This is a genomic window from Streptomyces sp. NPDC007025 (assembly GCF_042869455.1).
Lineage (GTDB): Bacteria > Actinomycetota > Actinomycetes > Streptomycetales > Streptomycetaceae > Streptomyces.
Window position 1 is genome coordinate 1 of the sequence record NZ_JBIAFT010000016.1, and the last position, 55912, is coordinate 55912.

Annotated in this window: 53 protein-coding genes (1 of these 53 cut by a window edge); 15 read left to right on the top strand and 38 right to left on the bottom strand. The window is 71.2% G+C overall.

Annotated features, from left to right (window positions below; genetic code table 11):
• A partial coding sequence (locus ACFYMO_RS27130; protein ID WP_388549628.1) for a condensation domain-containing protein occupies positions 1–1358 on the bottom strand: 1358 nt, incomplete at its 3' end.
• Positions 1359–2192: 834 nt separating this feature from the next.
• Between ACFYMO_RS27130 and ACFYMO_RS27135 the strand changes: the two genes are divergently transcribed.
• The 3 genes from ACFYMO_RS27135 to ACFYMO_RS27145 all read left to right on the top strand — a co-directional run bounded on the left by ACFYMO_RS27135 (position 2193) and on the right by ACFYMO_RS27145 (position 5629).
• Positions 2193–2915, top strand: a complete 723-nt coding sequence (locus ACFYMO_RS27135; protein WP_366774811.1) for a class I SAM-dependent methyltransferase — start codon at positions 2193–2195, stop codon at positions 2913–2915.
• 54 nt (positions 2916–2969) lie between these two features.
• The gene (locus ACFYMO_RS27140; RefSeq protein WP_366774812.1) at positions 2970–4202 is read left to right on the top strand and encodes a cytochrome P450; all 1233 of its coding nucleotides are present in this window, start codon (positions 2970–2972) and stop codon (positions 4200–4202) included.
• Between the two features lie 254 nt (positions 4203–4456).
• A complete protein-coding gene (locus tag ACFYMO_RS27145) occupies positions 4457–5629 on the top strand; it encodes a nitric oxide synthase oxygenase (RefSeq protein ID WP_388549631.1) in 1173 nt (390 codons plus the stop codon).
• A 124-nt stretch (positions 5630–5753) separates the two neighbouring features.
• Here the strand turns inward: ACFYMO_RS27145 and ACFYMO_RS27150 are convergent, their stop codons facing one another.
• Positions 5754–6329: a rhodanese-like domain-containing protein gene (locus ACFYMO_RS27150; RefSeq protein WP_366774814.1), complete on the bottom strand. Its 576-nt coding sequence runs from the start codon at positions 6327–6329 to the stop codon at positions 5754–5756.
• Positions 6330–6409: 80 nt separating this feature from the next.
• Here ACFYMO_RS27150 and ACFYMO_RS27155 point away from each other — a divergent pair, with 80 nt between their 5' ends.
• A complete protein-coding gene (locus ACFYMO_RS27155) occupies positions 6410–6697 on the top strand; it encodes a metal-sensitive transcriptional regulator (RefSeq protein WP_366774829.1) in 288 nt (95 codons plus the stop codon).
• Between the two features lie 95 nt (positions 6698–6792).
• On the opposite strand, the gene ACFYMO_RS27160 is transcribed toward ACFYMO_RS27155, so the two are convergent.
• The 8 genes from ACFYMO_RS27160 to ACFYMO_RS27195 form a co-directional block, all read right to left on the bottom strand.
• Complete coding sequence (locus ACFYMO_RS27160; RefSeq protein WP_366774815.1) at positions 6793–7536, bottom strand: sulfite exporter TauE/SafE family protein; 744 nt, start codon at positions 7534–7536, stop codon at positions 6793–6795.
• The gene (locus tag ACFYMO_RS27165) at positions 7533–7898 is read right to left on the bottom strand and encodes a rhodanese-like domain-containing protein (RefSeq protein ID WP_366774816.1); all 366 of its coding nucleotides are present in this window, start codon (positions 7896–7898) and stop codon (positions 7533–7535) included. The genes ACFYMO_RS27160 and ACFYMO_RS27165 overlap by 4 nt, the downstream gene beginning before the upstream one ends.
• A 98-nt stretch (positions 7899–7996) precedes the next feature.
• Positions 7997–9355 carry a rhodanese-like domain-containing protein gene (locus ACFYMO_RS27170; protein WP_388549635.1) on the bottom strand — a complete coding sequence of 453 codons (1359 nt, stop codon included), beginning with the start codon at positions 9353–9355 and terminating at the stop codon, positions 7997–7999.
• Positions 9356–9708: 353 nt separating this feature from the next.
• Positions 9709–10296, bottom strand: coding sequence for a class I SAM-dependent methyltransferase (locus ACFYMO_RS27175; RefSeq protein WP_388549638.1), 588 nt, complete (start codon positions 10294–10296; stop codon positions 9709–9711).
• Between the two features lie 537 nt (positions 10297–10833).
• On the bottom strand, positions 10834–11277 hold the full coding sequence (locus tag ACFYMO_RS27180; protein WP_366774819.1) for a hypothetical protein: 444 nt from the start codon (positions 11275–11277) through the stop codon (positions 10834–10836).
• A 541-nt stretch (positions 11278–11818) separates the two neighbouring features.
• A complete protein-coding gene (locus tag ACFYMO_RS27185) occupies positions 11819–13090 on the bottom strand; it encodes an RNA polymerase sigma factor (RefSeq protein WP_388549640.1) in 1272 nt (423 codons plus the stop codon).
• 49 nt (positions 13091–13139) lie between these two features.
• Complete coding sequence (locus ACFYMO_RS27190) at positions 13140–13511, bottom strand: YciI family protein (protein WP_366774821.1); 372 nt, start codon at positions 13509–13511, stop codon at positions 13140–13142.
• A gap of 19 nt (positions 13512–13530) precedes the next feature.
• The gene (locus ACFYMO_RS27195) at positions 13531–14196 is read right to left on the bottom strand and encodes a DUF998 domain-containing protein (RefSeq protein ID WP_366774822.1); all 666 of its coding nucleotides are present in this window, start codon (positions 14194–14196) and stop codon (positions 13531–13533) included.
• Between the two features lie 149 nt (positions 14197–14345).
• Here ACFYMO_RS27195 and ACFYMO_RS27200 point away from each other — a divergent pair, with 149 nt between their 5' ends.
• Both ACFYMO_RS27200 and ACFYMO_RS27205 read left to right on the top strand, forming a co-directional pair.
• Entirely contained in the window at positions 14346–14771 is a 426-nt protein-coding gene (locus ACFYMO_RS27200) for a hypothetical protein (RefSeq protein ID WP_366774823.1), read from the top strand.
• Positions 14772–15000: 229 nt separating this feature from the next.
• Positions 15001–15372 (top strand): hypothetical protein, encoded by a 372-nt coding sequence (locus ACFYMO_RS27205; protein WP_366774824.1) that lies wholly within the window; start codon positions 15001–15003, stop codon positions 15370–15372.
• Between the two features lie 137 nt (positions 15373–15509).
• Here the strand turns inward: ACFYMO_RS27205 and ACFYMO_RS27210 are convergent, their stop codons facing one another.
• A complete protein-coding gene (locus ACFYMO_RS27210) occupies positions 15510–16220 on the bottom strand; it encodes a TetR family transcriptional regulator (protein ID WP_366774825.1) in 711 nt (236 codons plus the stop codon).
• An 82-nt stretch (positions 16221–16302) separates the two neighbouring features.
• Between ACFYMO_RS27210 and ACFYMO_RS27215 the strand changes: the two genes are divergently transcribed.
• Positions 16303–17259, top strand: coding sequence for an ABC transporter ATP-binding protein (locus tag ACFYMO_RS27215; protein ID WP_366774826.1), 957 nt, complete (start codon positions 16303–16305; stop codon positions 17257–17259).
• On the top strand, positions 17256–18884 hold the full coding sequence (locus tag ACFYMO_RS27220; protein ID WP_366774827.1) for an anibiotic ABC transporter: 1629 nt from the start codon (positions 17256–17258) through the stop codon (positions 18882–18884). Before ACFYMO_RS27215 ends, ACFYMO_RS27220 begins: the two co-directional genes overlap by 4 nt.
• A gap of 235 nt (positions 18885–19119) precedes the next feature.
• Here ACFYMO_RS27220 and ACFYMO_RS27225 read toward each other — a convergent pair whose 3' ends face one another.
• The gene (locus ACFYMO_RS27225) at positions 19120–20535 is read right to left on the bottom strand and encodes an FG-GAP-like repeat-containing protein (protein ID WP_388549763.1); all 1416 of its coding nucleotides are present in this window, start codon (positions 20533–20535) and stop codon (positions 19120–19122) included.
• 489 nt (positions 20536–21024) lie between these two features.
• Between ACFYMO_RS27225 and ACFYMO_RS27230 the strand changes: the two genes are divergently transcribed.
• Positions 21025–21714, top strand: a complete 690-nt coding sequence (locus tag ACFYMO_RS27230; protein ID WP_366774830.1) for a class I SAM-dependent methyltransferase — start codon at positions 21025–21027, stop codon at positions 21712–21714.
• A gap of 381 nt (positions 21715–22095) precedes the next feature.
• Here the strand turns inward: ACFYMO_RS27230 and ACFYMO_RS27235 are convergent, their stop codons facing one another.
• Genes ACFYMO_RS27235 through ACFYMO_RS27250 form a run of 4 tightly spaced genes read right to left on the bottom strand, consistent with a single transcriptional unit; the run spans position 22096 to position 27645 of the window.
• Positions 22096–24561 (bottom strand): glycoside hydrolase family 3 N-terminal domain-containing protein, encoded by a 2466-nt coding sequence (locus ACFYMO_RS27235; RefSeq protein WP_388549646.1) that lies wholly within the window; start codon positions 24559–24561, stop codon positions 22096–22098.
• Complete coding sequence (locus ACFYMO_RS27240) at positions 24558–25379, bottom strand: carbohydrate ABC transporter permease (RefSeq protein WP_366773740.1); 822 nt, start codon at positions 25377–25379, stop codon at positions 24558–24560. The genes ACFYMO_RS27235 and ACFYMO_RS27240 overlap by 4 nt, the downstream gene beginning before the upstream one ends.
• Positions 25376–26311: a carbohydrate ABC transporter permease gene (locus tag ACFYMO_RS27245; protein ID WP_388549650.1), complete on the bottom strand. Its 936-nt coding sequence runs from the start codon at positions 26309–26311 to the stop codon at positions 25376–25378. Before ACFYMO_RS27245 ends, ACFYMO_RS27240 begins: the two co-directional genes overlap by 4 nt.
• Before the next feature lie 32 nt (positions 26312–26343).
• The gene (locus ACFYMO_RS27250) at positions 26344–27645 is read right to left on the bottom strand and encodes an extracellular solute-binding protein (protein WP_366773737.1); all 1302 of its coding nucleotides are present in this window, start codon (positions 27643–27645) and stop codon (positions 26344–26346) included.
• A gap of 140 nt (positions 27646–27785) precedes the next feature.
• Between ACFYMO_RS27250 and ACFYMO_RS27255 the strand changes: the two genes are divergently transcribed.
• Positions 27786–28817, top strand: a complete 1032-nt coding sequence (locus tag ACFYMO_RS27255; RefSeq protein WP_366773736.1) for a LacI family DNA-binding transcriptional regulator — start codon at positions 27786–27788, stop codon at positions 28815–28817.
• A gap of 152 nt (positions 28818–28969) precedes the next feature.
• Here ACFYMO_RS27255 and ACFYMO_RS27260 read toward each other — a convergent pair whose 3' ends face one another.
• From ACFYMO_RS27260 to ACFYMO_RS27270, 3 genes are all read right to left on the bottom strand, one after another.
• On the bottom strand, positions 28970–29116 hold the full coding sequence (locus ACFYMO_RS27260; RefSeq protein WP_366773747.1) for a hypothetical protein: 147 nt from the start codon (positions 29114–29116) through the stop codon (positions 28970–28972).
• Positions 29117–29189: 73 nt separating this feature from the next.
• Positions 29190–30533, bottom strand: coding sequence for a TRAM domain-containing protein (locus tag ACFYMO_RS27265; RefSeq protein WP_366773735.1), 1344 nt, complete (start codon positions 30531–30533; stop codon positions 29190–29192).
• A 143-nt stretch (positions 30534–30676) separates the two neighbouring features.
• The gene (locus ACFYMO_RS27270) at positions 30677–32797 is read right to left on the bottom strand and encodes an APC family permease (protein ID WP_366773734.1); all 2121 of its coding nucleotides are present in this window, start codon (positions 32795–32797) and stop codon (positions 30677–30679) included.
• Positions 32798–32866: 69 nt separating this feature from the next.
• On the opposite strand from ACFYMO_RS27270, the gene ACFYMO_RS27275 reads away from it, so the two are divergent.
• Positions 32867–33526, top strand: coding sequence for a TrkA family potassium uptake protein (locus ACFYMO_RS27275; protein ID WP_075003329.1), 660 nt, complete (start codon positions 32867–32869; stop codon positions 33524–33526).
• An 85-nt stretch (positions 33527–33611) separates the two neighbouring features.
• Positions 33612–34274, top strand: coding sequence for a TrkA family potassium uptake protein (locus ACFYMO_RS27280; protein ID WP_366773733.1), 663 nt, complete (start codon positions 33612–33614; stop codon positions 34272–34274).
• Between the two features lie 115 nt (positions 34275–34389).
• Here the strand turns inward: ACFYMO_RS27280 and ACFYMO_RS27285 are convergent, their stop codons facing one another.
• The 12 genes from ACFYMO_RS27285 to ACFYMO_RS27340 form a co-directional block, all read right to left on the bottom strand.
• A complete protein-coding gene (locus ACFYMO_RS27285; RefSeq protein ID WP_366773732.1) occupies positions 34390–35394 on the bottom strand; it encodes a DUF3048 domain-containing protein in 1005 nt (334 codons plus the stop codon).
• A 142-nt stretch (positions 35395–35536) separates the two neighbouring features.
• Positions 35537–36337 (bottom strand): DUF3159 domain-containing protein, encoded by an 801-nt coding sequence (locus tag ACFYMO_RS27290; RefSeq protein WP_276477460.1) that lies wholly within the window; start codon positions 36335–36337, stop codon positions 35537–35539.
• Between the two features lie 3 nt (positions 36338–36340).
• Positions 36341–36745 (bottom strand): OB-fold nucleic acid binding domain-containing protein, encoded by a 405-nt coding sequence (locus ACFYMO_RS27295; protein WP_276477461.1) that lies wholly within the window; start codon positions 36743–36745, stop codon positions 36341–36343.
• An 82-nt stretch (positions 36746–36827) separates the two neighbouring features.
• Complete coding sequence (locus ACFYMO_RS27300) at positions 36828–37514, bottom strand: response regulator (RefSeq protein ID WP_366773731.1); 687 nt, start codon at positions 37512–37514, stop codon at positions 36828–36830.
• Between the two features lie 29 nt (positions 37515–37543).
• Positions 37544–40186, bottom strand: coding sequence for an ATP-binding protein (locus tag ACFYMO_RS27305; RefSeq protein ID WP_388549658.1), 2643 nt, complete (start codon positions 40184–40186; stop codon positions 37544–37546).
• 208 nt (positions 40187–40394) lie between these two features.
• Complete coding sequence (gene kdpC, locus ACFYMO_RS27310; protein WP_388549661.1) at positions 40395–40988, bottom strand: potassium-transporting ATPase subunit KdpC; 594 nt, start codon at positions 40986–40988, stop codon at positions 40395–40397.
• Positions 40989–40993: 5 nt separating this feature from the next.
• Positions 40994–43141: a potassium-transporting ATPase subunit KdpB gene (kdpB, locus tag ACFYMO_RS27315; RefSeq protein WP_388549664.1), complete on the bottom strand. Its 2148-nt coding sequence runs from the start codon at positions 43139–43141 to the stop codon at positions 40994–40996.
• Positions 43141–44802 (bottom strand): potassium-transporting ATPase subunit KdpA, encoded by a 1662-nt coding sequence (gene kdpA / locus ACFYMO_RS27320; protein WP_366773727.1) that lies wholly within the window; start codon positions 44800–44802, stop codon positions 43141–43143. The genes kdpB and kdpA overlap by 1 nt, the downstream gene beginning before the upstream one ends.
• A 6-nt stretch (positions 44803–44808) precedes the next feature.
• On the bottom strand, positions 44809–44907 hold the full coding sequence (kdpF, locus tag ACFYMO_RS27325; protein ID WP_366773726.1) for a K(+)-transporting ATPase subunit F: 99 nt from the start codon (positions 44905–44907) through the stop codon (positions 44809–44811).
• Between the two features lie 285 nt (positions 44908–45192).
• Complete coding sequence (locus ACFYMO_RS27330) at positions 45193–45981, bottom strand: DUF3710 domain-containing protein (protein WP_366773725.1); 789 nt, start codon at positions 45979–45981, stop codon at positions 45193–45195.
• Between the two features lies 1 nt (position 45982).
• Positions 45983–46552 carry a dUTP diphosphatase gene (gene dut, locus ACFYMO_RS27335; protein ID WP_388549669.1) on the bottom strand — a complete coding sequence of 190 codons (570 nt, stop codon included), beginning with the start codon at positions 46550–46552 and terminating at the stop codon, positions 45983–45985.
• Positions 46549–47151, bottom strand: coding sequence for a PaaI family thioesterase (locus ACFYMO_RS27340; RefSeq protein WP_366773723.1), 603 nt, complete (start codon positions 47149–47151; stop codon positions 46549–46551). The genes dut and ACFYMO_RS27340 overlap by 4 nt, the downstream gene beginning before the upstream one ends.
• Positions 47152–47208: 57 nt before the next feature.
• Between ACFYMO_RS27340 and ACFYMO_RS27345 the strand changes: the two genes are divergently transcribed.
• A complete protein-coding gene (locus ACFYMO_RS27345; protein ID WP_388549672.1) occupies positions 47209–47676 on the top strand; it encodes a DUF3093 domain-containing protein in 468 nt (155 codons plus the stop codon).
• Between the two features lie 37 nt (positions 47677–47713).
• Here ACFYMO_RS27345 and ACFYMO_RS27350 read toward each other — a convergent pair whose 3' ends face one another.
• From ACFYMO_RS27350 to ACFYMO_RS27365, 4 genes are all read right to left on the bottom strand, one after another.
• On the bottom strand, positions 47714–48295 hold the full coding sequence (locus tag ACFYMO_RS27350) for a hypothetical protein (RefSeq protein ID WP_388549675.1): 582 nt from the start codon (positions 48293–48295) through the stop codon (positions 47714–47716).
• Positions 48296–48510: 215 nt separating this feature from the next.
• The gene (locus ACFYMO_RS27355; protein ID WP_019359801.1) at positions 48511–48810 is read right to left on the bottom strand and encodes a DUF4193 domain-containing protein; all 300 of its coding nucleotides are present in this window, start codon (positions 48808–48810) and stop codon (positions 48511–48513) included.
• 473 nt (positions 48811–49283) lie between these two features.
• On the bottom strand, positions 49284–50603 hold the full coding sequence (locus tag ACFYMO_RS27360) for an ATP-binding protein (protein ID WP_366773720.1): 1320 nt from the start codon (positions 50601–50603) through the stop codon (positions 49284–49286).
• Positions 50604–50608: 5 nt separating this feature from the next.
• A complete protein-coding gene (locus tag ACFYMO_RS27365; protein ID WP_019359799.1) occupies positions 50609–51262 on the bottom strand; it encodes a response regulator transcription factor in 654 nt (217 codons plus the stop codon).
• A gap of 315 nt (positions 51263–51577) precedes the next feature.
• On the opposite strand from ACFYMO_RS27365, the gene ACFYMO_RS27370 reads away from it, so the two are divergent.
• Positions 51578–51739, top strand: a complete 162-nt coding sequence (locus ACFYMO_RS27370; protein WP_019359798.1) for a hypothetical protein — start codon at positions 51578–51580, stop codon at positions 51737–51739.
• Positions 51740–51806: 67 nt separating this feature from the next.
• On the opposite strand, the gene ACFYMO_RS27375 is transcribed toward ACFYMO_RS27370, so the two are convergent.
• Entirely contained in the window at positions 51807–52670 is an 864-nt protein-coding gene (locus ACFYMO_RS27375; RefSeq protein WP_366773719.1) for an inositol monophosphatase family protein, read from the bottom strand.
• A gap of 94 nt (positions 52671–52764) precedes the next feature.
• Entirely contained in the window at positions 52765–53925 is a 1161-nt protein-coding gene (locus tag ACFYMO_RS27380) for a ferrochelatase (protein WP_366773718.1), read from the bottom strand.
• Positions 53926–54132: 207 nt separating this feature from the next.
• Here ACFYMO_RS27380 and ACFYMO_RS27385 point away from each other — a divergent pair, with 207 nt between their 5' ends.
• Positions 54133–55479, top strand: a complete 1347-nt coding sequence (locus ACFYMO_RS27385; protein WP_366773716.1) for a D-arabinono-1,4-lactone oxidase — start codon at positions 54133–54135, stop codon at positions 55477–55479.
• A gap of 111 nt (positions 55480–55590) precedes the next feature.
• Here the strand turns inward: ACFYMO_RS27385 and ACFYMO_RS27390 are convergent, their stop codons facing one another.
• Positions 55591–55912, bottom strand: partial view of a hypothetical protein gene (locus ACFYMO_RS27390; RefSeq protein WP_366773715.1) — the end only. Its footprint extends 902 nt past the window's final position; the window shows 322 of its 1224 coding nt (coding positions 903–1224); its start codon lies off the right edge, out of view; its stop codon occupies positions 55591–55593.

Genomic DNA, 55912 nt, shown 5'->3' on the forward strand with positions numbered 1-55912 from the left:
GCACCCACACACAACGACGGATCCGCCACCACCTGCTCCAACAACCGCACCCACCGCGCCAACAACCCCTCAACCGACACCCGATCGAACAACTCCGTCGCGAATTCGACAACGGTCTCGATACCGGCCGGGCCATGGACGCGGTCATGGCGTTCGGTGAGGGAGACGAGCATGTCGAAGCGCGACGTCCCGGAACCGATCACTTCGGCCTGCACCTGGAGCCCGGGCAGTTCGAACTCCTCGGTCGGTGCGTTCTGGAGGACGAGCGCGACCTGGAAGAGCGGGTGATGGGAGGTGGAACGGTTCGGGTTCAGCAGCTCCACCAAGCGCTCGAACGGCACGTCCTGGTGCTCGTAGGCTGCCAGGCTCGCCCGTCGGACACGCCCGAGCAGGTCCTCGAAAGCAGGGTCGTCGGAAGTGTCCGCACGGAGGACGAACATGTTGACGAAGAAGCCGATGAGGTCGTCGAGGGCTTCGTCCGTGCGGCCGGCCACACCACTGCCCAGTGCGATGTCGGTCCCCGCACCCAACCGCGTCAGCAACGCCGCCATACCGGCCTGCAACACCATGAACACCGTCGTGTTCGACCGCCGCGCCAACTCCACCAGACCCCGATGCAGCTCAGCGTCCAGCGCGAACGTCAGCTGGGCGCCCTCGTAGCCGGCGGTGGCCGGCCGGGGCCGATCGGTCGGGAAGGTCACCTGCTCCGGCAGCCCCGCCAGCTCCGCACGCCAGTAGTCCACCTGCTCGGAGAACACGCTCTCCGGGTCGTTCTCGTCGCCCAGCAGTTCACGCTGCCACAGCGTGTAGTCGACGTACTGGACAGGAAGCTCGGACCACTCCGGGTCGCGCCGCTCGACACGGGCGGTGTACGCCTCCACCACGTCACGCGTCAGCGGAGCCATCGACCACCCGTCACCCGCGATGTGATGCATGAGCAGCATCAGGACGCACTCGTCGGGCCGGAGCCGGAACAGCCATGCGCGCAGGGGGACGTCCGAGGAGAGGTCGAAGGTGTGGCGGGCTGCGGAGTCCAGGGCACGCGGCAGCTCGTCCTCGGATACCGGGCCGCTCTCCCATTCGAGGTCGAAGGCATCCGTGGGAAGGACAAGCTGGTGCGGCTCGCCGTCGACCTCCGGGAACACCGTACGCAGGGATTCGTGCCGCTCCATCACGTCCCGAAGTGCCGCCCGAAGCGCCTTCGCGTCGACGTCACCTTTGAGCCGAAGCGTCAGCGGCATGTTGTACGTGGCCGACGGTCCCTCCAGCTTGTGCAGGAACCACAGGCGACGCTGAGCGAAGGACAACGGGATCACGAGCTGATTCCTTCTGGGTCGTCGGACAAAGCCCTTGAGCACGCCCCCATGGCATCCGTGACTCGTCGGATGGACGAGTCCGTGCGGCGAGAGGACAGCGGAGTAGCTGTCAGCAGGCGTGGAAAAGTCAGGTCGAGGAGAGAAAAAGGGACACGGCGCAGGAATGCCGGCCGGAAAGAAAGTCGGCCGAAGCCGTGGCGTCAGTGCCGTTCGGCAGATTTCGTGATGCGGGTTCCGCGACTATCGCGTGTCGGCTCTACCGCGTGCGCACACGTCGGGCCCTGCCGCAATCGCCCATCTCCAGGTCGCCCACTCCGGGCGCACCACACCGGCATCGTCGGTCGTCTTCGGACCCCAACACAAAGCCCCCCGTAGCGCCTTGTCGTTTGGTCGGGCGTAACTGCACCCGGGCGGCGTCACATTGGCCGCGTACCCCCGGAGTGAAACACACCCGACCCACGACGTGTCAAGGTCGAATCCGGCGCCTGGAGGAGGACCGCTGAAGTCATCAAACCTGAGTATGGGTAGGGGAGTTGAGCATGGAAGCATGGTCCGGACGGGACCGTCGGAGCGTCGCCCGGATGGGCGACCCCGAGACGATGCGGCGTCCTGCCGCCCTTCCTCTCGCAGCCGCCCCGGCGTGTGATCTACCTCATACGCCCGAGCCGGAGATTTCGCATAGCGTGTCCAGCCGGTGACGGCAGATGCTGACGTTTGGCGCCTATCCGCCCTGTTCTCGCTCCGTTTCCGCCTCATTTCCATCCCACTCCGGCCTTCGGGAGCCGTACTCCTCCCATTCGACCGATTCCGCGCGGACCAGCGCACCATTCGAAAGCGGAGCGTCTCCCGTCCGACCCTGAGGGACGTGCAAGGTTCATGCCAGAAAACAATGTCCAGCGCAGCGCTCTGGAGATCCTGGAAAAGCAGCGGCAGTTCGACCTCACACTGGCGGAGATCGACGACATCGAGGGGTTCGATGCGTCCCTCGGGGTGGAGACGGGCAAGCCGGTTGAGCCCTGGGAGGTTTTGGAGGCGGACGATCGCACCTTGGAGAACAATTCACGCTATTCCCCGACGCCGGTCCGGACCGTGCGCGCCGCGCTCGCTGCGGCCGCTGTCCGGCACGAGGAGATCTCCTTCGTCGACTTCGGCTCGGGCAAGGGACGCGTGCTGCTCATCGCCGCCGAACGCCCCTTCAAGCGGGTCATCGGGGTGGACTTCGCCTCCGAGCTCTGCGCGACGGCCAGGAAGAACGTCGAGCACGCCGTCAGGAACCCGTCGGCGCGCCGGAGCCCGATCGAGATCCACCACCAGGACGCGCGCGAGTTCGCCATCCCCGACGACGCAGGGTTCTTCTACTTCTACGAGCCCTTCTCGGCGGCCGTCGCCGCGGCTGTCCTCGACAACATCGAGGCGTCCCTCGCGCGGCTCCCACGCGACGCGGTGCTGTGCCTCGTGGGGTCGAGTCTCCTCTCCGAGGTGGAACAGCGGGGCGCCTGGGCGCAGTCGGGCGACCCCCTCGCCTCACCGGACGCCGACTACTACAGCACCCGGCTCTACACGTACACACACGGCTCCGAAGGAGAGCGCCCCGGGTAGCTGCTCTCCGGCGCAGCTCCGCAGTACCTCCGTACCGAAGGCGAGTCACCCTGCATGTCCAGCCTCATCACGCCCGATTCCGGTGCTCTGGACACACTGGATCTGGCCGATCCGCGCACGCACGCCGAGTACGACCTCACCCAGGTGTGGCAGCGGCTGCGGAAGGAACAGCCCTTCTACAAGCACCGGCCGGTGGGCGGGTCGGAGGGCTTCTGGGTCGTTTCGCGCTACGAGGACGTCTCCACCCTCTACCGCGACACCACGCGCTTCACCTCCGAGAAGGGGAACGTGCTCACCACGCTCCTGATGGGCGGTGACTCGGCGGCGGGCATGATGGCCGCGGTGACGGACGGTCCGCGCCACAACGATCTGCGCAGGATCCTGCTCAAGGCGTTCTCGCCGCGGGTGCTCACCGGGGTGGTGGAGAACATCCAGGCAGCCGCCCGGCAACTGCTGCTCGACGCCGTCGCGCGGGAGGAGTGCGACTTCGCGCGGGACGTGGCCGCACACATCCCGCTCAACGCGATCTGCGACCTCATGGCCGTACCCCAGGCGGACCGTCCCTTCGTACTGGAGTGCACCGAGGCGGCGCTGGGATCGGACGGGGCGGCCCAGTCCCCCGCTGTCGCCTGGCAGGCACGCAACGACATCCTCGCCTACTTCGAGAAGCTGGCCACCGAGCGCCGGAAGAACCCCGGTACGGACGCGGTCAGCATGCTCGCCACCGGCACCCTCGAGGGCAAGCCGCTCACGATGGACGAGATCGTCGTCAACTGCTACAGCCTCATCCTCGGCGGCGACGAGACCAGCCGGCTTTCGATGACGGGTGCCGTAGCGGCGTTCCTCGAACACCCGGATCAGTGGCGTGCGCTGCTCGACGGCGAGGTGGATGTCTCCACCGCCGTCGAGGAGGTCCTGCGCTGGACGACGCCCGCGATCCACTTCGGCCGTTCCGCGCTGGAGGACGTTCCGGTCGGCGACCGGGGGCAGGAGATCAAGGCCGGCGACATCGTCACTCTCTGGAACAATTCGGCCAACATGGATGAAGAGGTCTTCGCGGACCCGGGCCGCTTCGACCTGGCCCGTACTCCGAACAAGCAGATCGCCTTCGGCTACGGGCCGCACTTCTGCCTCGGCGCCTACCTCGGGCGCGCCGAGATCGCGGCCATGCTCACCGCGCTCCGCGACATCGTGGCCACGATCGAACCGAACGGGGAGCCCCGCCGGGTCTATTCGAACCTGCTGTCCGGCATGACCAGCCTTCCGGTGGTCCTGCGCCCCGCCTGACCTGCGGGCGATGGGCCCAGGCCGGCGGGCGCCGAAGGGGGCGTCCGGAACTCCGGGACGCCCGCGGCGAAGCCGGGGCACGCCGGCGACGACCCGATGCGCGGGAACTGAACGCCGACATGTCGGTTTCCGGGACCTCCGGCCTGCCGACCCGCTGGACAGGGGCGTTAACCTCTAGCTTTGCTCTCCGAGGCCGCAGTCGGCCGGCTTCGCCTGCGACATGAGCGGCCTCCGCCCCCCCCTGTGAGGTACCCGTGCACTTCGATGCCTGCCCCGTAGCGGCGTCCTCCGCTGCCTCCGGCCTCCCCGGACCGTCCGCGGGCCCTGTCGCCGACCGGGACGAGGCGGAGGAGTTCCTCCACCAATTCCACGCCGAGCACCCGGCACTGCCGGTTCCGCTCAGCACCCGGCTGCAGCAGGTCCGGGCCGCCATCGACGCGACGGGCAGCTACTGGCACACCCCGGAGGAGCTCACCTGGGGAGCACGGGTGGCGTGGCGCAACTCCGCCCGCTGCATCGGACGTCTGTACTGGCAGAGCCTGCGGGTACTGGACCGCCGGAACGCGCACGCGGCCGAGGAGATCCACCACCACCTCACCGATCACCTGCGCCAGGCCACCAACGGCGGCCGCATCCGCCCCGTGATCTCCGTCTTCGCGCCCGACACACCCGCACGTCCCGCGCCCCGGGTCTGGAACGACCAGCTCGTCCGGTACGCGGGCCACCGCCGCGCGGACGGCAGCGTGCTGGGCGACCCGGTGAGCGCCGACCTGACCGCTGCGGTGCGTCGCCTGGGCTGGCAGGGCCCGGAGGGGATGTTCGACGTGCTGCCGCTCGTCGTGGACGCCCCCGGCGACAAGCCCCGGCTCTTCGACCTCCCGCCGGATACGGTCCTGGAGGTCCCGCTGCGGCATCCGGACTGCAGCCGGATCGACCAGCTCGGCCTGCGCTGGTACGCGGTTCCGGTGATATCCAGCATGCGGCTGCGGATCGGCGGCGTCGACTATCCCCTCGCCCCGTTCAACGGCTGGTACATGGGCACCGAGATAGGCGCCCGCAACCTCGTCGACGAGGACCGCTACAACCTGCTGCCCACGGTGGCCGCCTGCCTGGGCCTCGACACCAGCAGCGAGGCCACGCTCTGGCGGGACCGCGCAGTCGTCGAGATCAACGTCGCCGTACTGCACTCCTTCCAGGCCGCCGGAGTGCGCATCAGCGACCACCACACGGAGTCCCGCCACTTCCTCACCCACCTCGCGAAGGAGGAGCAGCAGGGCCGTACCGTCACCGCGGACTGGAGCTGGATCGTTCCTCCGGTCTCCGGTGGCCTCACTCCGGTCTTCCACCGCTACTACGACGAGGTGGAACAGCGCCCCAACTTCCATCCGGGCGCCGACCTCTCCGCCCGCATGCGGGATACCGCCTGAGGGGCCGTCCGGTGTGCCGGCCGTCGACCGGCCGACTCTCCTCCGGTCCTCCGGCCGGTCTGCTCGCCCGACCTCTGCCGGTTCCCCGCCGGGCCGGAGGCGCCGTGGCCGCGGGGCGCGCGGCTCAGCGGTTGCGGAGCTGAGCCAGGGTGGCGTCGAGGTCGGCGGAGCGGGGGCGGTTGTGGGGCAGCTTCGCGAGCAGGGCTGCCATGCCGCAGGTGTTGGTGAGGGCCGAGAAGACCAGCCCGGCGGCGATACCGGCGGAGAGCAGTTGGAAGGCCGGGTGGACGAGCAGACCGAGGAGGAGCCCGAGGAGGACGACCGTCCCCGCGGTGAAGCGGACCTGCCGCTCCATGCCCCAGGTGGCGCCGCCGGCGCCCTGCGGGCGGTGCAGGTCATGGCCGTCGGCGGCCCAGGCGCCGGTGCCGCCGGAGAGGGTGGCGGTCTCGATGCCGTTCTCGGCGAGGATCCGGCAGGCGTTCTCGGACCGGGCGCCGGACGCGCAGACGACCAGGATGTCGCTGCGGTCGGCCGCGTGGCGGATCTCGGGCAGGGCCCGCGGGATCTGGTCGAGGGGGACGTTCAGCGCGCCGGGCAGATGCCCGCCGGCGTATTCGCCGGGGGTGCGGACGTCGACGACGGTCAGCTCGTGCAGCCGGGTACGGGCTTCTCCGGTACCGAGGGCGGTGGGCGTGGTCATGGCAGATGTCATCCTTTTCTTTCGGCGGTGCCCCCTCGGGGCAGTATATTACCCCTGGGGGTATTCCATGAGGAGTGATGATGGAGCTTGAGCTGGCGGCAGCGGAACTGAAGGCGGTCCTCAACCGGCTGCGCCGGGCGCAGGGCCAGATCTCCGGGGTGATCCGGATGATCGAGGAGGGGCGGGACTGCGAGGAGGTCGTCACACAGCTGGCGGCCGCGTCCCGGGCGCTGGACCGGGCCGGGTTCGCGATCATCGCCACCGGGCTGCAGCAGTGCCTGACCGACATGGAGGACGGCAGCCGCTCCGAAGAGGACCGGGACGAGATGCGCGCCCGGCTGGAGAAACTCTTCCTCTCTCTGGCCTGACCCGACCTGCCCCTGGCCTGACCCGACCGCCCCGGGGCCGTCACCCCGCCCATGGGTGCCGAGCGTCCGTCCCGGGTGCCCGGCGGCCCACGCGCTCAGACGATCACGTCCACGAGCATGAAGACCGCCACCCCCAGCAGGACGAAGGCGAAGATTCGTTGCAGGGAGCGGCCGGTGATCTTCGTGGCCAGGCGTTTGCCGTCCCAGGCCCCGAGGATCGCGGCTCCGGTGAACGGGGCGATCACCTCCCAGCGCAGATCCCCGCCACCGCCCGTCCGCGCCGTCAGTGCGGCCAGCGAGTTCACGGTGATGACCAGCAGGCTCGTGCCCACGGCCTGCTTCATGCGCAGCCCGAGCACCCCCACCAGCGCGGGGACTGCGAGGAACCCGCCGCCGACGCCGAGGAATCCCGTCACGGCTCCCAGCCCGGCACCGGCCCCCGCCGCCCTGGCGGGACGTATCCGCTCGGGCGGCTCGGAGTCCGAGGGCCGCAGCATGCGCAGGGCGGCCAGCGCGGCGATGACCGCGAAGGCGGTGGTGAGTGCGGCTGCCGGGAGGCGGCCCGCGGCAGCCCCGGCCAGGTACGCCGGGACGATGCCCGCGGCCGCGAACAGCGTCCCGGTCCGCCACACGACGTTGCCGTCTCGGGCGTGGACGTACAGGGCGGTGGCCGAGGTCGCGGCGACGATGATCAGGCTGGCGGTGGTCGCGGACGCCGGTGAGAACCCCAGCAGATAGATCAGCGCCGGGACGGCGAGCACGCTGCCACCACCGCCGAGCGCTCCCAGGGCCAGGCCGACGACGGCCCCGGCGATCAGGGCGACGATCAGGAGGCTCACGCTATCGAGCCGGTGTTCCCGCGTTCGTCGACGACCGGGAACCCGGCGGCGGCCCACGCGCTCATGCCGCCCTCGACGTCCACCGCGTCCGAGTCCCGCTCGGTGAGCAGCTTCGCGGCCTGCCGGGAGCGGTGCCCGCTGCGGCAGATCACCACCAGCGGACGGCGCTGTGCGGCCGCGGGCAGAGCCGCACCCGCGGTCAGCCCGGTCAGCGGGGCGTGCACGGCACCCGGGGCGTGCCCCGCCTGCCACTCGGACTTCTCGCGCACATCCAGCAGAACCGCTTCCGCCCGGTCCCCGGCGGTGCGGGTGCGGGCCTCGTCCACGGACAAGCGCGGTGCGCTCCTACGGAAGAGAAACATCGTCGATGTCGCCTTTCTCGTTCGGGTTCCCGGTCGGGTCTCGCCGGGTTCTCGATTCGGGTGCGGCAAGAGGCCGGGCCGTCCGGCCCCTGCGCGTCTCAACCGGTGACAACGGCCAGTCCGGCCTCGCCGGCCGCGTCGAAGCCGTCGTCCACGGCGACGACCCGCCGCCCCGCGGCATCCAGCAGCGAAGCTGCGATACCGGCGCGCATGCCACCGGCGCAGTGCACCCAGACCGTTCCGTCGGGCACCTCACCGAGCCGGGTGTGCACCTCGTGGATCGGGATGTGGACCGACCCGGCTATCCATCCCGCGGCGCGCTCGGAGTCGCGGCGCACGTCGAGGACGACGACGTCCTCCTCGTCCCGCGCCGCCAGTTCCGCGAACGTGGCTCGGGGGAAGGCGGCGGGGCTCTCCCCGTCGCGAAGCCAGGCCGCAGGACCGCCGGTCGCCGCGGAGGCGGGCCGGTCGATGCCCACGCGGACCAGTTCCCGCTGCGCGGAGGCCAGTTGCTCCACCGAGTCAGCGAGCAGCGTGACCGGCTTGCCCCACGGGATCATCCAGGCCAGGTACGTGGCGAGCTTGCCCTCCGCCTCGAAGTTGAACGAGCCGGCGACATGGCCCTCCGCGAAGGCGACCCGGTGGCGCAGGTCGACCACCCACTCACCCGCCGCGAGCCGCGCGGCGATCTCGTCCGGGTCCGCGACCGCGGGCCGGGTCAGATCGACGGGGGCGGGCCCCTGGGCGTTGGCGGGGCCCATGTGCGCGTAGTAGGCGGGCACGTCCTCCAGCCCGGCGAGCAGTTCGGCGACGAAGGTGTCCGCGTCGGAGGTGAGGGCTGTGTTGGCGGCCTTCTCCTTTCCGATGGTCGTGGTGTCGCCGTCGGCCTGCGCGGAGGAGCAGAAGCTGCCGAATCCGTGCGTGGGCAGGACCGCGGTCTCATCGGGCAGGGCGTCGGCGAGCCGGTGGGCCGAGGCGTGCTGGGCGTGCGCCAGCCGCTCGGTCAGCCGCGGCTCGACGAGGTCCGGGCGGCCGACGGTGCCGATGAGGAGGGAGCCGCCCGTGAACGCGGCGACCGGGCGTCCCGCCTCGCCGAGTACGTAGGCGGTGTGGTGCGGCGTGTGTCCCGGTGTCGACACGGCCGCCAACGTCAGGTCGGTGTCGATGTCGACGGTGTCCCCGTCGGCGACCGGGATCCGGGAGAACGAGACCCGCGCACCGGCCGGGACGAGATAGTCGGCTCCGGTGATCCGGGCGAGCTCCAGGCCGCCGGTGACGTAGTCGTTGTGGATGTGCGTCTCCACCACGTGGGAGATGCGCACCCCCCGCCCGGCGGCGGCCGCCAGCACCTGGTCGATGTCGCGAGGCGGGTCCACCGCCACCGCCGTGCGCGCCCCACCTGCGAGGTAGCTGCGGTTGCCCAGGCCCTCGATCTCGATCGTGTCGACGAAGAACACCGGGGTACTCCTTTCCCGAGAAAATTACCCCCGTGGGTATGCCGATCAGCGTAACATTCGTACCCCCCGGGGTATATTCCGCCATGGCGGTCCGGTACCCCCGCCGCTGGGCCGCACAGCCGCCGGGTACCCGAGGCAGAGCAGGGAAAGAGGGCGAGCCGGAGCCGCCCGCCATCGACGGGGCCCGGCGGACCGGAACGGCGCCCGCACCCGCCACAGGCGAAACCACGGGGCAGATCGGGCCGCAAGCGTCATGCCCATGTCAATCTGCGCCAACAGGGCAGCGACGAGTGCAGCAGCGGTACGGACGGGCCCACCGAGCGGCGGCGGGCGCGGCGAACCGTCGGGCCACCTCACCGGCGGACGGCGCGGACCACCGTGTCCAGGGCCTCGGCCTCGCCCACCGGGCGGCGCGCGACCTCCGCCACCACAACATCGGCGCACGGTTCCCAGGCGGCCTCGACCCCCTCCACACTGGACAGCACCTGCGGATCCTGCGGTCCGCCCGTCCCGTGCTCGAGGTTGGCCACATCGTGGCCGACCAGCAGCAGGGTGCCGCCGGGCCGGGCCGCCCGGCACGCCAGGGCAAGCACCCGCGCCATGTCCCGCGGGGGAAGATGCAGGTAAGAGAGGAGAACCAGGTCGTACGCGGCGTCTTCGGCCGTGTACCGGGTGACGTCGGCCTCCACGGCCCGCACCTCCGCCTGCCGGTGGTCCGCTGCCTCGGCGAGGCGCCGGACGGCGACGGGTGAGAAGTCGACGGCGTCCACCCGCCACCCGCGTCCGGCCAGCCACAGGGCGTTGCGGCCCTCCCCCGCGGCCAGATCCAGCGCCCGGCCCGGCGCCAGCCCGGCCGCCTCCCGGGCCACCCACCGGTTGGGCTCCGCCGACCACAGGCGCTCCGCCGCCCTGTACCGCTCGTCCCAGGCATTCGCGTCCATGTCTCTCCTCCTCCCGGCGACCGGGCAGCCGGTCCCGGACCGCGCTGTCCGCCGGGCACGCCTGCCGCCACGTTACGTGTGCCGCCGGACGACGGTCGCCTCACACGCGGTCGGCTCCGGCGCCCGCCCGAGTGCGGGCCGGTCGGCACGACCGCGCCAAACGCCTCATCCGGAGGTGAACGCGCGGAATTCGCGCGCCGCGGCCCGGGGCTCCCCTCCGGCCAGTGCCCGGCCTCGGGGATCTCGACGGCGCGGGTGCCATTGCCCAGCGCCGGGGCCAGGATCGGGCAGGCGGGCGGTCGGTCGCGGCGGGCGGCTTGGGGTGTACGCGGGAGCGGCTGCGATGTCGTCACGCTCGTCCCGGTTCCGGATGCGGCGTCCGGGCCGCATCCGGGCCGGGTGGGAGGGGGCTGCCGGGCAGGGCCAGGCTGTCACGTCGTCCGGGAGGGCAGCACCGGGGCTCCTCCGCTCCGGGTGGGCAGCACGGCCGCCGGTGGCCCGCCCCCCGCGGGCCGGGCCACCGCACCCTCGGGCCGGTCAGCCCACGAGCAGATAGCTGGTGCCGTAGCCCTGCGGGTTGCAGGGGCCCAGGAAGCGCCGGTCGGTGTCGGTGTAGGAGAAGCCCGACGGGACGGTGCAGGCCCAGATCCCGGTGCGAGGTTCGCGCAGCCGGTAGGCGGTGCCGTAACCCTGCGGGTTGCAGGCACCGCGGTAGCGCCGGTCGGTGTCGTCGTAGGTGAATCCAGCAGGCACCGTGCAGGCCCAGATGCCGTCGGCGGGGTCGACGACGTAGTAGCTGGTGCCGTAGCCGCTCGGGTTGCAGTCCCCGAGGAAGCGCCGGTCGGTGTCCGTATAGGTCTTGCCCGCGGGCACCGTGCACGCCCAGAAACCGGACGCGGACACCCGCGACGCCTCCGCACCGGCCGACGGGGCGGACGCGGCGGCTGCCGCAGGTGTCGCGGCGAGCCCCGCGAGAGCCATTGCCGCCACCCCGGCGGCTGTGGTGACGGCTCTGCGTAATCTCCATCGCATCATCGAATCCGACTCCTCCTGATGTCGCCCGGGGAGCACGACCGGCAGCTCGGTGCACTGTGACGGGGGTGTCGCAGTCGCCGGTCGCCGGGCGCGCTCATCGTCACATCGCGTCAGGGGGCGGACAACGCGCCCCCTGCTCCCACCCGGTGGGTCCGGCCATTCTGCGAAGGTCCGGTGAAGAACTCTTGTGCACAACGTGACGGCGGCACGGGGGCTCCCGCTCGGCTCGGAGGGAGCTGCCGGGGTCGGAATCCGGCCACCCGACGGCGCACAGAGCGCCCCACCCGTCCCCGCATCCGGCCGGAACCCGCACGCGAGCGCCTCGGCACTCTTGACCGGGCCCCGCGGGCGGTCTCCATGTCGCGGGGAGGCGCTACCAGCCGTCGAGGGCCTCGTGTCGCGGCGCCGCTCCGACTTCGAAACCCGCACGTCGTGCCCGGCGTCGCCGAACCGGAGCCGACAACGGCCGTCCCCGGCGTCGGACCGGTCAGATCAGCTGGTCGGCTTCGTCGAGCAGGTAGCGGCGCTCGACCTGGTTGCCGGTCAGGGCTGCCGCCTCGCGGTACAGGAGCGCGGCAGCGGCCGCGTCACCTGTCATCTGCACCAGGTGTGCGCGCACCGCGCGTTCCCGTTGCCGGGTGAGAGGAGCCCGGTCCAGCCCGTGGCGCCGGTTGAGGTCGTCGAGCAGCGCCAGCCCGCGGGCCGCACCGAAGGCACGGGCCACCGCTACCACTCGGCTCAGCCGCACCGGCGCGGTCGGGGTGAGACGCTCGAGCCACAGATACAGCATGGCGATCTGCGGCCAGTCCGTGCGCTGCGGAGCCGCGGCGGCGTGCAGAGCCGCGATCGCCGCCTGGAGCTGGTACGGCCCCGTCTCGCCACGGCTCCAGACCCCGTCGATCAACTCGGTGCCCTCCTGGATCAGGGAGCGGTTCCATCGGCTCCGGTCCTGTTCGTCCAGCGGCAGCAGCCGGCCGTCCTCGCCGGTACGGGCGGCGCGCCGCGACTCGGTGAGCAGCATCAGCGCCAGCAGTCCGGTCACCTCCGCGTCGTGCGGCATGGTGGCCGCGAGCGTCCGGGTCAGCCGGATCGCCTCGGCGGTCAGGTCGAGGCGCGCGAGTTCGTCGCCGGCGGAGGCCGCGTACCCCTCGTTGAAGATCAGGTACAGCACCCGCATGACAGCCCTCATACGGGTGGGCAGGTCGGCTGCGGTGGGCGCGGTGAAGCGTGCTCCGGCCCGGGTGAGCTGCTGTTTGGCTCGGCTGATCCGCGTCCCCATGGTGGCCTCGGAAACTCCGTGGGCGTGCGCGATCTCGGCGGTCGTCAGGCCGCCGACTGCGCGCAGGGTGAGCGCCACCTGCGAGGTGTGGCTCAGGGCGGGGTGGCAGCACAGGAGCAGCAGGGTGAGGCTGTCGTCGGTCTCCTGCGGGGGACTCTCCCGGCGGCACGTTTCCCGCATGGCCAGTTCGGCCATGCCCACGTGCCGCTCACGCCGGTGCCGGGCCTGCTCGGAGCGGAGCAGATCGACCATCCGCCGGTAGCCGATCCGGATCAGCCAGCTGCGCGGGTCTTCCGGTACGCCGTGGTCCGGCCAGGTCCGGGCCGCCGCCAGCAGCGCTTCCTGTACCGCGTCCTCGGCCGTGTCGAAGCGGCCGAGGCGTCGCACCAGCGCACCGAGGACCTGGGGTGCTTCGGTGCGCAGCAGATCCTCGACGTCGGTGGCCGCGTTCGGCCCGCCGTTCACCGGGCCGCCACCCATCAGCCCGGCCCGGCGCGCTGACGCACCGGGCGAGGCGGGGACCCTCCGGTCATGACGTGAAGTCCTCGCCCATGATCGGCCGGATCTCGATGGGCTCGCCCAGTACCTCCACGATCCGCGAGGCGATCTCCACAGCGCGTTCCCGGTCGGCCACGTCGATCACCGCGAAGCTGGCCAGCACTTCCTTCAGTTCGGCGAACGGCCCGTCGGTCGCCGTCGTGCCGTCCGGTGTCCGGTGGACCGTGGTACTGACCGCGGGGTGGCCCAGGCCCTCGGTGCTGACGAGCTCACCGGTGTCGAGCAGCTCCCGCTCGAACCTCTGGTAGACGGCGAACGCGGCCAGTGCCTCGGGAGACGGTTCCTCGGCGGTCGCGGCGTCCCAGGCGGCGGCCGAGGTGTAGCCGAGCAGCAGGTACTTCATCGCAGTTGCCCCTTCGCTCTCATGTGGTGAGGGTAGAGCGGCCCGCGGGGGTACGCCGCAGGGATGTGCCGACGACGGTGGTCCAGGTGAAGGCGACCAGGCCGTTCACGGCGATCTGGACGCTCATGTGCTCCGGTGACATGGGCAGGACCAGGACGAGCCCGGCGGCGGCGTTCAGTACGGCCGGCAGTGCCGCACGGCGGCGCGCACACCGTACGGCCAGCACGACGGCGGCGACGGCCAGCGCGGTGAAGGCGACGGCGGCCGAGGCGGAGTGCGCGATGCTGTGCCAGGACATCCGGGCGACCGGCCGGTCCGGGGTGCCCAGCGGGAAGCCGTTCTCCGGGTCCATGGTGAAGGCCCCTGCGGCGATCAGCCCGGCGCCGAAGATGCCGACGCAGACCGGCAGTGCGCGCCGTCCGACCCCGTCGTGGAGTGTGCGTCCGATGCCGGCGGCCAGTGCGAGACCACCGACCCCGGCGAGCACGAACGTGGTGATCTGGATCCAGCCGAGGCCGCCGGTGGCGAGCTGGCTGATCGGGTGCCGGGTGATGTCGAAGCCCGGACGGGTGAACATCTGGAGGACGGCGGACGCGGCGAAGACCGGTCCGGCGAGGGCTCCGGCGGCCAGCAGACGGTCCGGGTTGCGAGCGGTGGCGACAGCAGGAACGGCGGGGGCGGTCATGGCTTCCTCCTTGGCGGGTCTCCCGGCTACCTCGTCGCCGGGGGCGGGATCTCGACACGGCACGCATGTGACCTACCTCACTGATGCTCGGCGTCGAGGACGGACGGGCGGCTCCGAGGTGGCCGCAAGACCCCATCGAGGAGGACGAGATGTCTGAGACCATTCCGCCGAGCGCCGAACTGCGAGCCCTGGACCGCCTGGTCGGCACCTGGGCGGTCACCGGCGGAGCAGAGGGAACCGTGCGGTACGAGTGGATGCCCGGCCGGTACTTCCTGATCCAGCACGTGGAGCTCACGCAGTTCGGCGAGCCGGTCACCGGCATGGAGCTGATCGGGAACCTGCGCCCGTTCGGTGAGCCGACCGGTGCGGACGTCGTGTCGCGGTACTACGACTCGACCGGCAACACGTTCGACTACGTCTACGAACTGGTCGGCGACAAGCTCACCATCTGGGCCGGCGCGAAGGGCAGCCCGGCCTACTACGAAGGAACGTTCAGCGCCGACGGCACCAGCGCGACCGGAGACTGGGTCTACCCCGGCGGAGGCGGATACACCTCGACCATGACGCGGATCTGACCACCGGCACGCGACAGACCGTACGAGCGGCCCGGTGCATCGGCGACGCCCCCGAGCGGACCGTCGTCATGCGCCGGGCTCGCTGGAGATCTCCTCCTCGGCCCGGTCGCTCCGCGGTCCTGGGCGGGGAGGCGGGAGCCGGCCGCATCCGGAAACGTGCGGCCGGTGCACCGCTCCGTCGACTACCGTGTGGGCCGCCTTGACCGATACGTCTCAAGAGGTCGATGTCATGCCCACTGCCAGCTTCTTCTTCGACGCGGGATCAGGCGGTGTTCTCTGGGCGGCCACGCCCGAGGACAGGGCATCGTGGGGGTACTGCATCGACCTGGACCGCCTGCCGATCAGCCGCGATCTCCGTGACGACCTGCACAGGCTGACAGCGCGCCACGACACGTCGTTGAACTGGGACTGCCCCACGGCCCCGGGGCCGTGGCGGGAAGCGGAGTGTCAGCACTTCAACGAGGCGGTGCACCGAGCCCTCGGCCGCCTCCGCACCGAGCTCGGCCCGGACTGGGAGATCCACGATGCGTTCTTCGCACTCCACGAAGACCCGGACCTCGACCGCTACCTGACCGACTCCGCCGGATTCGCACACAGCTGACCCCGCGGAACGCAGGTGCGACACCCCGCGGGTTCACGTCCCCGTACCCGGGCCCACGACGCCATGACGGGGAGATTCTCCCTCCCGCTCCGCACGATCACTCCCCATTGTCTCAAAACAATCTCATAAAGATGCCTCTATTTTTTGAGATGCCGGTACACCGTGGCACGGGACACACCGAGTCGTGCGGCGATGGAGTCGACCGTGTGCTCACCGGACGCGTGCAGCCGACGGGCCAGCGCCGCATCCGCCTCGCTCACCGCCCTGGGGCGCCCGCCGCGTGCCCGCCGGGCGTCGGGCGCGGACTCCGGCAGCAGCCGCCACGCGCCGGCGAGCAGGTGGCCCCGCAGCTCTTCGTTGGAGAGCTGCGGCATGAGCGCGACGGGGTCGGTGACGGCCGAGACGGCCTGCGCGACGGCGATGCGCTCGGGGATCCCCGCACCCGCGCCGGCCCCTACCTCGATGCCGTACTCCATCGTCCGCAGCAGTCGGCTGAAGGAGTCCGAAGGCGTGGCGGGCAGCTCCCGCAACAGCGTGACCAGGGTGTTCCGATAGCGCAGGAACACATCGAGCCACCCCGTCACCAGGGTGCCGCGCACGGTCGCGATCCCCCCGGCCTCCTGCTGATCGAGCGCGTCGGACAGCACCTGCTCCAGCTCGCTCGTCATGGGATCCAGCAGGTCACCGAGGATCTGCGCCTTCGAGGAGAAGTGGTAGTAGAGCGCCGGCTTGGTGATACCCACGCGGTCGGCGACCTCCTGGAGCGCCGTCGCATGGTAGCCGCGCTCGACGAACAGCCGTTCCGCCTCGTGCAGGATCCGCTCGCGCGTGGTCGTCTGCTGGTCCATTTCCGTTCTCCTGCTTACCTCTGGTCAGTTTTGCGCTACGCTCCACTTACCCGAGGTAGGTAGAACGGCAAGGAGCTTTGCAATGCTGACCAACGTCCCGTCGCCGGGTGGTGATCCCGGCGTCGCGATCAGTATCCGCGACCTGGTGAAGACTTTCGGGGACACGACGGCCCTCGACCGTCTCCGGCTGACGGCCCGCTCCGGCGAGGTCCACGGCTTTCTCGGGCCCAACGGCGCCGGCAAGTCCACCACCATCAGGGTGCTGCTCGGACTGCTGCGCAAGGACTCCGGACAGGTCGCTCTGCTCGGTGGCGACCCATGGCACGACGCAGTCGAACTGCACCGGCGGCTGGCGTACGTGCCCGGCGACGTGAATCTGTGGCCCAACCTGACCGGTGGAGAGGCCATCGACCTGCTGGGATCCCTGCGCGGCGGGCTGAGCGACACCCGCAGGCGGGACCTCCTGGAGAAGTTCGCGCTCGACCCGGGCAAGAAGCTGCGGACCTACTCCAAGGGAAACCGGCAGAAGGTCGCCCTGGTGGCCGCGTTCTCCTCCGACGTGGACCTCTACATCCTGGACGAGCCCACGTCCGGACTGGACCCGCTGATGGAGGCCGTCTTCCAGGAGTGCGTCCAGGAACTCCGCCGAGCCGGCAAGACCATCCTGCTCTCCAGCCACATCCTGGCCGAGGTCGAGAAGCTGTGTGACCGCGTGAGCATCATCCGGGAGGGCCGGACGGTCGAGTCGGGCACCCTCTCCGAGCTGCGTCACCTCACCCGCACCTCGCTCAAGGTCGAGACCGAGACACCCCCTGCGGACCTCCGGTCGCTGTCCGGGGTGCACAAGCTCGCCGTGACGGGACACCACGCCGAGTTCGAGGCGGACACCGCCCGGCTCGGTGAGATCCACCGCCATCTGGCCTCTCTCGGTGTCCGCTCGCTGACGAGCGCTCCCCCGACACTCGAAGAGTTGTTCCTGCGGCACTACGGCGACGAGTCGGCCGACCAGCCCGCCGGGACGGCGGTCGGTGCACGATGAGCGCGCTCACGGGTACCGGTGTACTGACCCGGCTGGCGCTGCGGCGTGACCGCCTCCGGCTGCCGCTGTGGGTGGCGGGCCTCGCCGCACTGTTCGCCTCCATCGGCAACAGCGTCTCCGGCCTCTACGACTCCGACGCCGCACGTCTGGAGAACGCCCAGGTCCGCGCGGACAACGTGGTCACCCGCGCATTCACCGGCCCGGCCCCCGGCAGCAGCTCCGGAGCGTTGACCGTCTCGGAGGGCCTCGTCTTCACCTGTGTGCTCGTCGCCCTGATGAACATCCTGCTCGTGGTACGGCACACCCGGCAGAACGAGGAACTCGGGCGGGCCGAACTGGTCGGATCCGCCGCCGTGGGCAGACACGCCGGCCTGACCGCCGCCCTGCTGCTAGCGGGGCTGGCGAATGTCGCACTAGCCCTGCTCAGCACCCTCGTCCTGCTCGGCATGGGGATGCCGGCAGGAGGCTCCGTGCTGGTCGGAGTGGCGCTCGGCACGGTCGGCATGGCCTTCGCGGGCCTCGCCTCGATCGCCGCCCAGCTGACCGAGAGCGCCCGCGCCGCCAGCGGACTGGGCGGGCTCATCCTCGCCACCGCCTTTCTGCTGCGCGCCGCAGGTGACGCCTTCGGGAACACCGCGTCGGACACGGTGACGGTCGACCCCGCCTGGCCGAGCTGGATCTCCCCGCTGGGCTGGGGGCAGCAGCTGCGCCCCTACGGAGACAGCCGGTTGTGGCCCGTGGCCCTGCTGCTGCTCTGCTCCGCCGTCAGTGTGCTGATCGCGATACAGCTGAGCGTCCACCGGGACGTCGGCACCGGAATGCTTCCCCCACGGCGCGGCGCGGCCCGTGCACGTTCCTCGCTGCGCAAGCCGATCGGGCTGGTCTGGCGCCTGCAGCGCGGTCTGCTGCTCGGCTGGATCGTGGGCATCGCCGTGTTCGGCGCGGTCTTCGGCGGTATCGGCGACCAGGTCGAGGACCTCTTCGGCAGCGAGGAGAGCGCACAGTTCGTCCGCGACCTGGGGGGCGAGGGCGACCTGGTGAACGCGTACTTCGCGGGGATGATGGGACTGCTCTCGGTGGTGGTGGCCGGATTCACCGTCCAGTCGCTCATCCGGCTGCGCTCCGACGAGGAGAACGGACCGACCGAGGCCGTCCTGGCCACGGCCGTGAGCCGGACGTACTGGGTGCTGGCGCACGCGTTCGTCGCCCTGCTGGGCACGGCGCTGGTCCTGGCCGCGCTCGGGCTGAGCACGGGGCTGGCCTACGGCGCCGTCTCGGACGACCTGACGGGCGCCTTGGCAGACCTGCTGGAGACGACGCTCGCCCAGCTCGCCCCCACCGCCGTCCTGGCGGGCTGCGCGCTGGCGGTGTTCGGAGTGCTGCCGCGGGGTGCGGCGACCGTGTCCTGGGCGGCGTTCGCCGTCTGCCTGGTGATCGGCCAGTTCGGCACCCTGCTGGAGCTGCCGGACGGCCTGATCGGCATCTCGCCCTTCACCCACCTGCCCAGCCTTCCGGCCGAGTCGCTCACCGCGGCTCCGGTACTGGTCATGTCGGCACTGGCCGCGGTGCTCGCCGCGGTGGGCGTGGCCGGCTTCCGCCGGCGCAGCCTCGAACTCGGTGGCTGAGCAGCTCGGGAGGAGAGTCCGATGACGAGCGCCGCGACCTCACATGAGCCGGTCTTCCCTGCCCCCTGGCCAGGACGAAGTGCGTGCCGTCAGCGCCCTCCCCGTGCCGGAACGCCGGGCGAACCGGCCACCGACAGGTGGAAGCCCCGGTCGACTGTGTCCGACCTGGGCTTCCACCGAGTCACCCGCGGGGGGCCGCACGGGTTGTGTCGGACGCTCCTCCGACACGACCGGGTCAGCGCATCGAGCTTCCGAACTGTGCTCCGTTCACGGGCGCGTCGAGATCACTCGGACCGAAGGAGGTGGCCTTGTCCGTGGTGACGCCCGTAGCCGTGCCGCGAAGCGACCACACGGCGCCGGAGGAGTCGTTCTCCTGCGTCGACGAGACGTTGACGTCACGGTGTCCGTCACCGTCGACGTCCAGGAGCGCGCAGGCCGCGCCGAACTCGTCGTTCTCCTCGGCGACTCCGGGCACGCCCGGGCTGTCCTGGTCGAGCAGCTGGCTGCCCTTGCCCGTGACGCCCGTCTTTGCACCGTGCAACAGGGCGATCGCGCCCGCGTCGTTCGTGTTCCCGCTGTCCTTCCAGCGGATGCCGAGGGCGACCTCGGCGCGACCGTCGCCGGTCACATCCGCGACGGAGACGCAGGAGCCCAGCATCTCGCCGGACGAAGGCGCCTCGCCGGGGAAGCCCTCGAGGCTCTGGTCGAACGTCTGCCGACGGCTGGAGGACAGGCCGTCCTTCGTGCCGAAGACGACCGTGACCTCGTCGAACAGGTCACTTCCGCCACTCACCACGAGGTCGTCGAACCCGTCACCGTCCACATCGCCCGCGTCCATGTCCCCGCCGCCGTCGGTCGGACCGGTGGAGACGGTGAAGCCGGAGGGGCTGCCGAGGAGGGCGTCGCCGCTGTACACGCCGTCGCCCTCGTAGCGCCGGAAGATCAGATCCTGCCGGCCGTCGCCGTTGACGTCGGCCACCCCACGGGCCGTCGAGGGGCCACTGATCGAGGTGGCGCTGTTGTTCTCGTCGTCCCACTCGGACCGGTCCAGGAAGTCGAGCTTCCCGGCGGGGGTTCCGGAACGGGTCACAGGCCCCTTCCACAGGGCCGCGGGCTGCTCGACCGGGTCGTCTCCGCTCGTCCCCGGGTCCCCCAGCAGGGCGAGGTCGGCCTTCTTGTCGCCGTCGAAGTCGCCGATCTGCGGCGTGGTGCCGAAACCGGGTATGGCAGTGCCACCGGCGAGCCCCTTGGCCGAACCCCACAGGATGACGCTGCCGGCCGAGGCGTCGGCCGAGCCGATGACCAGGTCGGCGTAACCGTCACCGTCCAGGTCCCCCTTGCTGAAGGACTTCCCGAACTGCTGCCCGGCCGCGGCCGCCCCGGGCACACCGCTCGTCGAACGGCTCACCAGTTGCTTGTCCGAGGTGTCGAGGCCCTGGGGTGAACCGTAGGCGACAGCCACATAACCGGCCTTCGCCTTGCCGCCGACGGTTCCTCCGGGAGCACCGCTCACCAGGTCCGCGTAGCCGTCCCCGTTGAGGTCCTCCACCACGTCGGCCTGCTGCGCGGCCGGCTCCGCTGCTCGCTCCGCGGCACCCGCCTGCTGCGGGTGGGCGAGCGTCCCGGTGGTCAGCCCACCGACGGTCGCCATCACCAGAGCAGCCCCGATGGTCGTGCGGCGGGCTGCCGATGTTCTGCGGGGCCGCACCCCACCACGCCCGGCCAGGCGTTCTCCAAAACTCATCCGCTGCTTCCTTCGCATACTGGTCGGTTACACGTCACGTACGGTCGCAAGCCTCGACGGCCTTCCAGAGAGCCGAGCTGCTTCTCCCCCTCCAAGAGGACTGCCGGTCGAGAAGGCTGGTCGGCTGCACCAGGTGAGATGACGGCCGGCGGCAAAATGTTCACGGGATTCTGGGATTCTGCCCCCCGTCGGCACGGCGGACAGCCGCAGTGCGCTCGCCCAGTGGCGTCACCAGGACAGCGGACAGGAGGGGTTCCGGACCTCCGGCCGCTGGCGGCGGCTGCGTGCCCGGGTTCCGGAACCTTCCGCCGGGCGTTGGAGCCGCCGTGGTGAGCGATGGCACACCCCTCACATGTAGATTAGGGTAGCCTCACCTAACCAGAGAGGGTGGTCCTGATGCCGGAAGACTCGCAGCCCCTTGGCGGCCAGCTCGCCGACTCGATGAGGCAGCCGCGGCCGCCCTTTCGCAGCGGACTCATCCGGGATCAGCGCGTACTCGACGTCCTCGACGAGTTGTACGAGCGGGAGCGCCATATCAACTGGGAGACGTACCCTCACCACCCGGATCCGCACCACCACACCGGAACGGGGTTCTCACTGAGCCCGGAACAGGGCGACCAGCTCTACCTCCTGGTTCGCTACGGTCTCGCACACACCGTGGTCGAGTTCGCCACGGCCCTGGGTTTTTCCACGCTCTTCCTCGCGGCAGCACTGAGGGACGCCGGGAAAGGAATGGTGTACACGGCCGAACTCGTGCCGGAAAAGGTGCAGCAGGCGCGCGAGAACATTGCTCGGGCCGGCCTCGAGGACTACGTGACCCTCTTCGAGGGGGATGCGCGCGACACCCTCGCCTCCGCTCCCCAGCCTATCGATTTCGTGCTCATCGACGGATGGGCGCCGACCGTTTCGCTCGACGTTCTGAAAGTCATCGAACCGAAGCTGCGGACCGGCGCCCTGGTCTACAACGAGAACAGGGATCGGGAGTTTCTGGACTACGTCCAGGAACCCGGCAGCGGGTACGTCAATCTGTCGCTGCTGAGCGGTTCCGCATTCAAGCCCCGGGGGGAACTCTCGCTTCGGGTCTGACGTGTTCCGGGCGGTCGGGAGCGCGACCGCATCCGGCATTCTGCCGTGCCTTCGGTGAGGACGGGCGGCGGCGCGAGGACGCCGGCGTCCGGTCCGCGGTCCACACCGACCACCTCGGCACCGCCCGGGGCCCCGGGCGCCTGCCGGGGCCGGTGGCCCGCCGGCCGTGATCGACGATCGGGGCTCCACCCACCCGGTCGACCGTCGGCACCCCTGAGGGGCCGACGGTCGGCCGCCTCCGCCGCCAGGACGACGGGCGCCCGGTTGCACACACCATCAGCGCCGGATCGGAGCCGTGACCGACGGTTCGGGCCCGGAGACCGCGGGACCGCCGCCGACGAGCGTGTCACCCGCGACGGCTGCCACGTGCTGCGGACCGGACTACGTCGCCTCGTTGAGAATCGCTGTCGAGACGCCCATGTGCAGTCGCCGGGTGTGGTCGACCGTGCGTACCGGCCCGGTCAGCGTGACCGGGACCGTGAAGCGCGGGTCGGTGCTCGATGTGCCCAACCGCAGTTCGAGGCCGCCCGGCTCGATGATCCGGTGCCCTTCGCGGCCCGTGAAAGAGGCGAGGTCCGCCGGGATGGCCATGTTCACCCGGGCCGCCCGGCCCGGATCCAGGTCGAGGCGCACATACCCGACGAGGCGCTGCACAGGCTGCACCACGGAGGCGACTGGCTCGTGAAGATAGACCTGCAACACTTCGACGCCCTTCCGCACACCGGTGTTGCGGACGGTGCAGGAAAGAGCGAACTCTCCTTCTGTGGAGGTCCGTCCGCACTGCACGTCCAGATCGCTCCACTCGAAGTCGGTGTACGTGAGACCGTGGCCGAATCCGAATGCCGGGGTCGGGTCGATGCTGGACACCTCGCTGGAATGACCGAGCCGCGCCGCCAGGTATGTGGAGGGCTGCGCCCCCGGACCGCTCGGGACACTGACGGGCAGTCGGCCGGAAGGTGCGGTGCGGCCGCTGAGGAGCGAGGCGATGGCCCTCGTGCCTTCCTCCCCGGGGAAGAACGACTGCACGATCGCGGCTGCCTCGTGCACCGCACGCCCAAGGGCGTAGGGGCGTCCGGCGAGCAGGGCCACGACGACAGGAGTGTGCGTGTCGAGGAGCGCATCGAGCAGTTGTTGCTGGACGCCGGGGAGGGCCAGGTTCTCGGCATCGCATCCTTCCCCGCTCGTTCCGCGCCCGAAGAGGCCGGCGCGGTCGCCCAGGGCCACGATCACAAGGTCTGCTCCCCTGGCGAGCTCTGCCGCCTCCTCTATGCCAGTGGTGTCCGTGCCGTCGATGTCGACGCCCTGTGCGGCGACGATCTCACTGCGGGGGAACTCCGCCGCGCATGCCGCACGCAGGGTGGGCAGTTCGATGCCGGGTGGGGTGCCGGGGTGCAGGTTTCCGACGTGGACGGGGAAGGAGTAGCAGCCGAGGACCGCCGTCGGGTTCTCGGCGTTGGGCCCGATGACCGCGATACGGGCGGGCGCGCCGCTGCCCCGGCCCGCCGCGAGGGGCAGAGTTCCGTCATTGCTCAGAAGGACGAGGGCCTGTTCGGCGACCCGGCGAGCGAGCTTTCGGTTCTCACTGGTGTCGAGACGGACCGTTCCGCGCAGTGCGTCAGGGGTGCCTCCTGCGGAGCTGTCCGCCTGTTCGGCTGCGCGGAGCACTGACGGCACCGGATTCCAGCTCGCATCGAGCAGCCCCAACTGGGCTTTTTGGACGAGCACTCGGCGTACTGCACGATCCACCAGTTCCTCGGATACGAGCCCCTGGGCAATCGCGTCCGTCAACGGGCCGCCGAACGCCTTGACAGTGGGCAGTTCCACATCCACGCCCGCGTCGAGTGCGGCCCCGGCCGCTTCCCCGAAGGATCCGACGACGCCGTGCAGGGTTTTCAGGAACGCGATGCCGAAGTAGTCGGCGACCACGGTCCCCTCGAAACCCCAGGTGTCGCGGAGCAGACCGGTCAGCAGCTGTCCGTCGGCTGCGGAGGGGATTCCGTCGGTGTCGGTGTAGGCGTGCATGACCGAGCGGACGCCGCTCTCGCGCACGGCCATCTCGAACGGGGGCAGGATGACATCGGCCCGCTCGCGCGCCCCCATGGCGACGGGGGCGAGGTTGCGGCCCGCCCGGGAGGCGGAGTAGCCCGCGAAGTGTTTGAGCGTGGCGACGACCCCGGCCGACTCCAGTCCTCGTACGTAGGCCGTGGCGATGGTGCCCACGAGGTACGGGTCCTCGCCGATGGTCTCCTCGACGCGCCCCCAGCGCACGTCGCGTACGACGTCCAGGACGGGGGCGAGTCCCTGGTGTACGCCGACGGAACTCATGTCACGGCCGATCGCGGCGGCCATCTCGTGGATCAGCTCCGGATGGAAGGTGGCGCCCCAGGACAGTGGTACCGGGTAGGCGGTCGCACCCCAGGTGGCGAAGCCGGCAAGGCACTCCTCGTGCGCCAGTGCCGGTATGCCGAACCGGTTCGCGCGCACGATCCGCTGCTGGCTACGGAGGAGCGAGAGAGCACCGACGGCGGGGTCGACCGGGGCTGTTCCGAACGGGCGGGTCAGCTGTCCGAGGCCGTGGGGAAGCAGCTCGTCGAATGCGACGGCCTCCCCCATGTCGTGCTGGAACGGGGCGACTTCGCCTCCCTCGTCGGACGCACCCACCCAGACGCCGAAGAGCTGGGCGACCTTCTCCTGGAGGGTCATGGCCGCGATCAGGGCGTCAGCTCGGTCCTCGGGGGTGAGGGCTGGGTCGTGCCAAGGCCCGGCGCGGTGGTCCGTGGCCCCGGAGCTCGGTGTCCGGGGAACGGCGGTCGTCGGCGCACCGGTGTTGTCCATGTTGGTGGTCACTTTCCTCCGACCCCCATCAGCCCCTGTACCAGGGCACGACGAGCGAACAGGTAGACGATCAGGATGGGGAGCATGGAGAGGACGACCGCGGCGAGCAGACCGGGGGTGTCGACGCCGTGCTCCGTCTGGAACTCATAGAGACCCAGGGTGATCACTTTGGTCTCGGCGGACTGTGTCAGCACCAGGGGGAAGAGAAAGCCGTTCCACGCCTGGAGGGCGGAGAAGACGATGATCGTCGCGAGGCCGCTTCTGGACAGTGGCAGCACCAGTTGGAAGAAGATCCGTCGTGACGAGGCGCCGTCCACCGTCATGGCCTCGTACAGATCGGGGGTGATGTCCCGCATCACCCCGGTGAGGATCAGGGCGCACACCGGCATGGCGAAGGCGGCCGTCGGGAGGATGACGCCGATGAGGTTGTCGTAGAGACCGGCCTCGCTGATGACGAAGAACATCGGGACGATGACTGCCTGCGAGGGGATCGCCAGGCCCAGGAGGAACAGCCGGAAGACCGTGGAGGCGATCCGGCCCCGGCTTCTGACGATCGTGTACGCCAGTGGCGGGACGAGGAGGACGACGATACCCACGACGCAGGCCGTGACGATGACGGTGTTGAGGAAGTACTGCGCGAAGCCGCTGTTGAGGTCCTTGATGTAGTTGTCGAGCGTGAAGTGCTCGGGAAAGGCCAGCGGGCCGTTCGCTGCGTAGTCGGGGCGCGACTGGAACGTGGCGATCAGCATCACGTACAGCGGCAGCCCCACCACGAGGAGCCACAGCCCTGAGCCGAAGCCGGCGAGGTGGTTGGGGCGGCCCTTGCTCACAGTCCCTCCATGGTGCTGCGCATCTTGTCGTAGCCCGAGAGCCGCGCGACGACCAGCGAGATCAGTGTGGAGACGAGAACCAGGAGGAGTGCGATGGCGGATGCCGATCCGTAGTCGAAGCTCTTGAACGCCTTCTGGTACATGTAGTACGCACTGATGGTGGTGTCGCTTCCCGGCCCGCCCTGGGTCAGGATGAGCACGGTGTCGAAGGTCGTGAGCCCGCCGACCACCATGAGAATGGTCGAAGTGATGATCGCGTTGCGTAGCTGCGGCAGGGTGACATGGAAGAATTGCCGCACTCGTCCGGCACCGTCGATCTCCGCCGCCTGGTAGAGCACCGGCGGCACCGCGCGCGCCGCGCCTTGGTAGATCAGCGTGTGCAGCGGGGTGAACTGCCACGTGCTGACGAAGACCAGGACGGCGATCGCGCTGGACTGCATCCCGAACAGGTTTCCGTCGCCGAACAACCATGTCGCCTGCGCGGGGACCCCGAGATTGGGGTCGAGGAGGGCGCGCCACAGCACGGACACCGCCGCGATGGAGAGCAGTAGCGGGACGAAGTAGATGGCGGACAGGACAGCCCGGTTGCGCTGGTGCCCCGCAGCCCAGACTCCGAGCAGGATGCTCAGCGCGGTCTGGACGATGACGCCGAGCGCGGTGATCAGGACGCTCAGCCAGAGGCTCTTGGCCATGACGGGGTCGTCGAGGAGCTTCCGCCAGTTGGCGAGGCCGACGAACTCCGGATCGCTCAGACCGTCCCAGGCCGTGAAGGAGAGCACAGCGACCATGATGAGCGGGACGATGGCGAAGAGGCCGAAGAAGACGGCGGCGGGGACCGCCCAGAGCAGTCCCGGGCGGCCCGCTCCGTTGCGGGATGGGGTGGCCTTCCTGACCGCCCCGCTGTTCTTCCGGGGGATGGCGGTTCGGGTCATGTCATGGGTTCCGGGTTCGGATTCGGATGCGCTCACGAGGTCGGCAGCGCCTGCATGGCCTCGATGAAGGTGTTCTCGTCCGTCGAGCCGTTGAAGAACTGCTGGAGGGCCCGGTACATCGCGGTGGCCGCCGACTGGGGGTAGGCCTGGTCCCAGGAGAGCTGGAACGCCGGGGCGTTCTTGACCATGTCGTACTGGAACTTCGCGAACTTCGGGCTGGCGGCGGTGTCCAGGAACCGTTCGGTGTTCGTCGTGGTGGGCAGGTTGCCGATACCGAGCTGCGCCTTGACGAACTGGTCCGAGTACATGAGCTTCAAAAACTCGGCGACGGCCTTCGGGTGTTTCGTCTTCTTCAGCACCGAGTAGAAATTGTTGGTGTTACCGACGAGATTGTCCCGATTCCCCTTGCCTCCCTCGACGGAGGGAAAGGCGCCGTATCCGAGGTCGCTCTTCGCGAACTCGGGATGCGCGTCCTGCTGTGTCGAGTACTCCCAGGAGCCCATCAGCTCGAAGCCGGCTTTGCCGGATGCCAGGAGCGTCGGGGAGCCCTGGTCGGTGAACTTGACCGAGTCGTAGTTGGTGCCGAAGGCGCCGGCATCGACCAGTTCCCTGATCCTGCCCAGTGCCTTGCGGCTGTCCGGGCTCGCCCAGGCCTTCTTGTCGCCGTCCAGGGCCTTCTGGAAGAGCCCGGGGCCGGCGATGCGGTCGTAGAGGTACTCGAACCACATCAGGGTCGGCCAGCGGTCTCCGCCACCCAGTGCGATCGGGGTGACGCCGTCGGCCTTCAGCGCCTCGACCGCCTCCAACAGCTCGTCCCACGTCTTCGGGGGCCGGACGCCCGCCTTCTTGAGGACCTCGGCGTTGTTGAACAGCAGCACGGGCTGCGTGCCGCGCATGGGGATCCCGTAGGACTTGCCGTCGACCACGGCACTGTTGAACACCGACGGCAGGAACTTCGCCTTGAGGTCGGGGTCCTTGGCGATGAAGGGGTCCAGTGGGAGCAGCAGACCAGCGTCGACGAACGGCTTGATGCTGCCGCCGCCCCAGTTGAAGAAGACGTCCGGCGCCTGCTTGCTCCTGATGATCGTCTGCAGCTTCGCCTGATAGTCGGCGCCCGGGATCGTGTCCAGGACGACCTTCACCTCCGACGTCTTGTTGAAGGTGGCGACGAGCTCTTTCTCGACCTTGTTCGCGGCGTCCCCGTAGACCAGGACGTGGATGGCGTCGTCGTCGGCCGCATCGGAGCCTCCTCCGCATCCGGAGAGGGACACCACCAGGGCCAGCGCGGCACCACCGACGAGAACGGTCCGGGAGAACCGTGCGCGTTGCTTCATCGACCCGCCTCTCGAAACTGTTTCGGAGTACATTCCGAAACTTCTTGACTCGGGACGCTAGGACCCGGCCTCTGGGGGGTCAACCCTCGGTCATCGCGTTATCCAAGCGTTACCTTCCGGCCGCGCTCGGTCCGTGCTCTATGCTCCTGGGCATGCGCGATGACGAGGAGACGGGCCGCATCACTCTGGCGCAGGTTGCCGAACGGGCAGGCGTCTCCATCTCGACAGTTTCGAAAGTCCTCAACGGGAGACAGGATGTGGCGGCCCCCACCCGTATGAAGGTGGAACACCTGCTGGAGGCCTACGCGTACCGACGCACCACACGGTCCGCCGGCGAGGCACCCCTCATCGAGATCGTTTTCCACGAGCTGGAGAGCATCTGGGCGATGGAGCTGATCCGGGGGGTGGAGAACATCGCCAAGGTCCACGACGCCGGGGTCGTCCTCACCGAGAGCGGAACCCGCCACGCGCCCGGCCCCGACTGGACGGAAGCGATGCTCCAACGTCGGCCGCTCGGCGTCATCCTGGTCCTCTCCACCCTGCCCGACGAAGTGAAACAACAGCTCAGGGCGCGTTCCATCCCGTTCGTCATCGTCGATCCTGCGGGCGACCCCGACCCCGACGTGCCCTCGGTCGGCTCCGCCAACTGGAACGGCGGCCTGGCTGCCACCCGCCACCTCATCGAGTTGGGACACCGGCGCATCGGGATCGTCACCGGGCCCGAGGACATGCTCTGCTCCCTGGCACGCCTGGACGGCTTCCGCTCGGCGATGTCGATGGGAGGGCTGGAGGTGGACCCCGAACTCATCATGTTCGGCGACTTCCACGTGGAGGGCGGATACGAGCGCGCCGCCGAGATGCTGGCCCTGCCCCAGCCGCCCACCGCGATCTTCGCCGGCAGCGACCTCCAGGCACTCGGCGTGCTCGAAGCCGCCCGGGTCCAAGGCCTGCGCGTCCCCCACGACCTGTCCGTGGTCGGCTACGACGACGTGTCCATCGCCCGCTGGGCCAGCCCGGCTCTGACCACGGTCCACCAACCGCTGCGCCGGATGGCGGAGGAGGCCACCCAGATGCTGATGCGGCTACGGGCCCAGGAGCCGGTGTCCACGCGACTCGAACTGGCCACGAGCATGGTCGTCCGCAACAGCACGGCACCACCTCCGCCGAGGTGAAGGGCCCCGAAGACCTCGTGCGGCTGCGCCTGTCCGCAACGTTCGTCTGCGGATGAGTCCTCCTCCGGAGCCGGGAAGGACGGCACGGGAGCGTCGGCCGTGAAACCCGGACCGCTCGTCGACACGCCGCGTACCGGTGGAACCGGCCAGCCCTACGGCAGCCGTACGAGCCGGGCGGCGGTGCGGGCGAGGGACGACGGAGTGCAGCGCGCCGCCGCCTTCTCGTGCAGCGTGGGATTCGGCTCGGCGTCGAACACGTTCGTCCGGGGTCGCTCGATCGCCGACGCCAGAAGGCCCATGCCGCGCACGCTGCCGTTGACCGTGCGGGCAGGGGAACAGGCCGAGTGATCCACCCGACAGCGAACCCCGAGTTCAGGCGCCCTTCCCCGCCGGCTCCAGGATCGCCACGCACTCCACGTGGTGCGTCATCGGGAACAGGTCGAAGGCGCGCAGGAAGCGGGGGCGGTAGCCGGCGGTGGCGAAATAGGAGAGGTCGCGGGCGAGGGCGGCCGGGTCGCAGGCGACGTAGGCGATGCGTCGCGGGCCGAGTGCGGTGACCTGGTCGACGATGCGCTTGCCCGCGCCGGTCCGGGGCGGGTCGAGGACGACCAGGTCGGCCTCGGTGATGCCGGTGCGCGGCAGGACCTTGTCGACCTTGCCGTGCTCGATGCGTACCCGGGGGAAGTCCTCGAGGTTCTTGCGGGCGTCGGCCGCCGCCCGCTTGCCCGACTCGATGCCGAGCACCGCGCCCTTCTCGCCTAGGCGGTCGGCCAGCGCTCCGGCGAACAGGCCGACGCCGCAGTACAGGTCCAGTGCCGTCTCGCCCTTGCGGGGGGTGAGGCCGCGCATCACGGCGTCCACCAGGACCTCGGCGGCGCGCGGGTGGACCTGCCAGAAGCCGCCCTCGCCGATGCGCCAGGTCCGCCCGTCGGCGCGCTCGCGGACGAAGTCGCGGCCGTGCACGCGGTGTACGGCGCGGTCCTTCTCGCCCACCCGGAGGACGGAGACCTCGCGGTTCAGCTCCACGAGGGGCAGCCGGCCGCCGGGGCGGGGGGTGAGGACGACCTGGCGGTCGGCGGAACCGGTGGCGGCGATGGCGTCGACGGTGGCGATCTGCGGCCACTCGCGCTCCTCGATGCCGAGCTCCTCGACCTCGGGTGCGGCGATCAGGCAGTGGTCGATGCGCTGCACCTCGTGCGAGCGGTGCTTGAGCAGTCCGGCGCGGCCCTCCGCGTCGATGGTGTAGCGCATGCGGGTGCGCCAGGCCGGGACCTCGCCGGGGGCGACCTTGTCGCCGGGTGCGGGCTCGACCGTGCCGTCCCAGGAGACGTCCTCGGGGGTGAGACCGGCGAGCCGCTGGAGCTGTTCGGTGAGCACGTCGGCCTTGAGGCGTCGCTGCGCGCCGGGCTTGACGTGCTGCCAGTCGCAGCCGCCGCAGCGCCCGGGGCCCGAGAACGGGCAGGGTGCCTCGACGCGGTCCTTGGCGGGCTCCAGGATGTCCACGGCGTCGGCCCGCAGGAAGCGCGAGTCGGTGCGGCCCTCGGTCACCCGGGCGACGACCCGCTCGCCGGGCAGCGTGTGCCGGACGAAGAGCACCTGGCCGCCGCCGGTACGGGCGACGCAGTGACCGCCGTGCGCCACCGGGCCGACCTCGACCTCGTACTCCTCCCCCACCAGGGAGGGGGCGAGCTCTTCGGACGCGCTGGCTTCGGGCATCGGGGGGTGACTCCAAACGGCTGGAAAGGCTGAGGGCTGAAGAACGGCTGGGCGGCGACCGGCCCGGGGGAACCGGGGCCACCGTGCGGCGGGATGCGGGTCCGGCCCGGTGGGAGGGACCGCCCGGGCCGCAGCCGCCGAGTCTACTTCCCGCGCTGCCGGGTCAGGCTCCCCGCCGGTCCGGACCCGTTTCCGGGGCCCTTGCCGCCTTTGCCGCCCTTGCCGCCGTCCTTCTGGGACTTCCGCGGCTGGATGACCGGACCGCGGCGCACCGAGCCGGGCGCGTTCCACTGCTCCCGCCGCCTGGCCCGCTTCTTGGCCAGCTCGGAGGACTCCAGCTGGTAGGGCACCGAGGTGACCATGACGCCGGGTGTGAACAGCAGCCGGCCCTTGAGCCGCAGCGCGCTCTGATTGTGCAGCAGGTGCTCGTACCAGTGGCCGACCACGTACTCCGGGATGAAGACGCTCACCACGTCGCGGGGCTGCTCCTGGCGCAGCCGCTTCACGTAGTCGATGACGGGGCGCGAGATCTCCCGGTAGGGCGAGTCGAGGATGGTGAGCGGGATGTCGATGCCGCTCTCCTCCCACTCCCTGCGGAGCTGCTCCGTCTCGTCCTGGTCCATGTTGACGGTGACGGCTTCGAGGGTGTCCGCGCGCAGCAGCTTGGCGTAGCGCAGGGCGCGCAGCGTGGGCTTGTGGATCTTGGATACCAGCACGAAGGAGTGCACCCGCGAGGGGCGCGTTTTCGCCTCGGTGGGGTCCTCGGCCGCCAGTTCCTCGGACACTCCGTCGTAGTGCCGGCGGATGGCGGTCATCACGGCGTAGAAGAGTCCCATGCCGACCAGGGAGACCCAGGCACCGTGGGAGAACTTCGTCACCAGCACCACCACGAGCACCAGCCCGGTGAAGAAGGCCCCGAAGGTGTTGATGGCGCGGGAGCGGTGCATGCGGTGCCGACGCGCGGAGTCGGTCTCCGTGCCGAGCAGCCGGTTCCAGTGCCGGACCATGCCGATCTGGCTGAGGGTGAAGGAGACGAACACGCCCACGATGTAGAGCTGGATCAGGCGGGTGGAGTCGGCCCCGTAGACCACCACGAGTATCACCGCCGCGCCCGCCAGCAGCACGATGCCGTTGGAGAAGGTGAGCCGGTCGCCGCGGGTGTGCAACTGCCGCGGCAGGTAGCGGTCCTGCGCCAGGATGGAGCCCAGCAGCGGGAAGCCGTTGTAGGCGGTGTTGGCGGCCAGGAACAGTACCAGCGCGGTGGCCGCGGCCAGGTAGACGAAGGGGAGCGTGCCGTCGCCGAAGACCGCGGCTGCCACCTGGGAGATGACGGGGTTCTGGGTGTAGTCGGCGCCCGCCGGGTGGCCGTCGATCAACAGGTCCTTGGCCGGGTTCTCCGCCATCCGCACCCTGGTGGCCAGCGCCAGCGCGATGATGCCGCAGAACATGGTGACCGCCAGCACGCCCATCAGGGCAAGGGTGGTCGCGGCGTTCTTCGACTTGGGCTTGCGGAAGGCGGGCACCCCGTTGCTGATCGCCTCGACGCCGGTGAGCGCCGCGCAGCCGGAGGAGAAGGCCCGCAACAGCAGGAAGGCCAGCGCGAACGCGCCCAGGCCGGACTGCTCGGTGTGGATCTCGTAGTCGGCGGTGGGGGCGCGCATCTCGTCGCCCAGGATGACTCCGCGCACCACCCCCCACGCGAGCAGCCCGAAGACGCCCGCGACGAAGCAGTAGGTCGGTACGGCGAACAGCTTGCCGGACTCGCGCACGCCCCGCAGGTTCATCAGCGTCAGCAGCACGATCACGGCGACGGCGCAGAACGTCTTGTGCTCGACGACGAACGGGATGGCCGAGCCGAGGTTCTCGACCCCCGAGGCGATCGAGACCGCCACGGTGAGCACGTAGTCGACCAGCAGCGCGCTGGCGACGGTCAGCCCCGCCCTGCGGCCCAGGTTCGTGGTCGCGACTTCATAGTCCCCGCCCCCGCTCGGATACGCCCGGACGTTCTGCCGGTAGGAGGCCACCACCGTGAACATCAGCACGACGACCGCCACCGCGATCCACGGGCTGAAACTGTAGGCGGAGGCCCCCGCAACCGACAGGACCAGCAGCACCTCGCCCGGCGCGTACGCCACCGAGGACAGCGGGTCGGAGGCGAAGACGGGGAGGGCGAGACGTTTGGGAAGGAGCGTCTCGGCGAGCCTGTCGCTGCGCAGCGCCCTCCCGAGGAGAAGTCGTTTCGGTACGTCGGTCATCCTGGACACGCAGAGGATCGTATGCGGTCAGTCGTGCGATGCTGAGACGGCCCGCTGTACGGGACGAAGGGACGGGCGTTGCACATTGTGATCATGGGCTGCGGGCGAGTGGGAGCAGAGCTCGCGCAGACCCTGGAGCGACAGGGCCACACGGTCGCGGTCATCGACCGGGACCCCACCGCGTTCCGGCGCCTCGGCTCGGGGTTCGGCGGACGCCGCGTCACGGGGATCGGCTTCGACCAGGACACCCTGCGCGAGGCCGGTATAGAGGAGGCGGGAGCGTTCGCCGCGGTCAGCAGCGGCGACAACTCCAACATCATCGCGGCCCGGGTGGCACGTGAGATGTTCGGCACAAAGCACGTGGCCGCGCGGATCTACGACCCGCGGCGCGCGGAGGTCTACCAGCGCCTCGGCATCCCCACCGTCGCGACCGTGCGCTGGACGGCCGACCAGATGCTGCGCCGGCTGCTGCCGTCCGGCTCGGAGCCGCTGTGGCGGGACCCGAGCGGTGCCGTGCAGCTCGCCGAAGTGCACACCTCCGCGGCGTGGGTCGGCGAGCGGGTCAGCCGGCTCCAGGAGGAGGCGGGAGTGCGCATCGCTTTCCTCACCCGGCTGGGCGAGGCCATACTGCCGACGTCCCAGACGGTGCTGCAGGAGGGCGACCTGGTGCATGTGATGATGCGCTGCGACGAGGTCGCGAAAGTAGAGGAAGTCTTCGCCGTGGGGCCGGAGTCGTGAACGGCACACGGGCGGCTGCCGAGCCGCGCCGGAGCAGGACGCACGCACTCCGCCGGACAGGCGGAGAAGCGAACCAGGGGAACGCATGAGAGTGGCGATTGCCGGGGCGGGCGCGGTGGGCCGCTCCGTCGCGGGCGAGCTGTTGGAGAACGGGCACGAGGTCCTGCTCGTCGACAAGGCGCCGACAGCCATCTCCGTGGAGCGGGTTCCCCAGGCGGAGTGGCTGCTGGCGGACGCGTGCGAGATCACCTCGCTGGACGAGGCGGCGTTGGAGCGCTGCCATGTGGTGATCGCCGCAACGGGTGACGACAAGGTCAACCTGGTGGTCTCGCTGTTGGCCAAGACGGAGTACGGGGTGCCCCGGGTGGTGGCCCGGGTCAACAACCCGAAGAACGAGTGGCTGTTCAACGAGTCGTGGGGCGTGGACGTCGCCGTCTCGACTCCGCGCCTGATGTCGGCTCTGGTGGAGGAGGCCGTCAGCGTCGGCGACCTGGTGCGGCTGCTGCGCTTCTCGCAGGGCGACGCGAACCTCGTGGAGCTCACGTTGCCCCCGGAGTCCACGCTGGCGGGCACCCGCGTGGGTGATGTGAGCTGGCCGGAGGACACCGCGCTGGTGACGATCATCCGCGGCTCCCGGGTGCTGACGCCGGATCCGGACGACGTGCTGGAGGTGGGCGACGAGCTCCTCTTCGTGGCCGCTCCCGCACGCGAGGAGCAGCTCGAGGAGTTGCTCTCGGCCCGCGGGTGACCACGCTGCGGTGACGAGCGGGCCCGCTCGATCCCGGCCCGCTCGCCGGGGCCGCGACCACGACTGACGCGGAGGAGGCCCCCGCGTCGGCTCGGCACGGCCGGGAGCGCCGCGGTCAGCTCTTCTTCACCAGCGCGACCCACACCTGGCCGCGCGCGAAGGGCAGCCGGTCTCCGCCGTCCGCCAGGGTGAAGGCGGTGCCGCCGCCCGCCGAGGGGCGCGACCAGTGTGCTTCGTACCCCGTGCCGTCCCGCAGCACCAGGGCATCGCCGGAGCCGACGGTCTCGGTGTAGGGGGTGACGCTGCCGGAACTGTCGTGGAAGCGGGACGGGCGCACGGTCACGTACTGGATCACGACGGTGGCGGGGGCGAGACGCGGGCCACCGCGGGCACGTGCCGGGGACCCGTCCATCGCCACCAGCCAGCCGCCGCGGTCGGCGGACCAGGTGAAGGTGAAGCGGGCCCCGGGGTAGCGGACGGTGTGCCGGTCGGTGGGCCGGCCGCCGCCGGGTGCGGAACCGAAGCGGTAGCCGATGTCCCGGGGCGCGGAGGCGCCGTCGGCGGCCCGCTCGGCGCGGCGCGCCTTGAGATAGAGGTTGTGGGGGACGCGGCGGCCCGGGTCGCGTTCGTAGCCGTCGGTCAGCTCCCCGGGCGGCAGCAGCCGCAGCGGTGCCGCCTCCAGGGTCGGCAGGAGCTTGCTCTGCACGCCGGAGAAGGCCAGGGCCGGCTCGCCGAACTGGCGCAGCAGTTCGATGTCGGATTCGCGAGCGCTGCGCACCGGGCCGACGGTGGCGGGGAGGTCGGAGGCGAAGACGGCCAGGATACGGCTGAGACCGGCCTCGACCTGCTCGGTGTAGACGATGTCGGCGTGGTCGAGCCCGTTCTGCGGCCGGGCCGCGGCCACGTTGTCGACCTTCACCGCCAGCACCCGGCCGCCCTTGTGCTGCTCGCCGGTGAACGGGGACGCGTCCCCCTCGCCTCCGTCGGAGCCGCACGCGGAGAGGGTGCCCGTGCCGAGCGCCACGGCGGTCGCCAGGGCGGTCCGCAGCACCGTCCTGCGCGCCCTGTGCGGGGCCGCTCCGTCCGTGGGCGGCCCGGGCCGCCGGGTGAGGTCGTCCATGGGGCCTCGCCTCCGTGTCGCCGTGCGCGTCGCGGAGATCCTTCCCCGCGGCGGCGAGGACGGTGCGGCAGGCGGTCCGGTTGGCCCGTTCAGCCGGAGCGCGGGGCGGGCATGTGCGCGTCGACGGCGGCGCCGGCCCGGTTCAGCGGCGGTGCCGGCCGGTCGTGCCCGCCTCCGCCGTGGCGGCCTGCGCAGCTGCCTTCTCGGCCTTGGCCGCTTCCTCCTCGGCCTCCAGCTCGGCGATGACGTTGATCGGCGGCGGCGCCTTCGCCAGGAAGATCCAGGTGAGGTAGACGGCCAGCAGGAACGGCGGGATCTTCAGGATGACCGTGACCCAGCCGAACTGGGTGGTCTCGCCCCAGAAGTAGAGCGGGAAGAGCACGGCCGACTTGCCGAGCAGGATGAATCCCCAGGCGTAACTCGCCTTGGTGTACGCCTTCTTGCGGCCGGGGTTGCGCTTGCGCCAGGAGAGGTTCTCCTTGAACACCGGTCCGAGCACCAGGCCGAGCAGCGGCACACCTGCCATGGCGGTGACGAGGTATGCCAGGGCCAGGCCGAGCGTGTAGAGCATGCCCGGCAGGTAGAAGTCCTTGGCGTTGCCCGTCATCATCGCGAAGAGCACGCCGAAGCCGACGCCGAAGATCCCGCTGAAGGCGTGCTTGACGGTGTCCTTGCGCAGCAGCCGGAAGACGACCATCACACCGGAGAGCACCAGCGCTGTGATCGCGGCGGTGTGGATGTCCTTGTTCACCGTGTACATCGCGATGAACACCAGGCCGGGCACCGTCGTCTCGACCAGGCCCCGCACCCCGCCGAACGCCTCGAACAGAGCCGCTTCCGTGACGGCCTGCGATCCGTTCTCCTCCGGGGCCTGCGAGCCGGTCCCGCCGGCCGGCCGGTCGTCCGGCTCCTGCGCTTCGGTCCGCTTGTCGGGAAGGGTCACCCGCTACTCCTGTCCGAGGGGTCGCAGCTCGTACTTCGGGTTGAACATGACGGGACGGCCGTGGTTGACGGTGATCCGCCCCCAGGCGATCAGCTTGCGGCCCGGCTCGATCCCCGCGATGGAGCGGCGGCCCAGCCAGACGACGTCCAGCGAGGCCGACCCGTCGAACAGCTCGGCCTCCAGGGTGGGCACTCCGGCGCGCGGCCGCAGTGTCACGGTGCGCAGCGTACCGGTTACCCGCACCATCTCGCGGTCGGAGCATTCGGAGATACGGGCACAGCCGGTGTCCTCGGCTTCCTCACGCAGTTCGGCCGAGCGCAGGTCCTCCTCCGAGGAGGAGAGCCGTTCCAGGAACCGTCGGAACCGCCCGCTTCCCGTGCCCCGCTGCTCTCGGGTGGCGCCAGTCATAACCGCCAGGGTACCGCCGGACGGCGGTGTGTCTCCCCCGCCCGCCGGCACCGCCGCGTACCGGGGCGCCGGCTCCGTGTGCTCACGTCTCGAAGCGGTAGCCCATGCCGGCCTCGGTCACGAAGTGCCGGGGGTGCGAGGGGTCGGCCTCCAGTTTGCGGCGGAGCTGGGCCATGTAGACCCGCAGGTAGTTGGTCTCGGTGCCGTAGGAGGGGCCCCAGACCTCCCTGAGCAGCTGCTTCTGGCTCACCAGCCGGCCAGGGCTGCGGACCAGCACCTCCAGCAGGTGCCACTCGGTCGGGGTGAGCCGTACGTCGCCGCCGTCGCGGTGCACCTTCTTCGCCGCCAGGTCGACGGTGAAGGTCCGGGTCTCGATGACCCCGGTCCCCTCCGGCATCCCGGCCGGGGGCTCCGCGCGCCGGACGGCGGCGCGCAGCCGGGCCAGCAGCTCGTCCATGCCGAACGGCTTGGTGACGTAGTCGTCGGCTCCCGCATCCAGCGCCTCCACCTTCTCGTCGGAGGTCTGCCGGGCGGAGAGCACCAGGATCGGCACCCGGGTCCAGCCGCGGATGCCGTGGATGACGTCCACGCCGTCCATGTCGGGCAGGCCCAGGTCCAGGACGACGGCGTCGGGGTGCCGGTCGGCTGCCAGGCGCAGCGCTGTCGCGCCGTCGTGCGCGGCGTCCACCTCGTACTTGCGCGCCTTGAGGTTGATCACGAGGGCGCGGACGATCTGGGGTTCGTCGTCGACCACGAGCACCCGGTGCATTCTTGTTCCTCTCGGTTCCGTTGTGCCGCTCAGGCGCCGGAGCGCTGCGACTGGAGCTGCGGTCTGCCGGTACGGGCCGGCAGCCGGCGGGGCGCGGGGCCACGGCCGTGCGCCGCGCGCAGGGTGAGCACCATGGTCATGCCACCCCCGGGGGTGTCCTCGGCCTCCAGCGTGCCGCCCATCGCCTCGGCGAAGCCGCGGGCGACGGCAAGACCGAGGCCGACCCCGGCTCCGCCGGGTGCGTCGCCGTAGCGCTGGAAGGGCTCGAAGATGCGGTCCTTGTCGCTGTCGGGCACCCCGGGGCCGCGGTCGGTGCAGCGCAGCTCGACCCGGTCGGCCAGCGCGCTCGCGCGCACCAGCACCTTCTTCCCCTCCGGGCTGTACTTGACCGCGTTCTCCACCAGGTTGGCGACGGTGCGCTCCAGCAGCCCCGGGTCGACGGCGACCAGCGGCAGCGCCTCGGCGACGGCGAGCCGCACGCTGCCCTCGGGCACGCCGCCCAGCGCCTTGGGCACGACCTCCTCCAGGCTGATGTCCTTGATGTGCGGCCGGACGGTGCCGGTGTGCAGCCGGGACATGTCCAGCAGATTGCCGACCAGGTTGTCGAGCTTGTCCGCGCCCTCCTCGATCGCCCCCAGCAGCTCCGCCTCGTCCTCCGCCGACCACTGCACGTCGTCGGAGCGCAGCGAGGAAACGGACGCCTTGATGGCGGCCAGCGGGGTGCGCAGGTCGTGCGAGACGGCGGCCAGCAGCGCGGTGCGGATCCGGTTGCCCTCGGCCAGCTCGCGGGCCTGCTCGGCCTCGCCCAGCAGCCGCTGCCGGTCGAGCACCCCGGCGGCCTGCGCGGCGAACGCGGCGAGCACCCTGCGGTCCTCGGCGGGCAGCACCCGTCCGGAGAGGACCAGCATCATGCTGTCCCCCACCGGCATGTCCGTCTCGCCGTCCTCCGGTGCGGCCAGCCGCTTGCCGGAGCCGGTGGTGCCGACGCTGCCCGCGCAGGTCCAGGCGGCCCGCTCGGCGGTGCGCTCCAGCAGGGCGACACCGTCCATGGCGAAGGTCTCCCGGACCCGCTCCAGGAGCGCCTCCAGACTGGGCCCGCTGCCCGGGCCGCCGCCCGCGTGCGGGGTCTCGCCGCGCAGCACGCTGCCCGCCAGCGCGGAGAGGATCTCCGACTCGGCGCGCAGCCTGGCCGCCTGCTGGGTGCGCCGGGCTGCCAGGTCCACCACCGAGGCGACGGCCACGGCGACGGCGAAGAAGACGGCCAACGAGACGACGTTGCGGCCGTCGCTGATGGTCCAGGTGCGGACGGGCTCGGTGAAGAAGTAGTTCAGCAGCGCCGAGCAGACCGCGGCGGAGGCCAGCGCGGGCAGCAGTCCACCCACCAGTCCGGCGGTGACTGTGAGCACCAGGAAGAGCAGCACGTCGTTGGCGAAGCCGATGCCCGGCTCGGTGGCCAGCATCAGGAGCGTCAGCAGCACGGGAGCCCCGAACGCGGTCAGCCAGCCGGCGACGACGCGCGCCGTGCCCAGCCGGGCGGCCCGGGTGCCGGGCAGCCCGCGCCCCCGGGCGACCTCCTCGTGGGTGACGATGTGCACGTCCAGGTCCGGTCCCGAGTCCCGGGCGACGGTGGCGCCGACCCCGGGCCCGAAGACGTACTGCCAGGTCCTGCGGCGCGAGGAGCCGAGCACGATCTGGGTGGCGTTGTGGCCCCGCGCGAACTCCAGCAGGGCCTGGGGGATGTCGTCGCCGATGACGTGGTGGTAGGTGCCGCCGAGGTCCTCCACGAGGGTGCGCTGGACGGCGAGTTCCTGCGGGGAGGCGGAGGTGAGGCCGTCGGCGTGGGAGATGTGGACGGCCAGGATCTCGCTGCCCGAGCCCTTGGCCGCCATCCGGGCGGCGCGGCGGATCAGGGTGCGGCCCTCGGGCCCGCCGGTGAGCCCGACGACGATCCGCTCGCGGGCCTGCCAGGTGGTGCGTATGCGGTGCTCGGAACGGTACTGCTGGAGGTACTCGTCGACCCGGTCGGCAGTCCACAGCAGGGCCAGTTCGCGCAGGGCCGTCAGGTTGCCGGGCCGGAAGTAGTTGGACAGCGCCGCGTCGACCTTGTCCGGGGCGTAGACGTTGCCGTGCGCCATCCGGCGGCGCAGCGCCTGGGGGGACATGTCGACCAGTTCGATCTGGTCGGCGCGCCGCACCACTTCGTCGGGCACGGTCTCGCGCTGCCGCACGCCGGTGATGGACTCCACCACGTCGCCGAGCGACTCCAGGTGCTGGATGTTGACGGTGGAGACGACGTCGATCCCGGCGGCGAGCAGTTCCTCGACGTCCTGCCAGCGCTTGGCGTTCCGGGAGCCGGGCACGTTGGTGTGGGCCAGCTCGTCCACGACGGCCACCGCGGGGCGGCGGGCGAGCACCGCGTCGGTGTCCATCTCGGTGAGGTCCGCGCCGCGGTGCGTGGTCCCGCGGCGCGGCACCTGCTCCAGCCCGTGCAGCAGCGCCTCGGTCCGCGGGCGGTCGTGGTGCTCGACGAATCCGACCACCACGTCGGTGCCCCGCTCTACCCGGCGGTGCGCTTCGGAGAGCACGGCGTAGGTCTTGCCGACGCCGGGCGCCGCGCCGAGGAAGACCCGCAGCCGCCCCCGCCACCGCTGCTGCTGCGTTCCGGACACCATGCCCCCATTGTCACCGCTTTCCGGCCCTGGTCATGCGGCGCGGGCGGGGCCGGGCGTCAGGGTTCCGTATGAATCGCCCGGGCGGTCGCCGGGTGCCCGGGCGGCGGTCGGCGTCCCTCCCGGCCCGCCGCCCGGGGCCGGGACGGGCCGGGTGCGGGAGCCCGCGCGGCGGGGAGGCCGGGGCGCGGGCTCCCTCGGAGCCCCGCGGTCAGCGGGACGCTGCCGCGGCGCGCAGGGCCACGTTGAGCTTCAGCACGTTCACGTGCTCCTCGCCCAGGAATCCGGCGCCGCGGCCCTCCGTGTGCGCGGTCACCAGAGCACGCACCGCCTCCGCGGGCAGCCCGTTGGCCCTGGCGACCCGCGCGCTCTGGATCTTCGCGTACCGGGGGGAGATGTGCGGGTCGAGGGCCGATCCGGAGCCGGTCACCGCGTCGGGGGGCACGGCTGCGGGCGGCACCCCGTTCAGCTCGGCGACCTTGCGTCGGGACTCCCGTACGGACGCGACCAGCCGCGGGTCGCTCGCACCCAGCTGACCGGACCCGGTGGCGCGCGGGTCGTAGCCGGAGTGCGAGGGGCGGCCGTGGAACCACTTCCGGCCGCGCCACTGCTGGCCGATCAGGGTCGAGCCGACCTCCTCGCCGGCCACCCGCACCGGGGAGCCGTTCGCCTTCTCGGGGAAGGCCGCCTGGGCCACACCGGTCACCGCCAGCGGGTAGAGGATCCCGCACAGGACCGTCAGTGCGAGCAGGGCACGGCCGGCGGCCCAGCCGAGCCGGGCGGCGTTGCGTACAGCTGTGTTCATCTCGCTCAGCTCACTCCGGGAAGCGCGGTCAGCAGCAGGTCGATCAGTTTGATGCCGAGGAACGGTGCGACGAGCCCGCCGACCCCGTAGACGGCCAGGTTGCGGCGCAGCAGCCGGTCGGCGCTCAGCGGCCGGTAGCGCACCCCGCGCAGGGCGAGCGGCACCAGGGCGACGATGATCAGCGCGTTGAACACCACGGCGGAGAGGATCGCCGACTGCGGCGAGGTCAGCCGCATGATGTCGAGGGTCTCCAGTCCGGGGTAGGCGGCGGCGAACATCGCGGGGATGATCGCGAAGTACTTCGCGACGTCGTTGGCGATCGAGAAGGTGGTCAGCGCGCCTCGGGTGATCAGCAGTTGTTTGCCGATCTCCACGATCTCGATGAGCTTGGTGGGGTCCGAGTCCAGGTCCACCATGTTCCCCGCCTCCTTGGCGGCGGAGGTGCCGGTGTTCATGGCGACGCCCACGTCGGCACGGGCCAGCGCCGGGGCGTCGTTGGTGCCGTCACCGGTCATGGCGACGAGCCGGCCGCCGGCCTGTTCGCGTTCGATGAGCGCCATCTTGTCCTCGGGCGTGGCTTCCGCGAGATGGTCGTCGACGCCGGCCTCGGCGGCGACGGCCTCGGCGGTCAGCGGGTTGTCCCCGGTGATCATGACGGTTCTGATGCCCATCCGGCGCAGTTCGGCGAAACGCTCGGCGATGCCGTCCTTGACGATGTCCTTGAGGTGGATGACGCCGAGCGCCCGGGCACCGGCCGCGTCCTCGACGGCGACCACCAGGGGGGTGCCACCCGCCTCGGAGATGGCCCGCACGGCGCTGTCGACCTCCGCGCCGACCCGGCCGCCCCGCTCCTCGATCCAGCCGGACACCGCCGCGGCGGCGCCTTTGCGCACCCGCAGCCGCACGCCGGTGCCGTCGGGGGCGCCGACGTCGACGCCGGACATCCGGGACTGCGCGGTGAACGGCACCCAGGTGGCGCCCTCCGGCGTCGCCTGGGCTGCCGTGCCGCCGTCCGGCGGGTGCTCTCCGGCGGCCAGGGCGACCACGGAGCGGCCCTCGGGTGTCTCGTCGGCGAGCGAGCCGAGCCGGGCCGCCTCCGCCAGCTCCTGCGCCGGGATGCCCGCTGCCGGGACGAAGGCCACGGCCCTGCGGTCGCCCAGCGTGATGGTGCCGGTCTTGTCGAGCAGCAGCGTCGTCACGTCCCCGGCCGCTTCCACGGCCCGCCCGGAGGTGGCCAGCACGTTGCGCTGCACCAGCCGGTCCATCCCGGCGATGCCGATGGCGGAGAGCAGCGCCCCGATGGTGGTGGGGATGAGGCAGACGAGCAGCGCCGCGAGCACGGTCAGGGACTGTTCGGCCCCGGCGTGGTCGGCGAACGGCTGGAGGGTGACGACGGCGAGGAGGAAGACGACCGTGAGGGCTGCCAGCAGGATGTTGAGGGCGATCTCGTTGGGCGTCTTCTGCCGGGCGGCGCCCTCCACCAGTGAGATCATCCGGTCGATGAAGGTTCGCCCGGGCTCGGTGGTGATCCGTACGACGATACGGTCGGAGAGCACCTTGGTGCCGCCGGTGACGGCGCACCGGTCGCCGCCGGACTCCCGGATGACGGGGGCCGATTCGCCGGTGATCGCGGACTCGTCGACGGTGGCCACCCCCTCCACGACATCGCCGTCCCCGGGTATCAGGTCACCCGCCTCGCAGACCACGAGGTCGCCGACCCGCAGTCCGGTGCCGGGCACGGCGGTCTCCCGGGCGTCGTCCGGTCCGGTCAGCCGTCGGGCCACGCTCTCGGTCCTGGCCCGGCGCAGGGTGTCGGCCTGTGCCTTGCCGCGCCCCTCGGCCACCGCCTCGGCGAGGTTGGCGAACAGGACGGTCAGCCACAGCCAGGCCGTGATCACCCAGCCGAACCAGTCCCCGGGGTGGGCGACGGCGAGGCAGGTGGTGACGACCGAACCCACCTCGACCACGAACATCACCGGCGACGCGGCCATGCACCGCGGATCGAGCTTGCGCACGGCGGCCGGCAGCGACCGGGCCAGGTGCCGCGGGGCGAACGGCCCGCCGCCCGGGGACCGGCCGGGAGAGTGCCGGCCCGCGGCCGGATTCTGGGTGTCATCCGGCCGCGGAGTGCGGACCGCTGTTGTCGTGCTCATCAGGAGAGTCCCTCCGCGAGCGGCCCCAGAGCCAGGGCCGGGAAGAAGGTGAGTCCGGTGACGATCAGCACGGAGCCGATCAGCAAGCCGGAGAAGAGCGGCTTTTCGGTGCGCAGGGTGCCTGCCGTGACGGGCACCGGCGCCTGCCGGGCCAGCGAACCGGCCAGCGCCAGGACGCACACCATCGGCAGGAACCGGCCGAGCAGCATGCACAGGCCCAGCGTGGTGTTGAAGAACGGCGTGTCCGCGCCGAATCCGGCGAAGGCGCTGCCGTTGTTGTTGGCGGCCGAGGTGTAGGCGTACAGCACTTCGCTGAAGCCGTGCGCGCCGATGTTGGTCATCGCCCGCTCGCCGTCGGGCAGCGCCATGGCGAGCGCGGTGCCGCCCAGCACCAGAGCGGGAGTGCTCAGCAGATAGCAGGCCGCGTACTTGATCTCCCGGGTGCCGATCTTCTTGCCCAGGTACTCGGGCGTGCGGCCGACCATCAGCCCGGCGAGGAAGACGGCGATCACGGCCATGATCAGCATGCCGTACAGCCCGGAGCCGACCCCGCCCGGTGCGATCTCGCCGAGCATCATGCCCAGCAGCGCCACTCCCCCGCCGAAGGCGGTGTAGGAGTCGTGGAAGGAGTTGACGGCGCCGGTCGAGGTCATCGTCGTGGAGGCGGCGAACAGCGCGGACGCGCCGGCTCCGAAGCGCTGTTCCTTGCCCTCGGTGGCGCCGCCGGCGAGCTGGGCCGCTGTGCCATGGTGCGCGTACTCGGCGGCGGTGATCGCCGCGACGCCGGCCAGCCAGATGACGCCCATCGCGGCGAGGACCGCGTACCCCTGGCGCACGTCGCCGACCATGGTGCCGAACGTGCGGGTCAGGGAGAACGGGATGACGAGGAGCAGGAAGACCTCCAGCAGGTTGCTGAAGCCGTTCGGGTTCTCGAAGGGATGTGCGGAGTTGGCGTTGAAGAAGCCGCCGCCGTTGGTGCCCAGTTCCTTGATGGCCTCCTGGGAGGCGACGGGGCCGCCCGGGATGTGCTGGGTGGCCCCGGAGAGGGTCTGCACCTCGTGCATCCCGGCGAGGTTCTGCACCACGCCGGTCGCCACCAGGGCGAGCGCGCCGAGGAACGCGACCGGCAGCAGGATGCGCACCACTCCGCGCACCATGTCGGTCCAGAAGTTGCCCAGTTCCCCGGTGCGCGACCGGGCGAAGCCGCGGATGAGGGCGATGGCGACGGCCATCCCCACGGCGGCCGAGACGAAGTTCTGCACCGCCAGCCCGGTCAGCTGCACCAGATGGCCCATGGCGGACTCGCCCGCGTAGGACTGCCAGTTGGTGTTGGTGACGAAGGAGGCGGCGGTGTTGAACGCCTGGTCCGGGTCGAGTGCGCGGAATCCGAGGGACAGCGGCAGCCTGTCCTGGAGCCGCTGCAGGGCGTAGAGGAAGAGCACTCCGGCGGCGGAGAAGGCCAGCACCGCGCGGATGTAGGCGGGTGCGCGCATCCCGGCGTCCGGGTCGGTGCCGACACAGCGGTGGAGAAGCCGCTCGACGCGCAGATGCCGGTCGGAGCGGTAGACGGCGGCCATGTAGTCGCCGAACGGCCGGTGCACCAGCGCGAGCGCTCCGACGAGCGCCACCATCTGGAGCACCGCGGCGAGTGGTGTACTCATCGGCGCTCAGAACCTGTCCGGGAAGAGCAGGGCGCAGACGAGGTAGCCCAGCAGCGCCAGGGCCACCACGAGCCCCGCGATGTTCTCGGCGTTCCCGGCGCTCACAGCCGGTCCATCCCGCTGGCGACGAGCGACAGCAGTGCGAAGACCGCGACGGTGGTGGCGGCGAAGGCCAGATCGGCCATCGTGTGCTCCTGGTGGGTAGGTTGTGCTGACCCACCCAGAAAACCCCCGCCGGGGGCGTACGCCCCTGCCGTTGACGTCCCTCATACACGTCCCGGGACGCTCTTGACGGGGCTCATACGTCCTTGACGCGGCCCTTACGCGCCGCCGCGCGCACACGACGAAGGCCGGGCCCGTCGGACCCGGCCTTCGCAGCAGCACGTTGCGCTAGCGCACCTCGGAGATCTCCGGGCCGCGCTGGAGCTTGTCGAGGCCGCCCGCGAACCGGGAGCCCTCCTCCACCGTCTCCTGCTGCACTCCGTCCGGCACCATCTGCGCGTCCTCGGGCAGCTTCAGGACGATGGGGTCGCGCGGCGCCATCGGTCCCTCGCCGCGCACCACGACCGTGTCCCGGAAGATCTGCTCCAGCACACCCGCCGCCTCGGGCTGGACCGCGCCCTGGCCGGAGATCACCCCGCGCAGGAACCACCGCGGTCCGTCCACCCCGACGAACCGGACGACCTGCACGCCGCCCGTCCCGTCCGGCAGCTGCACCGGCACCTGCGCCCGCAGCTCCCAGCCCAGGGGCCCCTCGGCCTCGTCGATGACGCCGCCCTGCTGGGTGATGCCGGAGGCGATCTCCTCCCGCACCTCGTCCCAGATGCCCTCGCGCTTGGGCGCCGCGAACGCCTGGAGCTGGACGGCGCTGTCCTGCAGCACGACGGTCGCCGCGACGATCGCGTCACCCGCGACCTCGACCCGCAGCTCCATGCCCTCGACGCCGGGGATGAACAGGCCGCCCAGGTCGACCCTGCCGGAGTCGGGCTCGGTGACCTCGTCGATGTCCCAGGGACCGTCCGGGCGGGGCGCCGGAGGCAGCTTGACCCGGCTCTCTCCGGTCGTGCCGGCTTCGGCGTCCGCGCCGTCCTGCGGCTCGTCCTCGCCTTCCTGTTCCGTCTCGAACTCGTCCGAGGTGCCCTTGGGCTCTTCGCTCTTCTTGCGACGACGTCCGAACACGTCACTGTCCTCTCAGGTCGGAAGCTCGATCGGCACCGACCGCAACGTAATCCTTCTGCTGTGCGGCTGTCTGCAGGGTGACGCCCGACGCGTCGGCGGGCGCCGACCGGGCCGGACGGTCCGCCGCGTGGCCGCCCGTGGAGCCGAAGCCGCCCGCGGCGCGCACCGAGTCGGGCAGCTCCTCGACCTCGCGGAACCGCACCTTCTCCACCTGCTGGACGACGAGTTGGGCGATACGGTCGAACCGCTCGAACCGCACGGTCTCGCGTGGATCGAGATTGGCCACAATCACCTTGATCTCCCCACGGTACCCGGCATCGACCGTTCCCGGTGCATTCACCAGCGAGACGCCGCAGCGGGCCGCGAGGCCCGAGCGCGGGTGGACGAAGGCCGCGTAGCCGTCCGGGAGGGCGAGCGAGATTCCCGTCGGCAGGACCGCCCGCTCCCCGGGGGCCAGTTCCGCGCCCTCGGTGGTCACCAGATCGCAACCGGCGTCCCCCGGATGCTGGTAAGAGGGCATGGGCACCTCGGGGTCGGTCCGCCGCAGCAGGATCTCGACACGGTTGCTCATGGGTTCACCTCGAAGGCACGCGCGCGCCTGACCTGGTCGGGGTCGTCCATGGCCGCGTGGATCTCCTCCTCGCGGCCGTTCTCGACGAAATGCTCGACCTTCACCTCTATGAAGACGGCGTCCGCGCGCACGGCCACCGGCCCCTCCGGACCGCCGATCCGGCCGGTGGCCGTCGAGTAGATCTTGCGCCCGTGCACCGCGGTCGCGCGGGCCTCCAGATACAGGAGGGTGTCCACCGGGACCGGGCGCAGGAAGTCCGTCTCCAGCCGTCCGGTCACGGCGATCACGTGCATCAGCCAGCCCAACGAGCCCAGGGTCTCGTCCAGCGCGGTGGTCAGCACGCCGCCATGGGCGAGGCCGGGCGCTCCCTGGTGGGCGGGCTTGACGGTGAACTCGGCGGTGACGCTGACGCCCTCCCCGGCCCGCGCCGCCAGGTGCAGGCCGTGCGGCTGCCCGCCGCCGCAGCCGAAGCACATGTCGTAGTGGGCACCGAGCGGCGCACCGGGCTCGGGAGCCTCGGGGTGGCGCACCGGCGGTACGGCGTCCGGCGGCGGCACCAGCGAGGTCTTCGGGGAACTGGGGGGATTGGCTGCACTCACGGGTGCAGACCTTACCGCCGTGCGGGGCGCCGGGGGGCGCCGTGCCAAGCTGGACACATGGTTGCCCCGGCCGCGCTCCACGACGAGCGCCTCACCGCTCCCCGGTCCTGGTGGCTGATCGCCGCCGGAATCGGGGTGGCCTGCGCGCTGATGCTCTTCCCCTTCGGTCCGCTGCCGCTGCTGTGCGGCCTGGTGGGGGGCGGCGCGCTGGCAGCCGTGTGTGTGAGCAGCTACGGCAGCGTCCGGGTGCGAGTGGTGGCGGACTCGCTGATCGCCGGGGACGCACGGATTCCGGTGTCGGCGCTCGGGGAGGCCGAGGCGCTGGACGCGGCCCAGGCACGCGCCTGGCGTACGTACAAGGCCGACACGCGGGCGCACATGGTGCTGCGCGGCTACGTCCCCACCGCGGTGCGGGTCGAGGTGACCGATCCGCAGGACCCGACGCCGTACGTGTACCTCTCCACCCGGCATCCGCAGCGGCTGGTGGAGGCGCTGGGGGCAGCCCGCGAGTCGGCCGTCTCCTAGCCGGGTGGGCCGTTCAGCCCGGGGTCCGGCGGCCCGGTCAGCCGCGGTGCGGGCCGGTCGCGCCGGCGCGCAGATCGGCGCGGACGCGCTCGGCGAGCCGTGCGGTGTCCCTGCGGTTCAGCACGGCGCCGGCGGCGGCTCCGATCAGGAACGGCGCGAGGTTCGGCAGGGTGCGCAGGGCGCGCTTCGTGATCTGCTGCCGCAGCCTGCGGCGCAGCTCCCCGTTCATGGCCGTGCTCAGGGTGGCGGGGCGGGTGAGTTCCATGCCGCGCTCGGAGGCCCAGGCACTCAGACAGGCCGCGGCCCGTTCGCGGGCGTTGCCGGGCGCTCGGCGGCCGTAGACCTCGTGCAGCTCGGCGATCAGTTTCAGCTCGACACCGGCGACGCCGACGATCTCGGCGGTCAGCTCGGCGGGCAGGGCCGGGGGCACCGGCAGCATCGCGGCGCCGCCGACTCCCGCTCCCACGGCGGCCGCGCTCCGGGTGGCTCCGGCCACCAGCCGGTCGGCCAGCTCCTCGGTGCTCAGTCCGGGGAACTGGCTGCGGAGGGTCGTCAGGTCCCGTACCGGCACCCGCGGGGCGAGGTCGATGACGCGCTCGGTGACCGCGCGTACGTACATCTGTGTACGCGCCCGGATCCGCCGTGCGGCGCCGCCGGACCTCGGTGCGGGGGCGGACGCTGTCCCGCGGGGCGGCGCGGACGGCACCGGGCCGTCCGCGTGCGGCGCGGTGCCCTCGGCACCGCGCTCGAACGGTACGAGCGAGGCCGACCGGTCATGAGGGCCTCGCTCGTCGTCACGTGCGCCTTCGACTGCCACGGCAGTCGGTCCGCTGCTCAGGCCGCGCAGTCGCGGCAGATGGGCTGACCGTTCTTCTCCGCGGCGAGCTGGGAACGGTGGTGCACCAGGAAGCAGCTCATGCAGGTGAACTCGTCCGCCTGGCGGGGCAGCACCCGGACGGACAGCTCCTCGTTGGAGAGGTCCGCTCCGGGCAGCTCGAGGCCCTCGGCCTGCTCGAACTCGTCCACGTCCACGTTGGACGCGGACTTGTCGTTCCGCCGGGCCTTCAGCTCCTCGATGCTGTCTTCGTTGACTTCGTCGTCGGTCTTGCGTGGAGTGTCGTAATCCGTAGCCATGTCGCTCTCCCCCTCTGGGTGTCTGTGGTGTCTCCAGCGCACGTAACGCGTGAGAGGCCGGACTTGTGCCCGACCCGAGGCGGAGATTTTGCCTCACATCAAGGTCTGTTACTCAATCGACACCCAACGGCACCCCTGAAGAGGTGATCATGTCGGATGTCGAGGAGGACCATAGACGGTCCCCGGCGGTGCTCCGCACACAGTCCGCACCGGCCATCCGGGGTACTGCCCACGATCTCCACCTGCGGAAACCTGGATTTTCCGGGTTTTCTTCCCGTTCGGCGACCCCGGTCCGGGACCACCCGAGAATTCGCATGTGTGATCGATCACAACCCGGCCGCAGGCAGCGAGAAGTGTCTTCGATTCCGCATATAGCGAACGAGTTGCCGACTACACCGGGGTGTTTTCGGTCACTTTTCGTCACCTCCATGTCCTTCGCCCTTTCCGCGAAGTTCTGCGGCCTCGGCCGCCGCTCACAGCGGCAGCGTCACCCGCATCACCAGGCCGCCGTCCTCGCGCGGCACGGCCGAGACCGCACCGCCGTGCGCCCGCGCGACCGAGCGCACGATCGACAACCCGAGCCCGACTCCCTTGTCGCTGCCCGTCCGCTCCGTACGGAGACGCCGGAACGGCTCGAAGAGGTTGTCCACCTCGTAGGCCGGGACCACGGGTCCGGTGTTCTCGACGCTGAGCACCGCCTGCCCCGGCTGGGCCTCCGTACTGACCGAGACCCATCCGCCCGCACGCAGGTTGTAGCGCACGGCATTCTGCACCAGGTTCAGTGCGACGCGCTCCAGGAGTACCCCGTTGCCCTGTACATATGTGGGCTGCCGTACTCCGCGCAACTCGACGCCCTTGGTCTCGGCCTCTCCGCGCGTCTGCTCGACCGCCTGCGAGGCCACCTCGGCCAGGTCCACCGGCTTGCGGTCGACCAGCTCGTTCTCGCTCCGGGCGAGCAGCAGCAGCCCCTCCACGAGCTGCTCGCTGCGCTCGTTGGTGGCCAGCAGCGTCTTGGCAAGCTGCTGCAGCTCCGGCGAGGCGCCCGGATCGGCGAGCTGCACCTCCAGCAGCGTGCGGTTGATCGCCAGCGGGGTGCGCAACTCGTGCGAGGCGTTGCCCACGAAGCGCTGCTGCGCGGTGAAGGCGCGCTCCAGCCGGTCGAGCATGTCGTCGAAGGTGTCCGACAGCTCCTTCAGCTCGTCGTCCGGGCCCTCCAGCTCGATCCGCTTGTGCAAATCCGAGCCCGCCACCTGGCGCGCGGTGCGGGTGATGCGGCCCAGCGGCGCGAGCACCCGGCCCGCCATCACGTAGCCGAAGGCGAACGCGGCCACGGCGAGTCCGAGCAGCGCGAGCAGGGAGCGGCGCAGCAGCCCGTCCAGCGCCATCCTGCGCTGCGCCTCCGCGCACTCCGACAGTCGTTGCATGAACACGTCACTGGGGAGGGTTCCGGTCAGCCCCTGGCAGTCCGAGGTCGGCTGGACCTCCCCGTTGAGGATGCGGAACGAGACATGGCTGGCGTCGTCCAGCGCCTGCGCCGCCAGCAGATAGATGATCGTCAGCAGCAGCATCCCGGCGATCAGGAACATCCCGCCGTACAGCAGCGTGAGCCGTATCCGGATGGTGGGGCGCAGCAGGGGCGAGGAACGGGGCGTCTCGCGCGGGTCCCAGCTCGGTTTGGGGGGCGTCCGCGGCGGGGCGCTGCCGGGGCGGCCGCTCCCCTCCGGGCCGGAGGGGCCGGGGGCGCCCCGGGAAGCGGGTGAACCCGGGGATTCGGGAGAAGTGGAGGGTGCCATCGACGTCAGATCCGGTACCCCGCGCCCGGCACGGTGACGATCACCGGCGGCTCACCGAGCTTGCGGCGCAGCGTCATCACCGTCACACGCACCACATTGGTGAACGGGTCGGTGTTCTCGTCCCACGCCTTCTCCAGGAGTTGCTCGGCGGAGACCACGCTGCCCTCGCCCCGCATCAGCACCTCCAGCACCGCGAACTCCTTGGGTGCCAGCTGGATCTCCCGGCCGTCCCGGGAGACCTCGCGACGCCCCGGGTCCAGCCGGATACCGGCCCGCTCCAGCACCGGCGGGAGGGCCGTGGTGGTGCGCCGCCCCAGCGCCCGGACGCGGGCTGTCAGCTCGGAGAAGGCGAAGGGCTTGGGCAGGTAGTCGTCCGCGCCCAGCTCCAAGCCCTCGACCCGGTCGCTGACGTCCCCGGATGCGGTGAGCATCAGCACCCGGGTGGGCAGCCCCAGCTCCACGATCCGCCGGCAGACGTCGTCCCCGTGCACCAGCGGCAGGTCCCGGTCGAGTACGACGACGTCGTAGTCGTTGATGTCGACGCGCTCCTGCGCCGCCGCTCCGTCGTAGACCACATCGACGGCCATGGCCTCTCTGCGGAGGCCCGTCGCCACGGCATCGGCGAGCAGTTGCTCGTCCTCGACGACGAGTACGCGCACGGCGCTGTTCCTTCCCTGGATACGGATGGGGGATCGTGCTCCCCATCGTGCCCCGGACCCCGGTAAATCGGCGGTAAGAGCAGGGGTGGGAAACCGGGCGCGGACTCCGGCACGAGCCGCCGGCACTTTTTCCGGGCGGTTGAGGTTTCTCTGAGGTTCCGGTTGGGGAGGACCTGAGCACCATCCACGATCACGCCCTGTGCGCAGGGTGCCACGACGCACCTCCGACGCAGTCCGGGGACCACGCCGTGATCGGGCACGCACCACTTCCCTCGGCACACCCCGTGCCACCGACCCGCGACGAGGGGGCACACCATGGACGCATTCACCGCAGGCATCCTGCAGCGTATACGGACCACCGAGTCCGACCTGCACCGCGCACGTGAATCCGGCGACGACTTCCTCGTGGACGTCGAGCAGTCGGAGTTGGAGGACCTCCGCCGGCTGGCCGCCGAGCACGGCGTACAGGTCGCCTGACGGCCCTTCCGAGCCCGCTTCCGGCGATGCGGCCCTCCGGCCCGGAGGGCCGCATCGCCGTTCCCGGCTATTGCTCCGCGCCCGCCACGCCGATCGGCTGGTCGTGCCAGGCGCCCAATTCCTCCAGCAGCGGCTGGAGGACCTCGAAGACCCCCGGCGAGGCCGCGACGGTGAGATCACCGTCCGCGGGCAGCCCCGGACGACCGCCCGTGCGGGCACCGGCCTCCCGCGCGACGAGATCCCCCGCGGCCAGATCCCACGGGTTGAGGCCGCGCTCGTAGAAACCGTCCAGCCGCCCGGTGGCGACATCGCACAGGTCGATGGCGGCCGAGCCACCGCGGCGGATGTCGCGCACCCGCGGCACCAGCCCCTGGGCGACGGCGGCCTGGGCCACCCGCCGCTCCCTGATGTAGCCGAAGCCGGTGCCGATCAGCGCCTGGTCCAGCGGCGGGGACGGGCGGCACCGCAGGCGCCGCCCGTCCAGGTAGGCGCCCTGCCCGCTGACCGCCTGCCAGGTCTCACCGCGTACCGGTGCCGCCACCACTCCCACGACCCGCTCGCCGTGGTACTCGGCGGCGATCGAGACGGCCCAGTCGGGACGTCCGTAGAGGTAGTTGACGGTGCCGTCGACGGGGTCGATGACCCAGCGGACACCGGAGGTGCCCTCGCTGACGGCGCCCTCCTCGCCGAGGAAGCCGTCCTGCGGACGGTGCTCGGCCAGGAATCCGGTGATCAGCCGCTCGGAGGCCAGGTCCATCTCGGTGACCACGTCGATGGGGCTGGTCTTGGTCGCCGCGACGCCCAGGTCGGCCGGGCGGCCGTCGCGCAGCAGGGTGCCAGCGCGGGCGGCGGCCTCCTGCGCGAGGGCGAGCAGCTCGGCCTTGAGCGCGTCGTCGGCGGGTTCGGATGCGGACTGCGGGGTGTCGGTCACGAGTGTCGATGCTCCTGTCGTGTTGACCGGGTACCGGCGCGGCGGCGGGCCGGGGCGGGCGGTCTGGCGCGCCCGGGGTCCGGGCGCGGAACTGTCACAAGGGCGGTGCGTCGGCGCCCGCCGCGGCCGGCTTCGGGGTCCGCGCCGGGCAGCAGCCGACCGGGCACACGTCGTGGCTCGGGCCCAGTGCGCCCAGCGCGCAGCGGGCGGGCGCCTCGCCCCGCTCGGTGGCGGCGCGCTCCAGCACCAGTTCCCGCACCGCGGCGGCGAACCGCGGGTCGGCGCCCACCGTGGGCGAGCGGCGGGCGGGCAGGCCCAGCTCGGACGCCTTGTCCAGGGCCTCGGTGTCCAGGTCGTAGCGGACCTCCATGTGGTCCGAGACGAAGCCGACCGGGACCATCACCACCCCGGGCGTCCCGTCGGCGTGCAGTTCCTCCAGGTGGTCGCAGATGTCCGGCTCCAGCCACGGCACGGAGGGCGGGCCGCTGCGCGACTGGTAGACGAGGCTCCAGGGGTGCCGTACACCGGTGCGCTCCCGGACGGCCTCGGTAATCAGTTCGGCGGCGTCGAGGTGCTGCGCGACGTAGGCGCCGCCGTCGCCGTGCGCCTCGACGGGGCCGGAGGTGTCGGCGGCGGCGGCGGGGATGGAGTGCGTGGTGAAGGCGAGGTGCGCGCCGTCGCGCACCTCGGCGGGGAGGTCGTCCAGACAGGCGAGCACTCCGTCGACCACGGGTTCGAGGAAGCCCGGGTGGTTGAAGTAGTGGCGCAGCTTGTCCACCTGCGGCGGGCGCAGCCCCTCCTCCTGCAGCGCAGCCAGTGACTCGGCGAGGTTCTCCCGGTACTGGCGGCAGCCCGAGTAGGAGGCGTAAGCGCTGGTCGCCAGGGTGAGCACCCGCCGGTGGCCGTCGTGGACCAGTTCGCGCAGGGTGTCGGTGAGGTACGGCGCCCAGTTGCGGTTGCCCCAGTAGACGGGGAGGTCGAGGCCGTGTGCGGCGAAGTCCTCGCGGAGCGCCGCCAGCAGGGCCCGGTTCTGCTCGTTGATCGGGCTGACCCCGTCGAAGAGGTAGTAGTGGCGGCCCACCTCTTCGAGGCGTTCGGTGGGGATGCCACGCCCCCGGGTGACGTTCTGCAGGAACGGGACGACGTCGTCCATCCCCTCGGGACCGCCGAACGACAGCAGCAGGAGCGCGTCGTAGGGGGCCGGGGAGGAGTCCGGCCCGGGGCCGGGGGGTTGGGTGGGCAGCGCATCGGACATGCCTCGATCTTCCCATCCGGGGGACGCGGCAGGCGCCCGGCCTCCGCTGCGCGGCGCACTGTAGGGCACCTGTGCGAGAGCCGTGAGTATGATCCCTCTCCAACTGGTGGGGACCCGCCGGTGCGGGGGCGTCGGCGGTCGTGGTGCGTTCCTCGGCCCCGGCCGCGCTCTCGGACGGAGCGCCGCGGCGAGAGGGGACGGTCACGGATGAGCGGGCGATCGGGTGTGCGGTCGACGACGGACGGCCGGGCGGGAACGTGGCGGAACTGGGCGGGCAACGTGGTGGCCGCCCCCCGACGGACCGTCTCGCCCTCCACCACGGAGGCGCTGGCCGAGGTGGTGCGCCGCGCTGCGGCCGACGGACTGCGGGTGAAGGCGGCGGGCACGGGCCATTCGTTCACCGCCGCCGCCGTCACGGACGGGGTGCTCATCCGGCCCGAGCGGCTGACCGGGGTGCGCGCCGTGGACCGGGCCGCGGGCACGGTCACCGTCGCGGCGGGTACCCCGCTGAAGGAGCTGAACGCCGCGCTGGCGGCCCGCGGCCTGTCGCTGACGAACATGGGCGACATCATGGAGCAGACCGTCTCGGGCGCCGTCAGCACCGGCACCCATGGCACGGGCCGCGCCTCGGCCTCGGTCGCCGCGCAGATCACCGAGCTGGAGCTGGTGCTCGCCGACGGCTCCGTGGTCCGCTGCTCGGCGGAGGGGACACCACAGGAGCAGGCCCTCTTCGCCGCCGCGCGAGTGGGGCTGGGGGCGCTGGGCGTGGTCAGTGAGATCACCTTCGCGGTGGAACCGGAGTTTCTGCTGACCGCGCGGGAGGAGCCGATGCCGTTCGACCGGGTCGTCGGCGAGTTCGATCAGTTGGTGGCCGAGAACGAGCACTTCGAGTTCTACTGGTTCCCGCACACCGAGAGCTGCAACACCAAGCGCAACAACCGCAGTACGGGTCCCGCGGCTCCGCTCACCCCGCTGCGGGGCTGGGTCGACGACGAGTTGCTCTCCAACGGCGTCTTCCAGGCGGCCTGCGCACTCGGCAAGGCGGTACCCGCCGCCGTCCCCGGGGTGGCCCGCGTCTCCAGTCGCGCGCTGTCGGCACGCAGCTACACCGACATCCCGTACAAGGTCTTCACCAGTCCGCGCCGGGTGCGCTTCCTGGAGATGGAGTACGCGATACCGCGGGCCGCGCTGGTGGAGGCACTGCGCGCGCTGAAGGCACTGGTGGAGCGCTCGGACTTCCGGGTGAGCTTTCCCGTGGAGGTGCGTACCGCGCCCGCGGACGACATCCACCTGTCGACAGCGAGCGGCCGTGAGACGGCGTATGTGGCAGTGCACATGTACCGGGGCACGCCCCATGAGGCGTACTTCAGCGCGGTGGAGCGGATCATGACGGCGCACGCCGGCCGCCCGCACTGGGGGAAGCTGCACAGCAGGGACGCGGAGTACCTCGCCGGGGTGTATCCGCGCTTCGAGGAGTTCACGGCCCTGCGTGACCGTCTGGACCCGGACCGGGTCTTCGGCAACGACTACCTGCGGCGCGTGCTGGGCGACTGACGCCCCCGTGCCGGGCACGGGACCGCCGGCTCGACGGAACGGGCCGTGCCCGCACATCCGGAGCGGATGCGCGGGCACGGCCCGTCGGACTGCGCGAGCCCTTGCGGGGTGCTAGCCCGGCTGCTGCCCCTGCGGCAGATCGGCGCCGCTGCCGGAGCCTCCGGTCTCTCCCTGGCCGCTTCCGGCACCGCCGTCCTGGCCGCTGTCCGAGCCGCTGTCACCGGTGCCGGTGTCGCCGCTTGCGGAGTCACCGCCGCCGTCGGTGCCGTCCGGCTGGGAGGGGGACGGGTCGGGGGCCGGCGTCGATCCGCCCCCGGTGTCACCGGAGTCGTCCCGCCCGCTCTCGCTGCCGTTCCGGTCGCCCGGATCGGACGACCGCCCCGAGCCGGACGGGTCGGTGGTCGGGCGCTGCCCGTCCTCCGTACCGTCCTGG

What these genes read in the sequence shown, in the direction of transcription:
- ACFYMO_RS27345 (WP_388549672.1), top strand. Translation starts at nt 47,209, where the DNA reads ATGGTTGCCCCGGCCGCGCTCCACGACGAGCGCCTCACCGCTCCCCGG.
- dut (WP_388549669.1), bottom strand. Translation starts at nt 46,552, where the DNA reads ATGAGCAACCGTGTCGAGATCCTGCTGCGGCGGACCGACCCCGAGGTG.
- ACFYMO_RS27265 (WP_366773735.1), bottom strand. Translation starts at nt 30,533, where the DNA reads ATGCCCGAAGCCAGCGCGTCCGAAGAGCTCGCCCCCTCCCTGGTGGGG.
- ACFYMO_RS27260 (WP_366773747.1), bottom strand. Translation starts at nt 29,116, where the DNA reads ATGGGCCTTCTGGCGTCGGCGATCGAGCGACCCCGGACGAACGTGTTC.
- ACFYMO_RS27155 (WP_366774829.1), top strand. Translation starts at nt 6,410, where the DNA reads ATGGAGCTTGAGCTGGCGGCAGCGGAACTGAAGGCGGTCCTCAACCGG.
- ACFYMO_RS27355 (WP_019359801.1), bottom strand. Translation starts at nt 48,810, where the DNA reads ATGGCTACGGATTACGACACTCCACGCAAGACCGACGACGAAGTCAAC.
- ACFYMO_RS27215 (WP_366774826.1), top strand. Translation starts at nt 16,303, where the DNA reads ATGCTGACCAACGTCCCGTCGCCGGGTGGTGATCCCGGCGTCGCGATC.
- ACFYMO_RS27180 (WP_366774819.1), bottom strand. Translation starts at nt 11,277, where the DNA reads ATGGCTCTCGCGGGGCTCGCCGCGACACCTGCGGCAGCCGCCGCGTCC.
- ACFYMO_RS27150 (WP_366774814.1), bottom strand. Translation starts at nt 6,329, where the DNA reads ATGACCACGCCCACCGCCCTCGGTACCGGAGAAGCCCGTACCCGGCTG.
- kdpA (WP_366773727.1), bottom strand. Translation starts at nt 44,802, where the DNA reads ATGAGTACACCACTCGCCGCGGTGCTCCAGATGGTGGCGCTCGTCGGA.
- ACFYMO_RS27200 (WP_366774823.1), top strand. Translation starts at nt 14,346, where the DNA reads ATGTCTGAGACCATTCCGCCGAGCGCCGAACTGCGAGCCCTGGACCGC.
- ACFYMO_RS27245 (WP_388549650.1), bottom strand. Translation starts at nt 26,311, where the DNA reads ATGACCCGAACCGCCATCCCCCGGAAGAACAGCGGGGCGGTCAGGAAG.
- ACFYMO_RS27185 (WP_388549640.1), bottom strand. Translation starts at nt 13,090, where the DNA reads ATGGGTGGCGGCCCGGTGAACGGCGGGCCGAACGCGGCCACCGACGTC.
- ACFYMO_RS27380 (WP_366773718.1), bottom strand. Translation starts at nt 53,925, where the DNA reads ATGTCCGATGCGCTGCCCACCCAACCCCCCGGCCCCGGGCCGGACTCC.
- ACFYMO_RS27295 (WP_276477461.1), bottom strand. Translation starts at nt 36,745, where the DNA reads ATGACTGGCGCCACCCGAGAGCAGCGGGGCACGGGAAGCGGGCGGTTC.
- ACFYMO_RS27230 (WP_366774830.1), top strand. Translation starts at nt 21,025, where the DNA reads ATGCCGGAAGACTCGCAGCCCCTTGGCGGCCAGCTCGCCGACTCGATG.
- ACFYMO_RS27370 (WP_019359798.1), top strand. Translation starts at nt 51,578, where the DNA reads ATGGACGCATTCACCGCAGGCATCCTGCAGCGTATACGGACCACCGAG.
- ACFYMO_RS27205 (WP_366774824.1), top strand. Translation starts at nt 15,001, where the DNA reads ATGCCCACTGCCAGCTTCTTCTTCGACGCGGGATCAGGCGGTGTTCTC.
- ACFYMO_RS27135 (WP_366774811.1), top strand. Translation starts at nt 2,193, where the DNA reads ATGCCAGAAAACAATGTCCAGCGCAGCGCTCTGGAGATCCTGGAAAAG.
- ACFYMO_RS27195 (WP_366774822.1), bottom strand. Translation starts at nt 14,196, where the DNA reads ATGACCGCCCCCGCCGTTCCTGCTGTCGCCACCGCTCGCAACCCGGAC.
- ACFYMO_RS27300 (WP_366773731.1), bottom strand. Translation starts at nt 37,514, where the DNA reads ATGCACCGGGTGCTCGTGGTCGACGACGAACCCCAGATCGTCCGCGCC.
- ACFYMO_RS27175 (WP_388549638.1), bottom strand. Translation starts at nt 10,296, where the DNA reads ATGGACGCGAATGCCTGGGACGAGCGGTACAGGGCGGCGGAGCGCCTG.
- ACFYMO_RS27165 (WP_366774816.1), bottom strand. Translation starts at nt 7,898, where the DNA reads ATGTTTCTCTTCCGTAGGAGCGCACCGCGCTTGTCCGTGGACGAGGCC.
- ACFYMO_RS27190 (WP_366774821.1), bottom strand. Translation starts at nt 13,511, where the DNA reads ATGAAGTACCTGCTGCTCGGCTACACCTCGGCCGCCGCCTGGGACGCC.
- kdpC (WP_388549661.1), bottom strand. Translation starts at nt 40,988, where the DNA reads ATGAACACAGCTGTACGCAACGCCGCCCGGCTCGGCTGGGCCGCCGGC.
- ACFYMO_RS27305 (WP_388549658.1), bottom strand. Translation starts at nt 40,186, where the DNA reads ATGGTGTCCGGAACGCAGCAGCAGCGGTGGCGGGGGCGGCTGCGGGTC.
- ACFYMO_RS27140 (WP_366774812.1), top strand. Translation starts at nt 2,970, where the DNA reads ATGTCCAGCCTCATCACGCCCGATTCCGGTGCTCTGGACACACTGGAT.
- ACFYMO_RS27220 (WP_366774827.1), top strand. Translation starts at nt 17,256, where the DNA reads ATGAGCGCGCTCACGGGTACCGGTGTACTGACCCGGCTGGCGCTGCGG.
- ACFYMO_RS27385 (WP_366773716.1), top strand. Translation starts at nt 54,133, where the DNA reads ATGAGCGGGCGATCGGGTGTGCGGTCGACGACGGACGGCCGGGCGGGA.
- ACFYMO_RS27285 (WP_366773732.1), bottom strand. Translation starts at nt 35,394, where the DNA reads ATGGACGACCTCACCCGGCGGCCCGGGCCGCCCACGGACGGAGCGGCC.
- ACFYMO_RS27255 (WP_366773736.1), top strand. Translation starts at nt 27,786, where the DNA reads ATGCTCCTGGGCATGCGCGATGACGAGGAGACGGGCCGCATCACTCTG.
- ACFYMO_RS27210 (WP_366774825.1), bottom strand. Translation starts at nt 16,220, where the DNA reads ATGGACCAGCAGACGACCACGCGCGAGCGGATCCTGCACGAGGCGGAA.
- ACFYMO_RS27360 (WP_366773720.1), bottom strand. Translation starts at nt 50,603, where the DNA reads ATGGCACCCTCCACTTCTCCCGAATCCCCGGGTTCACCCGCTTCCCGG.
- kdpB (WP_388549664.1), bottom strand. Translation starts at nt 43,141, where the DNA reads ATGAGCACGACAACAGCGGTCCGCACTCCGCGGCCGGATGACACCCAG.
- ACFYMO_RS27350 (WP_388549675.1), bottom strand. Translation starts at nt 48,295, where the DNA reads ATGTACGTACGCGCGGTCACCGAGCGCGTCATCGACCTCGCCCCGCGG.
- ACFYMO_RS27250 (WP_366773737.1), bottom strand. Translation starts at nt 27,645, where the DNA reads ATGAAGCAACGCGCACGGTTCTCCCGGACCGTTCTCGTCGGTGGTGCC.
- ACFYMO_RS27280 (WP_366773733.1), top strand. Translation starts at nt 33,612, where the DNA reads ATGAGAGTGGCGATTGCCGGGGCGGGCGCGGTGGGCCGCTCCGTCGCG.
- ACFYMO_RS27225 (WP_388549763.1), bottom strand. Translation starts at nt 20,535, where the DNA reads ATGGCGACCGTCGGTGGGCTGACCACCGGGACGCTCGCCCACCCGCAG.